This is a genomic window from Streptomyces sp. SLBN-31, from assembly GCF_006715395.1.
Lineage (GTDB): Bacteria > Actinomycetota > Actinomycetes > Streptomycetales > Streptomycetaceae > Streptomyces.
In genome coordinates, this window is the sequence record NZ_VFNC01000002.1 from 2,258,709 (window position 1) to 2,314,497 (window position 55,789).

53 protein-coding genes, 1 tRNA gene and 1 pseudogene (2 of these 55 only partly in view) are annotated in these 55,789 nt (G+C 70.8%); 19 read left to right on the top strand and 36 right to left on the bottom strand.

All coding sequences use genetic code 11. From position 1 onward, the window contains the following. On the top strand, positions 1 to 2,976 hold the 3' portion of the coding sequence (gene fxsT / locus FBY22_RS30385; RefSeq protein ID WP_160159939.1) for an FxSxx-COOH system tetratricopeptide repeat protein. Its footprint begins 342 nt before the window's first position; only the last 2,976 of its 3,318 coding nucleotides appear in the window; the start codon falls outside the window, past its left edge; the stop codon is at positions 2,974 to 2,976. A gap of 122 nt (positions 2,977 to 3,098) precedes the next feature. Beyond that, the gene (locus tag FBY22_RS30390) at positions 3,099 to 4,424 is read left to right on the top strand and encodes a toll/interleukin-1 receptor domain-containing protein (RefSeq protein WP_142151177.1); all 1,326 of its coding nucleotides are present in this window, start codon (positions 3,099 to 3,101) and stop codon (positions 4,422 to 4,424) included. A gap of 85 nt (positions 4,425 to 4,509) precedes the next feature. Here the strand turns inward: FBY22_RS30390 and FBY22_RS30395 are convergent, their stop codons facing one another. The 6 genes from FBY22_RS30395 to FBY22_RS30415 all read right to left on the bottom strand — a co-directional run bounded on the left by FBY22_RS30395 (position 4,510) and on the right by FBY22_RS30415 (position 11,535). After that, entirely contained in the window at positions 4,510 to 5,532 is a 1,023-nt protein-coding gene (locus FBY22_RS30395; protein WP_142151178.1) for a 1-aminocyclopropane-1-carboxylate deaminase, read from the bottom strand. Between the two features lie 23 nt (positions 5,533 to 5,555). Then, positions 5,556 to 6,209 carry a GntR family transcriptional regulator gene (locus FBY22_RS30400; RefSeq protein WP_142151179.1) on the bottom strand — a complete coding sequence of 218 codons (654 nt, stop codon included), beginning with the start codon at positions 6,207 to 6,209 and terminating at the stop codon, positions 5,556 to 5,558. A gap of 133 nt (positions 6,210 to 6,342) precedes the next feature. Further along, a complete protein-coding gene (locus tag FBY22_RS30405; protein WP_142151180.1) occupies positions 6,343 to 7,923 on the bottom strand; it encodes a TROVE domain-containing protein in 1,581 nt (526 codons plus the stop codon). Positions 7,924 to 8,302: 379 nt separating this feature from the next. Further along, positions 8,303 to 8,372, bottom strand: a tRNA-Ile gene (locus FBY22_RS44020). Between the two features lie 59 nt (positions 8,373 to 8,431). After that, positions 8,432 to 9,877 carry an alkaline phosphatase PhoX gene (locus FBY22_RS30410; protein ID WP_142151181.1) on the bottom strand — a complete coding sequence of 482 codons (1,446 nt, stop codon included), beginning with the start codon at positions 9,875 to 9,877 and terminating at the stop codon, positions 8,432 to 8,434. 230 nt (positions 9,878 to 10,107) lie between these two features. Next, the gene (locus FBY22_RS30415; protein ID WP_142151182.1) at positions 10,108 to 11,535 is read right to left on the bottom strand and encodes a hypothetical protein; all 1,428 of its coding nucleotides are present in this window, start codon (positions 11,533 to 11,535) and stop codon (positions 10,108 to 10,110) included. Positions 11,536 to 11,813: 278 nt separating this feature from the next. Between FBY22_RS30415 and FBY22_RS30420 the strand changes: the two genes are divergently transcribed. Continuing rightward, a complete protein-coding gene (locus tag FBY22_RS30420) occupies positions 11,814 to 13,640 on the top strand; it encodes an endonuclease/exonuclease/phosphatase family protein (RefSeq protein WP_142151183.1) in 1,827 nt (608 codons plus the stop codon). 13 nt (positions 13,641 to 13,653) lie between these two features. Here FBY22_RS30420 and FBY22_RS30425 read toward each other — a convergent pair whose 3' ends face one another. Then, a complete protein-coding gene (locus FBY22_RS30425; RefSeq protein WP_142151184.1) occupies positions 13,654 to 14,388 on the bottom strand; it encodes an SRPBCC domain-containing protein in 735 nt (244 codons plus the stop codon). A gap of 13 nt (positions 14,389 to 14,401) precedes the next feature. Next, positions 14,402 to 15,010 carry a helix-turn-helix domain-containing protein gene (locus FBY22_RS30430; RefSeq protein WP_142151185.1) on the bottom strand — a complete coding sequence of 203 codons (609 nt, stop codon included), beginning with the start codon at positions 15,008 to 15,010 and terminating at the stop codon, positions 14,402 to 14,404. 18 nt (positions 15,011 to 15,028) lie between these two features. Between FBY22_RS30430 and FBY22_RS30435 the strand changes: the two are divergent. Then, positions 15,029 to 15,274 (top strand): annotated as a pseudogene (locus tag FBY22_RS30435) (YhjD/YihY/BrkB family envelope integrity protein); the annotation flags it as partial. Positions 15,275 to 15,399: 125 nt separating this feature from the next. Here FBY22_RS30435 and FBY22_RS30440 read toward each other — a convergent pair. From FBY22_RS30440 to FBY22_RS45420, 4 genes are all read right to left on the bottom strand, one after another. Further along, on the bottom strand, positions 15,400 to 15,894 hold the full coding sequence (locus FBY22_RS30440; protein WP_142151186.1) for a DUF3618 domain-containing protein: 495 nt from the start codon (positions 15,892 to 15,894) through the stop codon (positions 15,400 to 15,402). After that, on the bottom strand, positions 15,891 to 16,310 hold the full coding sequence (locus FBY22_RS30445; RefSeq protein WP_142151187.1) for a phage holin family protein: 420 nt from the start codon (positions 16,308 to 16,310) through the stop codon (positions 15,891 to 15,893). Before FBY22_RS30445 ends, FBY22_RS30440 begins: the two co-directional genes overlap by 4 nt. 69 nt (positions 16,311 to 16,379) lie before the next feature. Next, a complete protein-coding gene (locus tag FBY22_RS30450) occupies positions 16,380 to 17,075 on the bottom strand; it encodes a hypothetical protein (protein ID WP_142151188.1) in 696 nt (231 codons plus the stop codon). Further along, on the bottom strand, positions 17,072 to 17,203 hold the full coding sequence (locus tag FBY22_RS45420; RefSeq protein ID WP_260845213.1) for a hypothetical protein: 132 nt from the start codon (positions 17,201 to 17,203) through the stop codon (positions 17,072 to 17,074). Before FBY22_RS45420 ends, FBY22_RS30450 begins: the two co-directional genes overlap by 4 nt. Before the next feature lie 161 nt (positions 17,204 to 17,364). On the opposite strand from FBY22_RS45420, the gene dapA reads away from it, so the two are divergent. Beyond that, positions 17,365 to 18,267: a 4-hydroxy-tetrahydrodipicolinate synthase gene (dapA, locus tag FBY22_RS30455; RefSeq protein ID WP_142151189.1), complete on the top strand. Its 903-nt coding sequence runs from the start codon at positions 17,365 to 17,367 to the stop codon at positions 18,265 to 18,267. Between the two features lie 12 nt (positions 18,268 to 18,279). Here the strand turns inward: dapA and FBY22_RS30460 are convergent, their stop codons facing one another. Next, the gene (locus tag FBY22_RS30460) at positions 18,280 to 19,509 is read right to left on the bottom strand and encodes a WD40 repeat domain-containing protein (protein WP_142151190.1); all 1,230 of its coding nucleotides are present in this window, start codon (positions 19,507 to 19,509) and stop codon (positions 18,280 to 18,282) included. After that, positions 19,506 to 20,063 (bottom strand): SigE family RNA polymerase sigma factor, encoded by a 558-nt coding sequence (locus tag FBY22_RS30465; RefSeq protein WP_142152567.1) that lies wholly within the window; start codon positions 20,061 to 20,063, stop codon positions 19,506 to 19,508. Before FBY22_RS30465 ends, FBY22_RS30460 begins: the two co-directional genes overlap by 4 nt. Positions 20,064 to 20,200: 137 nt before the next feature. Between FBY22_RS30465 and FBY22_RS30470 the strand changes: the two genes are divergently transcribed. Beyond that, positions 20,201 to 20,704: a hypothetical protein gene (locus FBY22_RS30470; protein ID WP_142151191.1), complete on the top strand. Its 504-nt coding sequence runs from the start codon at positions 20,201 to 20,203 to the stop codon at positions 20,702 to 20,704. A 102-nt stretch (positions 20,705 to 20,806) separates the two neighbouring features. Here FBY22_RS30470 and dapD read toward each other — a convergent pair whose 3' ends face one another. Both dapD and FBY22_RS30480 read right to left on the bottom strand, forming a co-directional pair. Then, entirely contained in the window at positions 20,807 to 21,796 is a 990-nt protein-coding gene (dapD, locus tag FBY22_RS30475) for a 2,3,4,5-tetrahydropyridine-2,6-dicarboxylate N-succinyltransferase (RefSeq protein ID WP_142151192.1), read from the bottom strand. Positions 21,797 to 22,102: 306 nt separating this feature from the next. After that, entirely contained in the window at positions 22,103 to 23,335 is a 1,233-nt protein-coding gene (locus FBY22_RS30480) for an MFS transporter (RefSeq protein ID WP_399212565.1), read from the bottom strand. Between the two features lie 120 nt (positions 23,336 to 23,455). Here FBY22_RS30480 and FBY22_RS30485 point away from each other — a divergent pair, with 120 nt between their 5' ends. Further along, entirely contained in the window at positions 23,456 to 24,337 is an 882-nt protein-coding gene (locus FBY22_RS30485) for a winged helix-turn-helix transcriptional regulator (RefSeq protein WP_142151194.1), read from the top strand. A 54-nt stretch (positions 24,338 to 24,391) separates the two neighbouring features. On the opposite strand, the gene FBY22_RS30490 is transcribed toward FBY22_RS30485, so the two are convergent. From FBY22_RS30490 to FBY22_RS30505, 4 genes are all read right to left on the bottom strand, one after another. Beyond that, a complete protein-coding gene (locus FBY22_RS30490; RefSeq protein WP_142151195.1) occupies positions 24,392 to 25,396 on the bottom strand; it encodes a CU044_5270 family protein in 1,005 nt (334 codons plus the stop codon). Positions 25,397 to 25,398: 2 nt separating this feature from the next. Then, on the bottom strand, positions 25,399 to 26,004 hold the full coding sequence (locus FBY22_RS30495; RefSeq protein ID WP_142151196.1) for an RNA polymerase sigma factor: 606 nt from the start codon (positions 26,002 to 26,004) through the stop codon (positions 25,399 to 25,401). A gap of 94 nt (positions 26,005 to 26,098) precedes the next feature. Beyond that, positions 26,099 to 26,635: a TetR/AcrR family transcriptional regulator gene (locus FBY22_RS30500; protein WP_142151197.1), complete on the bottom strand. Its 537-nt coding sequence runs from the start codon at positions 26,633 to 26,635 to the stop codon at positions 26,099 to 26,101. After that, the gene (locus FBY22_RS30505; RefSeq protein WP_142151198.1) at positions 26,635 to 26,955 is read right to left on the bottom strand and encodes a multidrug efflux SMR transporter; all 321 of its coding nucleotides are present in this window, start codon (positions 26,953 to 26,955) and stop codon (positions 26,635 to 26,637) included. The genes FBY22_RS30500 and FBY22_RS30505 overlap by 1 nt, the downstream gene beginning before the upstream one ends. Before the next feature lie 253 nt (positions 26,956 to 27,208). On the opposite strand from FBY22_RS30505, the gene FBY22_RS30510 reads away from it, so the two are divergent. Next, positions 27,209 to 28,039: an AbfB domain-containing protein gene (locus FBY22_RS30510; protein ID WP_142151199.1), complete on the top strand. Its 831-nt coding sequence runs from the start codon at positions 27,209 to 27,211 to the stop codon at positions 28,037 to 28,039. A gap of 78 nt (positions 28,040 to 28,117) precedes the next feature. Here FBY22_RS30510 and FBY22_RS30515 read toward each other — a convergent pair whose 3' ends face one another. From FBY22_RS30515 to FBY22_RS30550, 8 genes are all read right to left on the bottom strand, one after another. Further along, positions 28,118 to 28,450, bottom strand: coding sequence for a metal-sulfur cluster assembly factor (locus FBY22_RS30515; protein WP_058926035.1), 333 nt, complete (start codon positions 28,448 to 28,450; stop codon positions 28,118 to 28,120). Next, positions 28,447 to 28,911: a Fe-S cluster assembly sulfur transfer protein SufU gene (sufU, locus tag FBY22_RS30520; RefSeq protein WP_142151200.1), complete on the bottom strand. Its 465-nt coding sequence runs from the start codon at positions 28,909 to 28,911 to the stop codon at positions 28,447 to 28,449. The genes FBY22_RS30515 and sufU overlap by 4 nt, the downstream gene beginning before the upstream one ends. Positions 28,912 to 28,927: 16 nt before the next feature. Continuing rightward, on the bottom strand, positions 28,928 to 30,184 hold the full coding sequence (locus FBY22_RS30525; protein WP_142151201.1) for a cysteine desulfurase: 1,257 nt from the start codon (positions 30,182 to 30,184) through the stop codon (positions 28,928 to 28,930). After that, the gene (gene sufC, locus FBY22_RS30530) at positions 30,181 to 30,945 is read right to left on the bottom strand and encodes a Fe-S cluster assembly ATPase SufC (RefSeq protein ID WP_142151202.1); all 765 of its coding nucleotides are present in this window, start codon (positions 30,943 to 30,945) and stop codon (positions 30,181 to 30,183) included. Before sufC ends, FBY22_RS30525 begins: the two co-directional genes overlap by 4 nt. 7 nt (positions 30,946 to 30,952) lie before the next feature. Beyond that, positions 30,953 to 31,273, bottom strand: coding sequence for a non-heme iron oxygenase ferredoxin subunit (locus tag FBY22_RS30535; RefSeq protein ID WP_058926031.1), 321 nt, complete (start codon positions 31,271 to 31,273; stop codon positions 30,953 to 30,955). After that, on the bottom strand, positions 31,273 to 32,454 hold the full coding sequence (sufD, locus tag FBY22_RS30540; protein WP_142151203.1) for a Fe-S cluster assembly protein SufD: 1,182 nt from the start codon (positions 32,452 to 32,454) through the stop codon (positions 31,273 to 31,275). Before sufD ends, FBY22_RS30535 begins: the two co-directional genes overlap by 1 nt. A 61-nt stretch (positions 32,455 to 32,515) precedes the next feature. Next, positions 32,516 to 33,940, bottom strand: coding sequence for a Fe-S cluster assembly protein SufB (sufB, locus tag FBY22_RS30545; RefSeq protein ID WP_142151204.1), 1,425 nt, complete (start codon positions 33,938 to 33,940; stop codon positions 32,516 to 32,518). After that, on the bottom strand, positions 33,937 to 34,680 hold the full coding sequence (locus tag FBY22_RS30550; protein WP_142151205.1) for a metalloregulator ArsR/SmtB family transcription factor: 744 nt from the start codon (positions 34,678 to 34,680) through the stop codon (positions 33,937 to 33,939). Before FBY22_RS30550 ends, sufB begins: the two co-directional genes overlap by 4 nt. 159 nt (positions 34,681 to 34,839) lie before the next feature. On the opposite strand from FBY22_RS30550, the gene FBY22_RS30555 reads away from it, so the two are divergent. The 4 genes from FBY22_RS30555 to FBY22_RS30570 are packed head-to-tail and all read left to right on the top strand — an operon-like array spanning position 34,840 to position 38,462. After that, positions 34,840 to 35,691 (top strand): aminoglycoside N(3)-acetyltransferase, encoded by an 852-nt coding sequence (locus FBY22_RS30555; RefSeq protein WP_142151206.1) that lies wholly within the window; start codon positions 34,840 to 34,842, stop codon positions 35,689 to 35,691. A 10-nt stretch (positions 35,692 to 35,701) separates the two neighbouring features. Further along, complete coding sequence (locus FBY22_RS30560) at positions 35,702 to 36,625, top strand: ABC transporter ATP-binding protein (protein WP_142151207.1); 924 nt, start codon at positions 35,702 to 35,704, stop codon at positions 36,623 to 36,625. A gap of 53 nt (positions 36,626 to 36,678) precedes the next feature. Then, positions 36,679 to 37,395, top strand: a complete 717-nt coding sequence (locus FBY22_RS30565) for an ABC transporter permease (protein WP_260845328.1) — start codon at positions 36,679 to 36,681, stop codon at positions 37,393 to 37,395. Positions 37,396 to 37,451: 56 nt separating this feature from the next. After that, positions 37,452 to 38,462 (top strand): heme A synthase, encoded by a 1,011-nt coding sequence (locus FBY22_RS30570; RefSeq protein ID WP_142152568.1) that lies wholly within the window; start codon positions 37,452 to 37,454, stop codon positions 38,460 to 38,462. 10 nt (positions 38,463 to 38,472) lie between these two features. Here FBY22_RS30570 and FBY22_RS30575 read toward each other — a convergent pair whose 3' ends face one another. The 3 genes from FBY22_RS30575 to FBY22_RS30585 form a co-directional block, all read right to left on the bottom strand. Next, positions 38,473 to 39,579, bottom strand: a complete 1,107-nt coding sequence (locus FBY22_RS30575) for an amidohydrolase family protein (RefSeq protein ID WP_142151209.1) — start codon at positions 39,577 to 39,579, stop codon at positions 38,473 to 38,475. A 108-nt stretch (positions 39,580 to 39,687) separates the two neighbouring features. After that, positions 39,688 to 40,020, bottom strand: coding sequence for a hypothetical protein (locus FBY22_RS30580; RefSeq protein WP_174267298.1), 333 nt, complete (start codon positions 40,018 to 40,020; stop codon positions 39,688 to 39,690). Positions 40,021 to 40,112: 92 nt separating this feature from the next. Beyond that, positions 40,113 to 41,066: a heme o synthase gene (locus tag FBY22_RS30585; protein WP_142151211.1), complete on the bottom strand. Its 954-nt coding sequence runs from the start codon at positions 41,064 to 41,066 to the stop codon at positions 40,113 to 40,115. Between the two features lie 356 nt (positions 41,067 to 41,422). Between FBY22_RS30585 and tkt the strand changes: the two genes are divergently transcribed. The 5 genes from tkt to pgl are packed head-to-tail and all read left to right on the top strand — an operon-like array spanning position 41,423 to position 48,102. Beyond that, entirely contained in the window at positions 41,423 to 43,510 is a 2,088-nt protein-coding gene (gene tkt, locus FBY22_RS30595; protein ID WP_142151212.1) for a transketolase, read from the top strand. A gap of 33 nt (positions 43,511 to 43,543) precedes the next feature. Continuing rightward, positions 43,544 to 44,662 carry a transaldolase gene (gene tal / locus FBY22_RS30600; RefSeq protein ID WP_142151213.1) on the top strand — a complete coding sequence of 373 codons (1,119 nt, stop codon included), beginning with the start codon at positions 43,544 to 43,546 and terminating at the stop codon, positions 44,660 to 44,662. Between the two features lie 4 nt (positions 44,663 to 44,666). Beyond that, on the top strand, positions 44,667 to 46,205 hold the full coding sequence (zwf, locus tag FBY22_RS30605; protein ID WP_142151214.1) for a glucose-6-phosphate dehydrogenase: 1,539 nt from the start codon (positions 44,667 to 44,669) through the stop codon (positions 46,203 to 46,205). Beyond that, positions 46,202 to 47,323: a glucose-6-phosphate dehydrogenase assembly protein OpcA gene (opcA, locus tag FBY22_RS30610; RefSeq protein WP_142151215.1), complete on the top strand. Its 1,122-nt coding sequence runs from the start codon at positions 46,202 to 46,204 to the stop codon at positions 47,321 to 47,323. The genes zwf and opcA overlap by 4 nt, the downstream gene beginning before the upstream one ends. Next, positions 47,320 to 48,102 carry a 6-phosphogluconolactonase gene (pgl, locus tag FBY22_RS30615; RefSeq protein ID WP_142151216.1) on the top strand — a complete coding sequence of 261 codons (783 nt, stop codon included), beginning with the start codon at positions 47,320 to 47,322 and terminating at the stop codon, positions 48,100 to 48,102. Before opcA ends, pgl begins: the two co-directional genes overlap by 4 nt. Positions 48,103 to 48,140: 38 nt before the next feature. On the opposite strand, the gene FBY22_RS30620 is transcribed toward pgl, so the two are convergent. From FBY22_RS30620 to FBY22_RS30640, 5 genes are all read right to left on the bottom strand, one after another. Further along, on the bottom strand, positions 48,141 to 48,980 hold the full coding sequence (locus tag FBY22_RS30620) for a carbohydrate ABC transporter permease (protein WP_142151217.1): 840 nt from the start codon (positions 48,978 to 48,980) through the stop codon (positions 48,141 to 48,143). Beyond that, on the bottom strand, positions 48,977 to 50,335 hold the full coding sequence (locus FBY22_RS30625) for an ABC transporter permease subunit (RefSeq protein WP_142151218.1): 1,359 nt from the start codon (positions 50,333 to 50,335) through the stop codon (positions 48,977 to 48,979). The genes FBY22_RS30620 and FBY22_RS30625 overlap by 4 nt, the downstream gene beginning before the upstream one ends. A 6-nt stretch (positions 50,336 to 50,341) precedes the next feature. Further along, positions 50,342 to 51,670 carry an ABC transporter substrate-binding protein gene (locus tag FBY22_RS30630; RefSeq protein ID WP_142151219.1) on the bottom strand — a complete coding sequence of 443 codons (1,329 nt, stop codon included), beginning with the start codon at positions 51,668 to 51,670 and terminating at the stop codon, positions 50,342 to 50,344. A gap of 62 nt (positions 51,671 to 51,732) precedes the next feature. Continuing rightward, positions 51,733 to 53,343: a glycoside hydrolase family 13 protein gene (locus FBY22_RS30635; RefSeq protein ID WP_142151220.1), complete on the bottom strand. Its 1,611-nt coding sequence runs from the start codon at positions 53,341 to 53,343 to the stop codon at positions 51,733 to 51,735. Between the two features lie 135 nt (positions 53,344 to 53,478). Continuing rightward, the gene (locus FBY22_RS30640; protein ID WP_142151221.1) at positions 53,479 to 54,750 is read right to left on the bottom strand and encodes an ABC transporter substrate-binding protein; all 1,272 of its coding nucleotides are present in this window, start codon (positions 54,748 to 54,750) and stop codon (positions 53,479 to 53,481) included. Positions 54,751 to 54,872: 122 nt separating this feature from the next. Here FBY22_RS30640 and FBY22_RS30645 point away from each other — a divergent pair, with 122 nt between their 5' ends. Next, positions 54,873 to 55,388 carry a PadR family transcriptional regulator gene (locus tag FBY22_RS30645; protein ID WP_058926010.1) on the top strand — a complete coding sequence of 172 codons (516 nt, stop codon included), beginning with the start codon at positions 54,873 to 54,875 and terminating at the stop codon, positions 55,386 to 55,388. Next, positions 55,385 to 55,789, top strand: partial view of an ABC transporter ATP-binding protein gene (locus FBY22_RS30650; protein ID WP_142151222.1) — the 5' portion only. Its footprint extends 348 nt past the window's final position; only the first 405 of its 753 coding nucleotides appear in the window; its start codon is at positions 55,385 to 55,387; its stop codon lies off the right edge, out of view. The genes FBY22_RS30645 and FBY22_RS30650 overlap by 4 nt, the downstream gene beginning before the upstream one ends.

Here is a 55,789-nt window from a genome sequence, read left to right on the forward strand (position 1 = left end):
GAGCTGGCCGCGCGTCAGGCCCTGCTGTCCGCTGTCGCCCCCGGGCCTCTGCAGACCCGAGGACGGCTGCGACGCTTCGGTGCGACCAGCCCCCGGTTGCCGGGCAGCCGGCCTCGGCTGTGGCGGGTGCCGGAGCGCGCCGCGCGTTTCGTGGGCCGCGTCGAGTTGCTGAAGGATCTCAGAGCGACGCTCACCGAGAGCTCCCGCGCCGTGCTGGTGGGGGAGCCGGGGGCGGGCAAGACGCAATTGGCCATCGAGTACGCCCAGCGATTCGCGGGCGAGTACGAACTCGTGTGGTGGATCGCGCCGGGCGGGCACGCTGCCGTGATTCAGCTCGCCGACCTCGCGGTACGTCTTGGGGCCGCCGAATCGGACGGGCCGCTCATGCACAAGGTCACGGACTTGATCGCCGAGCTGAGGACCCGCAACCGCTGGTTGCTGATCTTCGACGACGTGCACGAGGAGCCGGACGCCGCCCTCGCGGACCGACTGCTGCGGGACGCCGGCACCGGACAGATCCTGCTCATCTCCTCCGAGCGGCAGTGGGCCGCCTCCTGGCAGCCAATCGAGGTGGGCCCGCTAAGTTCCGAGGAATCCATGGCCCTGCTGCGCGATCTGGCGCCCACGGTGAGCGCGGAGGGCGCTCGCTCCGTGGCCGCCGGGGGCGACATCCCGTTGGCAGTGGGTGTGGTGGCCGGAGTCATCAACAGCGGTGGTTCCGTCGCCGCTTACAGTCGGGCTCTGCCGACGGACGGTCCTGTCGCAAGGCCACGCCACAGTCTCGCGAATACGGTGCGCATCGGCCTCTCCGAACTCTCGGAGCGCAACCCCAGAGCCGTCGCTCTTCTATCCGCGTGCTCTCTTCTCGCACCTGTGCCCTTCCGGCTGCGGGACTGCGTCCGCATCCCAGACTGGACTCCCGAACCCCTCGTCGAACTACTTGAAGACGGCAGGGCACGGACAGCGACCCTTTCCACTATCAACCGGCTCGGTCTCGCCTCGACAGCCGACAGCACAGTACGCGTCCACGCGGCCGTCCAGTCCCTGCTACGTGATCAGTTGACTCCAGCCGAACGCGCGGACGCCGCTCTCGGTGCTCAGGCCCTTCTGGTCTCGGCGCTGCCTTCTTTGCGTACGTCGCCGAAGACGACTGGCTTCCTGCTGCCCCACCTACTCACCATCGCTCCGCAGGATCTGACCCGCGCAGAGGGTCTGGAGGCCGCCTGTGAGGGGGGTGTCCGTCTGCTGGAAAACGGTGATGCCCCGGCCGCTGTGACCAGACTCAGGGAACTGCGCAACGCCGCGACCGCTCTGCTCGGGGCTGACGACCCGAGCACGATGGAGATCACGTCGTATCTGATCGACGGCTTGCGGAGGGCCGGAGAACCAGATGCCGCGCTTCCGCTGGCGCGGATCCGTCTTGCATGGCTGCGGTCCACAGCCAGCGCCGTCAAACCGGTGGCCCTCAACGCCGCGGCACAACTCACCGGGCTGCTCGTCGCATCGGAGAACTGGGACGAAGCCCTCGCGCTGGGCATGGACACCCGAGGTTTGCTGCGGGCGACCCTCGGGCCGGACCACCCCACCCAGCTCGAGTTGGCGTCCACCATGCTTACTGCGTTGCGCGCACTCGGCAGGATCGCGGAGGGACTGAGTCTGGGCGAGGATGTCCTCGCCCGACAGCGACGCACGCTCGGTCCGGACCATGTGGACACGCTCCGCACAGGCGCGCGCCTGATCGCCCTCTTGGTGGATCACGGCGCGCTGGAGCAGGCTTGCGATCTCGGCGAGGAGGTTTTCGAAAGGCTGGGGACGGAACTGGGCCCTGTCTCCCCCGCCAGATTCCGCGCCGCTGTCCTGTGGGCCGTTCCGCTCGTGCGTACGGGCCGCGAGGAAACCGCCCGGGACCTGCTGCGGCAAACCCTCCACCAACAGTGGCGAACGCTCGGCCCGGAACACATCGAGTCACTGCACACCTCAGCGCTTCTGACCGTCCTGGATCTCCGTGAGCGTACGGGCGGCATCCCCGATACGACGGCATTGGCCGCGTACGCCCGGAAAGCCGATGTACCGTCGCAAGTGCGGCGGCGTCTCCTGAAGGACCCGCCAGCACTCGAATTCGTCACCACACACCTCTTCGACGAAGCGCTCCGCGCCGCGGCCGACATCCTCAAGCCGGACCCTCAGGGGAGTTCGTCCCAGCCGTCCGAATCCCGGTCCTCCCGCCGACCAGCCTCCCTGTCGGACCGAGGTGCTGTGCTGATCAGCCACGTCGAAGTGGATCGCATCTGGGCGGACTGGATCGGGTTCGAGTTGGAGCGCATGGGATACGAGGTCCGGACCACCGCCGAAGACACCCGCCTAGGACGGCCGCCTTCCCAGGAGTTCGACCACGTCGTCACCCTGTTGTCCCCCGAATACTTGGCCGTGGTGGCTCCGTCAACCGACGACTCACCCAAGTGGGGCCGTCTGATCAGCGGCTATGGGCTCGACCCGCACCGTGTAATTCCGCTCTTCGTGAAGCCCGTTGACCCCGCCCAACTGCCGCGCTCCTTCACCGACACGGCTACTCCCGCCCTCTACGACCTCGATCCGGATGCGGCCCGCGACGTTCTCCAGGTGGCTCTGGAGGAACCGACCGGCCCGAGCGGCCCTCCGGTGTTCCCAGGAGCTCTGGACGCCGCGGAGAATGACGACGCCCTCCTGACTCACCGCCTCGTCAACGCCCTGAGCCGCTCGGCGGCTTTGCAGAACCGGAACAGCCGCGGTGACCTCTGGGATCTCGTCGGAGTACCGAACCGGGAGTCGGTATCGCCCCGAACGGCGCTGTTCGAACTCGTCCGTACTCTGCGGTCCAGGCCGGACGGACTCACCGATCTCGTGGACGCGCTGACCGTAGTGGAGGGAGACAGTCTTGCAACCACCGAGGTCCGCAACGTCGTAGCCGAGATCAAAAGCGTCCAGGAAGCGCGGTGAGCGCCCCACCACCGGCGGTCCAGCCCCCCGCAGGTCCGCCCGGCCCTCTCCCGCACCGCTTTTTCACCGGCTACTCAGACAGCGAGTCGAACTTCGCTCGAGTCAGACGCTTCCACGAGGACGTGGAGAAGGAGGTCCGGCTGATCCTCGGAGAAGGGGTACCAGGACAGGGTTTTGTGGACTTCCGGGACATCAGGCCAGGTGAACGCTGGGAGGACCGTGTCGTCGAGAACGGCGTCTGCACTGCCCGAGCAATGTTGGCCCTGTACTCACCAAGCTACTTTCAGAGCCACTGGTGTGCCCACGAGTGGACGGTTTTCACCGCCCGCCTCAGCCGGTATCGGCTGAACACCGGCGCCAAGATCCCTTATCTGATCGGTGTCCGTTGGCAGAAACCCAGGCAGCCGTGGCCGGAGGAAGTCACCGCGTACCAGTATGTCCGCCGTGATCCGGGATCGGTCTACGAGCGGCGCGGAATGATCAACCTCGTACCGCGTGAGGAGCAGGATCCCGGCTCGCCGGAGTACCAGGAGATCGTCCAGGAGATCGCCGACGTCATTGCCGACGCCCAGGACAATCCTCTGCCGCCCCTCCAGTTGGAGGAAACAGCCGGGCTGGGATCGGCGTTCGGCCCGGAGTCGTCACTGCCGGTCGATGTCGTCCTGACGTACTCCCCGGAGGACCGCGCCTGGGGCGAGTGGGTGCACGTCCATTTGGCCGAGCGACGTGATGTCGCCGTGCTGCCGCCGGAGTGCCTGAGCCGCGCGCCGACGCAACTGCTCAGGAACTCGCTGGCGCGTGCGCGCCGCGTGGTCATGCTCGTCTCCCGGCACAGCCTCGCCGAACCGGGTCCGAACAAGGAAGTCCTGGAGAAGATCTACGACGATGCCGACCTCGTCGACGATCTGCCCCGTCTTGTCCCACTGCTCGTGGAGGACGTTCCCGAAGAGGTCGTTCCCGAGCTGTTTCCCAAGGACTGCAGGGCCCTGCACGGCATCCCCGACTCGGACGCGGTACGGGAGATCATGCTCGCTGCCGTGGACTCTCCGCTGCCGGCCGCCACGCCCCTCAGACCCGAACCGGGGTTCCCGTCGGACGCGGTGAGCCCGTTCGAGAGAGAACTCGCCGACAAGCTCTCCCTGGCGACGTCGCTGCGCGATGACGACCTGCGGAACGTGTGGTTCCGAGCCACCGGACTAGAGGCATCCCAGCTCCCCAACCCCCGTTTCAAGACACGTACTTGGGTCCTCTCAGTCATCCTGGCCGCCAGGAGCCTGGACAACGGTTATGAACGCCTCGCCGTCGCTCTCGAAGCCCTCGACAACGGCGCCCCCGAAACCCTTGAGGTACGCAAGCTCATCAATACCCGCGTTGCGGAGATCACGTCCGGCTCCCTGCCTTCGACAGCACCGGACACCGCTGTAGCTCCCCCGAGTCATTCCACGTAGCCACTCCACTGGTCAGCGGCAGGCACTGAACGCCCAGAGTGCGAAACGGCCGGGGCGGACTGCATCTGTAGGGGTTCCTCGTCGTCTAGAACAGCGCGCTGTACGCGTTCAGGGCCGGCTGGCCGCCCAGGTGGGCGTAGAGGACCGTGGAGTCGGGGGTGATCTCGGACCGGGACACCAGGTCGATCATGCCTGCCATGGACTTGCCCTCGTAGACGGGGTCGGTGACCATTCCCTCCGTGCGGGCCGCCAGGCGCATCGCCTCCAGGGTGGTGTCGTCGGGGATGCCGTACGTCCCCGCGTGGTACCGCTCGTCGAGCTCCACGTCCACCTCGGTCAACTCTCGCTTGACGCCGATGAGTTGAGCGGTGTTGCGGGCGATCCGGGCGATCTGCTCGCGGGTGGTGGCGGGCTTCGCCGAGGCGTCGATGCCGATCACCCGGCGGGGGCGCTCCCCGGCTTCCTCCAGGGCGGCGAACCCGGCGGCCATGCCCGCCTGGGTCGAGCCGGTCACCGAGCAGACGACGACGGTGTCGAAGAAGACGCCCAGTTCGCGCTCCTGCTCGGCCACTTCGTGGGCCCAGCGGGCGAAGCCGAGGCCGCCGAGGGGATGGTCGGAGGCGCCGGCCGGGATGGCGTACGGCTTCCCACCGGACTCCTCGACCCCCCTGAGCGCCTGCTCCCAGCTCTCCTTGAAGCCGATGCCGAAGCCGGCCCGGACCAGGCGGACGTCGGCCCCGGCGAGGCGGCTGAGGAGGATGTTGCCGACCTTGTCGTAGACGGAGTCGGGCCAGTCCACCCAACTCTCCTGGATCAGCACGCACTTGAGCCCGGCCCGGGCGGCCACGGCGGCCACCTGGCGGGTGTGGTTGGACTGAACACCGCCGATCGACACCAGCGTGTCGCAGCCCTGGGCGAGCGCGTCGGCGACCAGGTACTCCAGCTTGCGGGTCTTGTTGCCGCCGTAGGCGATCCCGGAGTTGCAGTCCTCGCGCTTCGCCCAGAGGGCGGCGCCGCCGAGGTGGGCGGTGAGGCGCTCGAGGGGATGCACCGGGGAGGGGCCGAAGAGGAGGGGGTAGCGGTCGTACGAGGAGAGGGACGGGGACACGTGTCCTCCCGTAGGGGTCGGGATCAGTCGCCTTCGGTCAGGTCGACGAGGTCGGCGAGGCTGCGCCAGATCTCGGCGGTGACGCGCACCGCCGCCTCCGCGTCACCGGACGCGCAGGCCTCGATCAGTTGCTCGTGCAGTCCGGCCGAACGACAGGTGCTCTCGCCGAAGCGGCGGCGTTCGAGGCGGCGGACGAGAGGGGTGTAACGGACGATGGTGGCGGCGGCCGCCCGGTTGCCGGCGACCCGGACCAGGACGTCGTGCAGGGCGTCGTCGGCCGAAAGGGCTCCGTCGACGTCGCCCGCGCCGACGGCCGCGGCGAACCGTTCGTTGGCCGTGCGCATCGCCTGGACGTCGGCGGCGAAGAGACGGGGCACGGCCGTTCGGGTGACCAGCTCGTGCATGGCGCCGACCACGGCGGCCGCGTCCCGGACATCGGCGGCGACCAGCGGGGTGACCCGGGTGTAGCTCTGCGGCTTGCTCTCCAGCAGCCCCTCGTCCACCAGCCGCGAGAACGCCTCCCGCACCGGGGCCCGGGACAGCCCGAGCCGCTCGGCGAGCTCGGCGTCCCGCACGACGGCACCGGGCTCGATCTCCCCGGTCACGATGGCGTCCCGGATGGCCTCGTAGGCACGGTCCCTGAGGAGGGTGCGGCCGACCGGCCGAATGGCTTCCACAACTGAAATGTTAGATGTCAGTCGAGGGCGGGGCAAGGGCGGTCGGGGCAAGGGGCAGGGCGGGGCAAGCGTCAGGCCGGGGCAAAGGTGTGGCCCGCACCCCCCGTAGAAGTGCGGGCCACGATCGGGTGGCTCAGACGGCCCAGGGCCAGTCGGCGTCCCGGGCCGCCTCGAGCAGCGGCACCATACGGAAAGCCGCGTCGCTCAGGCCGCCGAAGGTGTGCCGGTTCGCCTTGCCCGACGAGCCGTGGCCCGCCCGGTACCCGGCCAGGTTCCAGGTGTAGACCGGCACGTTCGCCGGGACCTGCTCGGTCGGGTCGCCGTAGTGGCTGAAGGCGTACTGCTCGTCGGTGACGATCAGCACCCGGTCCTGGCCCCGGTAGTGGGCCCGGACCGCCCCGGTGGTGTCGGTACCGCCCAGGTCGCCGAAACGCTCCAGGATCTTCAGCACCGACTCCCCCTTGCGGAAGGACAGCCGCCGGCTCGTGGTGCCGAACTGGACCAGGTCCGCCTTCTGCGCCCGCAGCGCGAGCGCCGTACCGAAGATCGCCGCCGCGTCCGCCCGGTTGAGCTCCGAACGGTCCGACAGCCGCGCCCACATCGAACCCGAACGGTCGACCAGGACCAGCGTGCGTCCCGGCAGCGCGGGCACGTTGGCCAGCGAGTGACCGAGCGCCCGCTCCAGCGGGTACGCCCAGCGCAGCGACGGCGCGTGCTGGTACGCGGCGAGGTACCGGAACGGGAACTGCCGCGAGCGCGCGACCTCCGCCGGATCGCTGATCTTCGCCGCCACCTGGGCCGCGACCTCGTCGGACACACCGGCCTGGTCGAAGTTGCGCAGGTTGCGCACCAGCGCCATCGAGCCCATGGACGGGATCACAGCCTCCCAGGCCGCCTTGTCCATCGGACCCTGCAGCCAGCCCGCCAGCGCCTCCCACGTGATGCCGGCCGCGGCCAGCCGCTCGGCACCGTCGGGTGCGGTGACGACCGCACGCCGCTCGGCCACCGGCAGCGCCATCAGCTCGCGGTGCGCGGTCAGGAAACGGTCGGACGCGGGCGGCACCGCCGTGTCCGGGTTGTGCCGGCGGTCGAGGGCGTACTGGAACAGCGCGCCCTGCCACGGCTTGTCCGGGTCGGGCGCCGCGTGCACCAGGTTGAGGATGTCGCCGAAGCGGTATCCCTTGGACGCGGTGTCGTACTTCAGCAGCGACTTGCCGCTGTAGAGACGTCGTACGGCGTCAGCGACACCGCGCTTGACGGGCTTGGGCACGCTGCGGCCGTACATCGCCGTCCAGTAGCCGAGCAGCTCGCCGGGCTCGTCGGGACGGCGCAGTACGGAGGCCACGACCTGACGGTTGGACGGGCCGTCGGTGGCGCCCGCGTCCAGGCGCGCCTTCACGTACTCGGCGGCGCCCACGACGGAGGCGGTGCGGAGGTTGCCCTCGCCGCGCAGCCAGCCGAGCAGGCCGGCCGTCCACGCCGGGTCCTCGACGGCGAGCCGGCGGACGAGCCGCGCGAAGCGGTCGTCACGGCCGGCACCGGTCTCGTAGAAGGTCTGCTGCGACACGAAATTCGCGACGGCCAGCAGGAAGAGCTCGGAGCGCGCGTCCCGCTCCCGGCCGCGGCCGCCCTCGTAGGTGCGGAGCACTCGGCCCGTGGAGGTGACGCGCGAAGTGGGCTGCGCCTTCGCGCCCTTGGTGTTGAATCGCGCCATGGTGAATTCCCCCGAATTCTGGTTCCGTTCCGGAGGGAGGCGCGGCAGAAGGAGGGTGCCCGAGGTCAGAAACCGGCGACGGCCTTGTCCTGGCGCGTCTTCCATTTCCGCCACGCCGGCCCTGGGCCGGCGACGGGATTCGAACCCGCACGCTCACCTGGAGCACTAGGTCCCTGAAGTATCCGCTGCCTGCGCACCGGGCACCCACCATGAGCTGCGCCTCCCGAGATCAAGGTCGGCGGCGGCACTGATTCTCTGAGAAAGGGAAGTAGCCGCAGCCTGCGCACCGGGAGGTGCATGAAGTTGTGGTGTCCAGAGAACAAGGTCGGCGGAACCGACGTAGGTGCTCCAACCCCTGAGCTACACCGGCGCGTTGTGCCGGTGGCGGGACTCGAACCCGCGACCGCCCCATTATCAGTGGAAGTAGGTCCTGCCTTCGCACCTGGACGTTCATCACTTTAGGAGGCGGGCCGCGGGGCGAGCGAACGAATTAATTCGGGAAGGGATTTCAGCCGCGCTTCTGGCGCTTCCAGGGCCCCGTGATGGCGAGCATGATGCCCGGGTCCTGGATGTTGGCGAAGAGGGTGGCGCCGTCGGGTGAGAAGGTGACGCCGGTGAACTCGCTGTACTCCGGCTTCTCCTCGGTGCCGATGTTCAGTTCGTTGCGGGCGATGGGGTAGGTGCGGCCGCTGTCGGTGGCGCCGAACAGGTGCTGCAGGCCCTCGCCGTCCTCGGCGATGACGAGGCCGCCGTACGGGGAGACGGTGATGTTGTCGGGGCCGTCGAAGCGGCCTTCCTTCGACGGGTCGGGGTTGACGCCGAGCAGGACCTTGAGGGTGAGGGTGCGGCGCTTGGGGTCGTAGAACCAGACCGCGCCGTCGTGCTGGACGGGGCTCTCGTCACGGGCGTAGGAGGAGACGATGTAGGTGCCGCCGTCGCCCCACCACATACCCTCCAGCTTGCGGGCGCGGGTGACCTGTCCTTCGGTGAACTGCTTGCGGACCGAGGTGGTCCTCGCGTCACGGTCGGGTACGTCCACCCAGTCGACGCCGTAGACGGTGCCGATCTTCGTCGCGCGGGAGAGGTCGTCGACGAACCGGCCGCCGGAGTCGAAGCACTTGAAGGCCTGCAGGACGCCCGCGTCGTCGGCGAGGGTGCGCAGCCTGCCGCGGCCGTGGTGGAAGCCGGCGGGCGGGGTCCAGCGGTAGAGCAGGCCGTTGGGGCCGGAGGCGTCCTCGGTGAGGTAGAGGTGGCCGCGCCGGGGGTCCACGACGACGGCCTCGTGGGCGTAACGGCCCAGCGCCTTGATGGGCTTGGGGTCGCGGTTGGCCCGGCGGTCGGCGGGGTCGACCTCGAAGACGTAGCCGTGGTCCTTGGTCATGCCGTTCTGGCCGGCCTTGTCCTCGGTCTCCTCGCAGGTCAGCCAGGTGCCCCAAGGGGTGTTGCCGCCCGCGCAGTTGGTGGAGGTGCCGGCGATGCCGACCCATTCGGCGACGTGGTCGCGGCGGACCTCGACGACCGTGCAGCCACCGGAGGCGGCGGGGTCGTAGACCAGGCCCTCGGTGAGCGGGACGGGGTACTTCCAGTTCGAGCGCGGGCCCTTGAGTTCGTGGTTGTTGACGAGGAGGGTCGCGCCGCGGGGGCCGTCGAAGGTGGAGGTGCCGTCGTGGTTGGACGGGGTGGACTCTCCCGACTCCAGCTTGGTCCGGCCGCTGTAGGTGATGATCCGGTACTTGAAGCCGGCGGGCAGGGCGAGGATGCCGGCGGGGTCGGAGACGAGCGGCCCGTATCCGACGCCGCCGTGGCCGTGTGGCACCCCCTCCTCGGCGGTCTCGGTGTCGGTGGACGCGAGGGCGTTGGGGGCGGTGGCGAGGGCGCCGACGCTGCCCGCCAGCGCGACACCGGCACCGGTGATCGCGGATTTTCTGGCGAAGTCCCTGCGGGTGAGCGACATGGTGTCTCCTGTGACGGTGGGTGTGCCGTGGAGGGTGGCGGACCTCGGGTCGGCGACACCGTCCCGCCCACGCCTGAACGGCAGTTGAACACCGGGCGACGTCACCGCACGCAGTTCCATGAATCCGTACACGGCGGCCCGCGGGAAGCAAAAGTCCGCATCCGGACAGCCCGCCGCGGGAACCCTCGCAGGGGTCGGGGGTCGGCCCCGGGGTGGGGGGCCGACGCCGCTCAGCCGGCTTGCTGGGAGCGCGCCTTGAACGCCGCCTTCCGCGCTTCCTTCGCCACCCGCTTGTCCGGGTGCAGCCGGCCCATCGCCTCCAGTACGTCCGCGGTGGCCGGGTGGTCCACCCGCCAGGCCGTGGTGAAGAACTCGCCGTGCTGGGCGGCCAGCCCTTGTACCAGTTCGCGCAGTTCCTCGGAGTTGCCCTCGGCTGCCAGTTGGGCGGCGACCGTGTCGATGGTGAGCCAGAAGATCATCGCTTCGGAGGGGGCCGGCACGTCCGGCACGCCCCGCTCGGCCAGCCAGACGCGGGCCAGGCCACCGAGTTCGGCGTCGTCGAGGACCTCCCGGAGCGCGGGCTCGGCCTCGACGCCGACCAGGGACAGCGCCTGCTGGCAGCGCAGCCGCCGCAAGGGGGCGCCGGCGTCGCCGCCACGGGCGGCCGTCAGCAACTCGCGTGCGGCGGCCAGAGGTTCGCGTCGGGCGAGCCACTGCTCGGTCTCGGCCTGCGCGGCTGCCGCGGGGAAGGTCGCCGTGCCGTCCAGCAGTGCGTCGGCTCCCTTGTCGGCGAGGTCGCCCACGGCCGGCGCGGTGAACCCGGCCTCCAGCAGGCGGGCCCGCAGCCCGTACAGCCCGAGCGGGGTGAGCCGCACCATGCCGTAGCGGGAGACGTCCGTGTCGTCGACCGGTGCGGCGGGCTCCTCGTCGGCGTCGGCCATCAGCGCCTCGTCGACGGGCTGGTACTCGACGAGCCCGACCGGCTCCAGCAGCCGGAACTGGTCGTCGAGCCGCATCATCGCGTCGGAGACCTGTTCCAGGACGTCGTTGGTGGGCTCCCCCATGTCGGAGGGCACGATCATCGACGCGGCGAGCGCCGGCAGCGGCACGGGCGAGTCGCCGGGGCCGTCCTCGCTGACGCTGAGCAGGTAGAGGTTGCCGAGGACGCCGTCGAGGAACTCGGCCTCCGCCTCCGGGTCCCACTCCAGTTCGGAGAGGTCGAGTTCGCCGTCGGCGGCCAGGGCCTCCTCCAGGCCCTCGATGTCCGGGACGCTCGCGTCGGCGAGCACCGTCTCCAGTGCGCCCTGCCACACGGCGAGCACGTCGTGCGGGGAGCCGGTGGTGAGCAGTGCCAGCTCCTGCCCGGCCGTGACGGTGCCGGCGTCCTCGTCGGTGATCTCCACCAGCCCGGTGTCCACGGCGGCCCGCCAGGCCTCGCTCGCGTCGGCGGCGGCGTCGTCCCCGCTCAGGCCCAGCACCTCGGCGGCGGCCGGCACCTGCTCGTCGACGAGCTCTCCCCCGGCGTCGACCCGGGTGTCCGGGCCGGCCCAGCGAGCCAGCTTCGCGGCCCGGGACAGCAGGGGCGTGGACAGCGCGTCTCGCGCCAGCTCCGCTTCGGGGTGCAGCCGCACGGGCGGCAGGGGGGAGCTGTCTGACATCGGCTCGGTTCTCCTCGGGCGCCTCGAAGACCGTACGACCACCTGGACGACGTACGACTCAGTGGCTCAGCCTAGACGGATATCCACCTATGCCGCCCGGTTCATCTCCTCGTCGGGGCCCGTACATGGCCGAAACCTTGACAACTGGCCGGAGCAGGCAGGAGATTGACGCGCGTAGAAACTCGGGGGACAACTGTTCACTGTTTTCTACGCGCGTCACCCTCCCCCCACGACCCACCCTCGTCCCGGCACTCACGAACATCCCCGGAGGGATTCCGTTGCCGAGCAAGTCCTCCGCGCGTCTCGCCGCGCTCACCGTCGCCGCCGTGTGCTCCGCGGCGTCCGCCGTCGCCCTGACCTCGCCGGCGCACGCCGACTCCGTGCGCATCCACGACGTCCAGGGCACGACCCGAATATCCCCGTACGCAGGCCAGAAGGTGGCGGACGTGCCCGGCATCGTCACGGGCACGCGAACCTACGGCTCCTCGAAAGGCTTCTGGATCCAGGACGCCACCCCCGACGACGACCCGGCCACCAGCGAGGGCGTCTTCGTCTTCACCAGCTCCACCCCGAAGGTCGCGGTCGGCGACTCGGTGACGGTCTCCGGCACGGTCTCCGAGTACGTCCCGGGCGGCACCTCGTCCGGCAACCAGTCGGTCACCGAGATCACCAAGCCGACGGTCACCACCGTCTCCACCGGCAACGCGGTCCCCGCGCCCACGGTGATCGACGCGAACTCGGTACCGGACGAGTACACCGCCGCCGGGGACGGCGCCGCGAACGGCTCGATCAACGGCCTGCCGCTGCAGCCGTCGACGTACGCCCTGGACTACTACGAGTCCCTCGAGGGCATGAACGTCCAGGTCGCCGACGCCCGCGTGGTCACCGCCACCGACCCGTACAACGAGCTGTGGGTCACGGTGAAGCCGCACGAGAACCGCACCCGCCGCGGCGGCGCGCTGTACGGCTCCTACGACTCCCAGAACACCGGCCGGCTGCAGGTCCAGTCGCTGGGCGCGACCGCCGACTTCCCGGTGGCGAACGTCGACGACACCCTGACCGGCACCACGACCGGCCCGATGGACTACAACCAGTACGGCGGCTACACCCTGGTCGCGAGCCGGCTGGGCACGCTGAAGAGCGGCGGGCTGCAGCGCGAGACCACCCGCAAGCAGTCGCGGGGCGAGCTGGCGGTGGCGACGTACAACGTCGAGAACCTCGACCCGTCCGACACCACGTTCGCCGCGCACGCCGCCGCGATCGTGAACAACCTGCAGTCGCCGGACATCGTGTCCCTGGAGGAGATCCAGGACAACGACGGCGCGACGGACGACGGTGTCGTCGACGCGAGCGCGACCGTGAACAAGCTGATCGACGCGATCGTCGCCGCGGGCGGCCCGAAGTACGACTGGCGCTCGATCGACCCGGTCAACGACCAGGACGGCGGCGAGCCCGGCGGCAACATCCGCCAGGTGTTCCTGTTCAACCCGGAGCGGGTGTCCTTCACGGACCGTGCGGGCGGCGACTCCACGACGGCGGTCGGCGTCACCAAGGTGCACGGCAGGGCCCGGCTCACGGCATCCCCCGGCCGGATCGAGCCGGCGAACGACGCCTGGAAGTCCAGCCGCAAGCCGCTGGCCGGCGAGTTCGTCTTCCACGGCCGCACGGTCTTCGTGATCGCCAACCACCTCAACTCCAAGGGCGGCGACCAGGGTCTGACCTCGCAGTACCAGCCCCCGACGCGCAGCTCGGAGACCCAGCGCCACGCGCAGGCCACGCTGGTCAACGCGTTCGTCAAGAGCATCCTCGACGTCCAGAAGAACGCGGACGTCATCGCGCTCGGAGACATGAACGACTTCGACTTCTCCGGCACCGCGCAGATCCTCGAGGGTGACGGCGAGCTGTGGTCGGCGATCAAGTCGCTGCCGAAGAGCGAGCGTTACACCTACGACTACCAGGGCAACCAGCAGGTCCTGGACCAGATCATGGTCAGCCCGTCGATCCGGCGCGGCTGCGACCTGGACTACGACTCCGTGCACATCAACTCGGAGTTCCACGACCAGATCAGCGACCACGACCCGCAGGTGCTGCGTTTCCGTCCGTGATTCCCCCGCCCGGTCAGGGCTGGTCGAACACGCCGTTCAGCCAGCCCTGCCAGGCGCTCTCGCACTCCTTGATGTCGGTGCCCGGGGTGAAGTCGTGCAGCGAGATGCCGACCGGGTGGCCCCAGTGGTTGCGGCCGAAGACGCGGGTCAGGCCCCGGTCGGTGCGCAGCCCGATGAAGTACGGGTTGCGGAAGTCGACCACGGCGTCGAAGTCGTCCGGACCATGGACCGTCACCCGGGTGCCGGCCGTGACGTCCTCGCCGACACCGAGCGCCCGTCCCACGACGGCCAGGGCGTCGGCGGCCTTCGAGGCCTCGGGCCCGTCGAAGGTGGCGAACGCGGCCGGCCGGGGCGCGAAGTGGACCAGGTACTCGCGCAGGGTGTGCAGATAGAAGTCGGTGTGCTTGGCCGCGCCGTCGTACTGGTTGTCCCAGTCGTCGACGAAGATGCCGCTGTGCACGTACCGCACCCAGGCCCGGCGCCCCTCGTCGCGGGGTTCGACGGTGTAGTCGAGCTGGTTCATCGTCTGCTCGGCGATGCCGTCGACATCCGCGACGCGGTTGGTGTACCGGTGCGGCGGGTCCCAGGCGGTGACCGTGGACCCGAAGGGACCCGTGCCGCCCACCCTGGGCTCCGGCGGGTCCATCGGCCACAGATATCCTCCGGTGCCGGTGGTGATCGCCTCCCACACCTCCTCGGGAGTGGCGTCGACCTCGAACTCCCGGGCGATCTCGAACTCCTTGGACATGGCGGTCTCCTGACTACGGCAGAGCCTGCTGCGGCTCGGTCTGCTTGAGCGTGGGGTGGACGGCGACGACGATCCGGTGGTCACGACCGCCCTCGGCGTCCGGGGCGTCGTACTTGCGGATCAGCGCGGTGACCCCGGTCGTCAACTCCTCGATGAACGCGGCCCGTTCGGCGGCCGAGGCGAAGCGGACCTCGCCGTCCAGGGCGTAGGTGGCCAGCCGTTTGCGGGCCTTGGCGGCGCCGGTGATCAACGATCCGACGTCGCGTACCAGCCGGGCACCGAGGGCGAGCAGCCAGCGGGCGGAGAGCTGGTCGCGGAAGCGGTCCGGGTCCGGCTGTACGGCGGCGAGGGCGATCGGCGAGATGACGTACGACGCCGCGGTCGCCCGCATCAGCCGCTCGGTGACGTTTCCCTTGCGGCGCTCGCCGGCCAGCTCGACCAGGCCGTGCCGCTCCAGAGCCTTGAGGTGGTAGTTCACCTTCTGCCGCGGCAGCCCGACCTGTCCGGCGAGCATGGCCGCCGAGGCGGGCCCGGCGGCCAGCTCGGCGAGCAGCCGGGCCCGTATGGGGTCCAGGGAGACGGCGGCGGCCTCGGGGTCCTCGATCACGGTGACGTCCAGCATGCGTCCACCGTCTCACCGACGTACGGCACCCTGTCCGGGGCCATTGTGTTCCTGGTGTGGCTGTGGCTGTCGAACCTGGCGATCCTGCTGGGGCTGGAGTTCGACGCGGAGCTGTCCCGTGAGCGGGCGGTGATCCACGGGCGGTCGCCGGCCCAGGAGCCGTACGTCGAGCCTCGCGACACCCGGAAGTGGCCGCCGAAGCTGCGGGCGTCGTTGCGGGCCGCGGCACGGACCACCGCCGCCAAGCCACCGGTGCGGCCCTGAGGGTCACTCCCGCCCCTCGGCCGGCAGGGATGCCGCCTGCCGGCAGGGAAGCCGCCTGGAACAGCGGGACGCCGGACGGGTACGGTTCCCGTCCGGCGTCTGCGGCATCCCGCGGCGGCTGCCCGCTACTTCTTGGGGTACCTCCACGACACCACCACGACCGCCAGCACCGCCGCGCCGATGAGCAGCGCCGGCCGCGGGTTGCGCACCGCCGCCTTGACGACGGGCCTGGCCGGCCAGGGCATGCCGTGTTCCGCCCTGTCCTCCAGGGTGTGCCGGGTCCGAGCAGTCCTGTCCTGGGCGGTGTGGCCGGCCTTCAGAGCCCGGTCGTGGGCCTGGTGACCGGCCCTGGTGGCCGTGTCCTGGACCTTGTGGCCCGCCTTCGTGGCCCGTTCCTGCACCGTGTGACCCGCGTGGGCCGCCGTGCTGCGCAGCTGCACGGTCATCGCGCCGGCCTTGTCCCTGAGGTCCGCCGCGCGGGCCCGTGCGCGACCCTTGACGTCCATCTTGCCTGCCAACTCCTCGACCGTGTCGCCGAGTTCACTGCGGGTCTGCTCGATCTGCCGCCGCAGTTCCTCGGCTCCCTCGACGCCCGTCTCCCCGGCCGCCTTGTCCGTCATCGGTGTGCCCTTTCCTTGATCTCCTCGACATCGGCCTTGACGCTGCCGAGGGCCTCCTCCGGCGTGGGAGGCGTGGCCTTGCGCAGCTGGGCGCGGCCCGTCGCGCCGAGGACGGCGGCGATCACGAACAGCACCGCCGTGACGATGAGCGCCGCGGCCCACACGGACAGCACCAGCGAGAGAGCGGCGATCGCCGTCCCGGCCGCGGCGAGCAGGCCGGCGTAGGCGAACGCGCCCGCCGCCCCGAGCAGTCCGCCGCCGCGTCCGGCGCGCCGGCCCTTGGCGGCGAGCTCCTCCTTGGCGAGGGCCACTTCCTGTCGTAGGAGCCGGGAGAGCTGTTCGGTGGCCTGGTTGACGAGTTCGCCCACGGAGCGGTGCTCGTCGCGCACCGGCCCGGGCTGCATGGTCCCGGTCACGGTCGCCTCCTCTCGTGTTCCTGTCGTTCGATACGTTCGGAACACTGCGGGTACCCGTCCCGCCTCCGGCTACCCCTGCCGCCCTCCCCGGCCGCCGGGCTCGCCGAGCCTGGCCAGCTGGGTCTGGAACCAGTCGAGGCGGGCCTGCAACAGGGCCGCCTCCGCGACCAGTTCGGGCACTCCGAGGTGATCGGCGGGCGGACCGGTCCCGGCTGCCCGCGAGGCGCCTTCGGCCCGGGCCACGACGCGCAGGCCCTCCCCCGCCAGCCGGGCGAACGCGGCGAGCGAGACGGACGTACGGGCCCGGACGCAGCCCGCGCAGGAGGGGGCGAGGACGCGCCAGCCGGGGCGGCCCCGGCCCGCGTCGGCCAGGGCCGCGGCGACGGCGCCGCAGGCACAGGGGCCGACCGTGGCGGTGCGCACCCGCTGGCGGGCGTAGCGGAAGCCGCGCTCGAAGCGGATGTAGCGGCCGAGGACCACCACCTCGAGCAGGACGGCGTCCCGGTGCTCGGCCGTGCACAGCAGCGCCTCGGCCGCCGTACGGTCGTGAACGCAGTGGAAGCCGCAGTCGCAGCGGCGGTGCGGTGCGCCGTGCCGCAGGCCGTAGACGCAGGACGCGTCGGCCAGGACCCCGTACGGCAGCGCACCGCCCAGCGACACACCGGTGAACCCGGCCCGGCGCCCGTCGTGGGACAGCACCGGGTGGGCGATCTTGAATCCGGTCGGCGGCTCCGTAGGGCGTTCCTCCGGAAGCCGCAGCCTCATCGGGCCGCCGGGACCTCTTCGGGGGCCTTCAGTTCCTCGGTGATCTCCTCGGACAGTTCGGGCTCTTCCTCATGGATCTGCGGGCGTTCCTCCGCGACTCCGGTCGCCAGTGCCTTGCCGAGCTTCATGACGCCTCCCATGACCAGCGGTCTGTCACCGTTCTGCCATGGTGACGCAAGACGGCCGCGAGGGACATAGGGCCCAAAGCAGAACAGCGTAGGAAGCCTTACCCATATCTCGTAGAAGATTTAAGTGGAGCTTCACTGTCGTTCTGCCGAAGACTGCTGCCATGACGACGACCGCACGCTCCGCACCGCCCTTCGGCCGTGCCCTCTGCGCGATGATCACGCCGTTCGCCGACGGCGGCGGACTCGACCTCGGCGGGGCCCAGCGACTCGCCGACCGTCTGGTCTCCCTCGGCTGCGACGGCCTGGTGCTCTCCGGGACCACGGGAGAGTCGCCGACCACCACGGACGCCGAGAAGGCGGCGCTCGTCGAGGCGGTGCGGGAGGCGGTGGGCGGCCGGGCGTCGATCGTGGCGGGCGTCGGCACCTTCGACACGCGGCACACCGTGGAGCTCGCACTGGCCGCCGAGAAGGCGGGCGCCGACGGCGTGCTGGTGGTCAGCCCGTACTACAGCCTGCCTCCGCAGGACGCGCTGGAGGAGCACTTCCGGACGGTCGCCGACGCCTCGGGGCTGCCGGTCGTCCTCTACGACATCCCGGGCCGCACCGGCACCCGTATCGAGCCGGACACGATGCTCCGGCTCGCCGAGCACCCGCGGATCGTGGCGGTCAAGGACTGCTCCTACGACTTCCTCGCCGCCCAGAAGGTTCTCGCGCGCACGGACCTCGCGTACTACGCGGGCTGTGACGAGCACAACCTCGCGCTGTACGCGGTGGGCGGCGCCGGTTACATCAGCACGGTCGCCAACGTGGTCCCCGACCGGCTCCGCGCGGTCCTGGACGCGTTCGAGGCGGGCGACACCCCCGTGTCCGCCCGCCTCCAGCAACGCGCCACGCCGCTCATCGAGGCGATGATGTCGGCGGGCCTGCCCGGCGCGGTCACCGCCAAGGCCCTGCTGGGCGAACTCGGCCTGCCCGCCGGTCCGGTCCGCGCCCCGCTGCGGCCCGCCGGCCGCGAGGCGGTCGACGGGCTGCTCGCGGCGTACCGGGAGCTGACCGACGGCTGAAGCGGCGGCCGCTCAGCGGCGGGCGAAGACCGGATGCCAGGCCTTGAGGTCGTCGTACATCTGCTTCTGCACGCCGCTCAGCGGTACGACCTTGTCACTGCCGATCGTCACGACCACCAGCCGGGCACGGTACGGCTCGTCCAGGCCGCTCGCCCGCTCCCAGGCGACGAGCCGCCGGTCGTCGGCCCAGGCCAGCAGCTCACCGCCGCGGACCCTGGTGATCTCCTCGCCGCTTCGCGGGTCACGGATCGAGGAGTACGACTTGCCGGGGGCCACCTCCTTGGTGAGGCCGAGGGCGGCGAGCCGGCCGTTCGGGGACAGCCTGGCGGGAACGTCCGAGCGCAGGTACCTCTCGTCCGCCGGGGCCGCGACCTTGGCGCCCCGGTGGTCGTAGAACTGCTGCATGCCGTCCCGGCCGCCGATGACCTGCGCGTACATCAGGTCGCCGGCGCGGCTGAACGCGAAGTCCTGACGGGAGTTGGTGTTGCGGTCGAAGGCGACCGGCGTCCAGGCGCCCTCGCCGGAGGCCACGTCGAGGTCGTAGAAGCCGGACCGGCTGGAGTCACCGAACCCGGCTTCCCAGGCCCATACCTCCTTGTGCCGGCTGTCGCGCACCTTCACCTTGGTGCGCAGATCGGGATTCCCGTCGTACGTCGTGGCCACGAGCCTGCGGCCGTCGTCCGAGAACGCGAGCCCGCCGACGCCGTGCTCGACCTGGATCCACCGCTTCACCCTGCCCGTGGCCAGTTCGAGCAGACCGATCCGCTGGGCCGGCAGGTTCCGCTCCAGCACGGCGGCGGTCCTCAGGCCGGGGGCGACGGCGACGATCGACCACCGGGCGTCCTTCTCGTACGTGCCGGTCCTCGGGTCGAGCAGCCGGTAGGTGCGCTCCTGGACGGCCGTGTGCTCGGTCGTCGGCCGGTTGCGGACCGTGTAGTACGCGGCCAGTACCGCGTTCCCGGCCCCCACCAGCTCGCGCGGCGGCGACTGGTCCGGGTGAGCGGTGATGCCGTCCTTCCGCACGACGTCCGACGGACGCACGTCGCTCTTGCCTGACTCCAGCAGCGGTACCCCGACCGCGACGGCCACCACGGCGGCCGTGGCCGCGGCCATGGAGGCGAGCCTGCGGGCGCGGCGGCGCCGGCGGGTGGCCAGCACCCGGTCGGCGAACCCGCCCCCGGCCGACGGCTGTTCGGCGGCCAGTTCGCGCAGGGAGTCCCGCAGCAGTTCCTCGACGTTCACGGACGCACCTCCACGGGCGAGTAGTCACGGGACGGCGCGTCCGCGGCGTCCGGCCGGCCGAGCGCGCCCAGCTCCGGCGCGAGGGCGCGCAGCCGGGCGAGCGAGCGGTGGGTGGTGGACCGTACGGTGCCCACCGAGCAGCCGAGGATCCGCGCCACGTCGGCCTCCGGCAGGTCCTCGAAGTAGCGCAGCACCAGGACGGTGCGCTGCCGGGCGGTGAGACGGGCGAGCGCGCCGCGCATCAGCAGCCGCAGGTCGGCGTCGGCGGCGCCGTCCCGGCCGGCTCCGGTGTCCGGCGGTTCGGCGACCGTCAGCTCCCGTCTGCGCCACTTCAGCCGCCAGCGGCTGATCTGCTGCCGGTAGAGCACCTGCCGTACGTACGCCTCCGGTTCCTCGATCCGGCGCCACCGCCCCGCCGCCTTGATCAGGGCGTTCTGCAGCAGGTCCTCGGCGGCGTGCCGGTCGCCGCCGCTCAGCAGCACCGCCGTCCTCAGCAGCGCGGACGACCGGTGTTCCACGAACTCCCGGAAGCTGTCCTGCGCCTCGGCATCCATCGTCACCTTCGCCTTCCCCCGGGCGGACCGCTCGTCCGCCCCTGTGCCCCTTGTGACGCGCGCGGCCGCCGGGCGCTATGCCTGCGCCCCGGAAGATTCTCCGCCGGTCGCACCGGGATCTGCCGTAGGTTGTCCGTGTGCGCCGTCCGCTGCTCTTCCTCGACGTCGACGGTCCCCTCAACCCGTGGGCGGCCCAGCCGTACGGGCGTCCCGAGGGCTACACGACGATCGTCGTCGCCCTCCAGCCCGGCCGGGCCCTGCCCGTGTATCTGAACCCCGGGCACGGGGAGGCCCTCCTGACCCTCGACTACGACCTGTGCTGGGCCACCACGTGGATGGACGCGGCCAACCGCTGGATCGCCCCCGTCGTCGGGCTGCCCCCGCTGCCGTACGTCGACTTCGGCGCGGGCCTGTTCGCGCTGCGCCCCGACGGGGTGCACTGGAAGACGGAGGCGATCGTGGCGTACGCCGCGGGGCGTCCGTTCGCCTGGGTGGACGACGAACAGAGCCCGGCGGACGAGGAGTACGTGGGCCGCGCCCACCCGGGCGCCGCGCTGCTGCACCACGTCGACCCGCGCGTCGGCCTGCGCGAGGAGGACTTCACGGCACTGGCGGGGTTCGCGGCGGGGCTGCGGACCTGACGGCGGCCGTCGGCCCCGCTCGCACGAACGCCCTCCCGGGCCGGCCTCGGCCGCGGAAGGGCGTGGTCCACGTGGACGACCGCGGTGCGCGGTCGCCGGTGGTCAGTTGTGGCTGTGCAGGATCTCGTTCAGGCCGCCCCAGACCGCGTTGTTCGGGCGGGCCTCGACCGTGCCGGTGACCGAGTTGCGGCGGAAGAGGATGTTGGAGGCGCCGGAGAGTTCACGCGCCTTGACGATCTGGCCGTCGGGCATGGTGACGCGGGTGCCGGCGGTGATGTACAGCCCCGCCTCGACCACGCACTCGTCGCCGAGCGCGATGCCGACGCCGGCCTCGGCGCCGATGAGGCAGCGCTCGCCGACGGAGATGATGACGTTGCCGCCGCCGGAGAGGGTGCCCATGGTGGAGGCGCCGCCGCCGATGTCGGAGCCGTCGCCGATGACGACGCCCGCGGAGATCCGGCCCTCGACCATGGAGGTGCCGAGGGTGCCGGCGTTGAAGTTGACGAAGCCCTCGTGCATGACGGTGGTGCCCTCGGCGAGGTGCGCGCCGAGGCGGACGCGGTCGGCGTCGGCGATCCGGACGCCCTTGGGGGCCACGTAGTCGGTCATGCGCGGGAACTTGTCGATCGAGGTCACCTGCAGGTGCAGGCCCTCGGCACGGGCGTTGAGCCGTACCTTCTCCACGTCGTCGACGGCGACGGGACCGAGGGAGGTCCAGGCGACGTTGGCGAGGAAGCCGAAGATGCCGTCCAGGCTCTGGCCGTGCGGCCTGACCAGCCGGTGCGACAGCAGGTGGAGGCGCAGGTAGACGTCGTGCGCGTCGATCGGCTTCTCGTCCAGCGAGGAGATGACCGTACGGACCGCAACGACCTCGACGCCACGCCGGGCGTCCGGGCCGATCGCCTTCGCCGCGCCCTCGCCCAGCACTTCCACGGCCTGCTGCGCGGTCAGCCGCTCGGTACCGGACGGGCCGGGCTCGGCGGTCAGCTCGGGCGCGGGGAACCAGGTGTCGAGGACGGTGCCGTCGGCGGCGATCGTGGCGAGCCCGGCGGCCGCGGCGCCGGTCGTACGAGGAGCAGTCGTGTCGGTCATGAGGGCAACCTAACCGCCCGAAGGCCACCCAGGCCAACCAGCACCCCCGACATCTCAGGTGCCGAACGCCGCACCCCGCCGCCGTGACGCCCCACCGCTGCGCCGGGGCGGGCGGCGCGCACACCATCGGTCGGCCGACCGCCCCACCGCTGCGCCGGCGACGCCACACCCGTCCTCACGGCGGTCGGCGCGCGCTGTGCCGGGCCCACCGCACCACCCACTCGGCCTCCGCGCCCTCGCCCTCGCGCGGCCCGGTCCGCGTGGCATCCCGCGGCGCCGACAGCCCACCCCCGCGCCGACCGGTGTTCACGACGTGCTCACCCTCGACGGACCGGCCTTCCGGGGTTGTGGGGGCGTGCCGGGGGGTCGGGCGCGGAAGGCTCGTGGGCCCGCGGCCAGCAGGACCGCGCAGCCTGCCATCGCGCCCAGGCCGGCGCACAGCGGCCACAACACTCCCGGTGCCGCCTCGTACACCGCCCCGCCCAGCGGTGCCGCCAGCACCACCCCGCTGATCGACGCCCCCGCGTACAGCGACTGGAACCGCCCGAGCACATGCTCCGGCGCCTGGTCGGCGACGTACGCCGTGGCGGTGGTCTTGTACAGCGCCTCCCCGAGGGTCAGCGCGGCCATCATCACCACCGCCGTGCCGACGCCCGCGCCGAGCAGCAGTGCCGCGTACCCCGCGGCGACCAGCAGCAGGCCGGTCCCCACGATCCGCAGCGGCGACCTCCGCCGCAGCGTCAGCGCCACCGGCAGCTCCAGGCACAGCAGCAGGCCCCCGTTGACGGCGAGCAGCGCCCCGTACACCCGCGCGTCCATGCCGTGGTCGGCCAGGAAGACGGGGAAGGTGGAGTACTGCTGCCGGTAGACGACGTCGATGACGACGATCGCCGGCAACAGCACCAGCACCGCCGGCCGTGTCCGGAGCGCCGCCCACACCCCGCCCCGCCGTTCTGCGTGGGCGCGCGGCCGGCCGCCCGGCACGGCCGACGGCGGCGGCACCACCCGGGCCGTCCAGAGAGCCAGTCCCAGGCTGCCGAGCCCCTCCGCGAGGTACAGCCAGTCGTAGGAGAACCGGGTCGCGACCAGGGCGCCGAGCAGCGGGCCCAGCGTGAACCCCCCGTTGGACGCGGCCCGCATCACGGCGAACGCCTGCCGCCGCGCCCCCTCCGGCACGACGGCCGCGACCAGCGCGGACGCGGCGGCCCGCTGGACGCCGGACACGTACTGGGCCGTCGGCAGCGCGGCGAACAGCGCGGCCGTGGGCAGCAGTGGCACGGCGGCCAGCAGGAGACCGGAGGCCGCGGCCGCCGCGAGCAGGACCCGGTGATGGCCGAACCGGTCGCCGTACCAGCCGCCGGTGAAGTTGCCCGCGACGAGCCCGGTCCCGGCGATGCCGCTCAGCACTCCCGCCGCGCCCGCGTCCAGTCCGCGCGGCCCGGTCAGGTACAGGAACGTGAAGGCGAAGCTCACGCTCACGACCATGTTCACGAACGTCCCGCAGGCCAGCAGCCAGACCGGCCTCGGCACTTCTCGCAGACCTCGCACCCGTCTCCCCCGTCATCGGCCGACAGCCAAGTGAGTTCCTTTTGGGAACTTACTATGGACGCATGACAGCCTCGGGTCAACGACGACCCGTGCACGAAGGGACGGCACACCATGGCCCGCAGGACGAGCCTTGAGGACGCCACGTGCGCCATCGCCCAGGCCCTGGACGTCGTCGGCGACTGGTGGACGCTGCTGATCGTGCGGGACACGGCCCGCGGAGTGCATCGCTTCGACGCGTTGCAGGCCGAACTCGGCGTGTCCCGCAAGGTGTTGACCGAGCGGCTGCGCCTGCTGGTCGAAGCGGACGTACTGACCCGCGTGCCCTACCAGGAGCACCCGCCGCGCTACGAGTACCGCCTCACCCCGCGCGGACGCGCTCTGCTTCCCGTCCTGGTCGCGCTCCAGGACTGGGGCGACACCTGGGTCCTGGGCGACGGGAGTACCACGGCCACGGCCGCGGAGGCCTCGGCGGAGGCGCGGCGGGTGCACGATCTGGTGGGCACGCGGGTGCCCGAGCTCCGACTCCTGGACGACAGGGGCGAGTTGCGCGACCCGGTCGCCGCCGACAGCCCGTACACCGTGCTGTACTGCTTCCCCGGCGCCTACGCCCGCGCCGACTCCTATCCGCCGGGCTGGACGGACATCCCGGGCACGGCGGGCTGCACCCTGGAGTCGTGCACCTACCGCGACCGGCTGGAGGAGTTCACCGCGGCCGGCGCCGCGGTGCACGGGGTCTCCACCCAACGCCCGGACGAGCAACGGGCGTTCGCCGAGAAGGAGGGTCTGCGCTTCCCGCTCCTCTCGGACGCCGAGTTGTCGCTCGTCGCCGCCCTGCGCCTGCCGACGTTCCGTGCGGCGGGGGCCGGCCGGCTGAAGCGGCTCACGCTGGTCGTGGACCGCGAACGCGTGGTGCGCCAGGTGCTGTATCCGGTGACGGACATCGCGGGCAGCGTCACGACGGCCCTTGCGGCGGTACGCGGGTACGGGACGTGAACGGCTCGGGCGGCCCGCACTCCCCCGTGGTGCGGGCCGCCCGAACCGGGGATGTCAGCTCCGGTCGCCGGCCTTGTCCACCACGGCCGTCGCGACCAGCGAATCACCGCCGAGGATCTGGTCGCCGCTGACCATCCGCATGCCGACGATCCGGTACGTCCGCGGGTCGATGAGCCACTGATCCCGCATGCCCTGACCGCTCCGGAGGCCGGCGGTGCGGCCGTAGTCCAGTGCGACCGCCCGGCGTCCGGCCGCCGTCTGGACCAGATGGCCGGTCAGTTTCCCGCCGGGCAGGGTGGCCAGGGCCCGGTAGAGCGAGGCGAGCCCCTTGGCCGGCATCACCTTGGCATTCAGCAGGACGCTGATCTCCTTGTAGTCCGCCTCGGCCTGCGACCCGCCCTTGGGGTCGGCGATGGCGTTCGTCTCGCGCAGGTACTCCAGAGTCCCCTGGGCGTCGGCGGGCAGGGCGGCCAGCACCCGGTACATCTCCCGCGGCGAGCGGTCGTCGCCCTCCGCGCCGTTCTCCAGGTGCATCGGGATGACGGCGACCTTGCCGGTGTCCTCACCCTTGGCATTCCACTGCGGGGTCGCCGTCGCAGTGCCGTCGTAGCGCAGCCACGACTCCTGTACGGCCCCCAGCATGCCCCTGGCCTTGGCGCGCTTCTCGTCCAGCGGCTCCCGCGCTTGCTTGGTGTAGATCCACTGCTTGGCCTCGGGTACGGCGCCGTCCGACTCCGCCGCGAGCACGTCGGCGGCCCGCTGGAGGAACTCGGCCGCGCTCACCCCCTTCAGCCGCGGGCCGGGCGTGGCCGACGGGGAGGCCGCGGGCTGCACCCGGTGCCCCGTGCCACCGCCCACCAGCAGGGAGACCGTGACGGCGACGGCGGTCACCGCGGCCACCACCCCGACGATCACGAACTCCCGCCGCCGCCACAGTTCCCGGCGCCGCTCCCCCGCCCGCGCCGCCTCGAGCAGTCGCGCGCGCCCCGGCGCGAGCCGCGCCCGGTCGGGCACCGGCGCGTCGGCACGCAGCTCACGCACCTTCGTCAGCTCGTCCATCGTCACGCCACCTCCGCCGTGTCGCTCACGAACGCGGGATCGGCGCCCAGCGCCGTACGGACCTTGCGCCGCGCCCGGTTGAGCCGGGAGCGGACCGTCCCGACCGGGATGCCGAGGGCCTCGGCGACCTCCTGATAGGTGAGTTCGGCCCACGCCACGAGCAGCAGGACGTGCCGGTCGCCTGCCGACAGCGCGGCGAGCGCGCCGGCCAGCGGCCCCTGTGCCGCGATCCGGCTGTCGGTGTCCTCGACCCAGGTGGCGTCCCAGGACTCGGAGACCGGGTCGTGCCCGGTGCGGGCCAGCGCCTTGAGCGCCCGCACCTCGGCGCGGCGCTGCTTGCCGATGAGGTTGCCCGCGATGCCGTACAGCCAGGGGCGGGCGTTGGGGCGCGTCCGGTCGTAGCGGGAGCGGATGCGGAAGGCGATCAGAAAGGTGTCGGCCGTGAGGTCGTCGGCGGCGCCGTCGCCGAGGCGCCGGGCCGCGTACCGGTGGATGTCGGGCGCGTAGCGGTCGTAGAGGCGGGCGAAGAGTTCGGGCTGCTCCAGCGACTGCGCGACGACCTCGGCGTCGTCCTCCGGCCGTGCCGTGGACGGCGGTGGTCCGCTCACGAGGCTCCCCCTGGGTTCGTCGGTGCGTGCGTGTCACCCCCTGTTCCCCGGTGGGCGGTGGAGAGTTCACGGTTTTCCGGAGGAAGCCCGCGGGTCAGGGAATCATCCGCGCCAGCACCTCACGCGCGTACCCCTCGTCGTACGGCGTCCCCGTCAGCAGCACCTGCAGGCAGATGCCGTCCAGGAGGGCGACGAGCGCCCGGGCCGTGACGGGGTCCGTGCGGTGGGCGAGGCGGTCGGCGAGGGCCGTCATCTGCTCGGCGACGACGGGGCGCAGGGCGGGGCGGCGCAGGGCGGCCAGGTAGAGCTCGTACTCCAGCTCGATGCCGGTGGGGTCGCCGGCGAGCCAGTCGCCGAGCAGGCCCGCGAGTTCGGCGGCCAGGTCTCCGCCCGGGTCCGTCAGGCCGCCGCGGGCGGCGACCGCCTTGGTGAAGCCCTCGTCGGCCTGGCGCAGAGCGGCGACCATCAGCTCGTCGAGGGTCTTGAAGTGGTACGTCGTCGAGCCGAGCGGGACGTCGGCCTCGGCGGCGACCGTGCGATGGGTCAGCCCGGCGAGACCCTTGGCGCCGACCACCCGGATCGCGGCGTCGATGATCCGCTGGCGCCGGTCGGGGTCGTAGCGGCGGGGCATCAGTGCGCGCCCCCCAGGTTGAGGACCACCACTCCGACGATGATCAGGGCGATCCCGGCCGCCTTGGTCATCGTCATCCCCTCACCGAAGAAGAGCAGGCCGATGGTGGCGATGGCGGCGGTGCCGATGCCCGACCAGATGGCGTAGGCGGTGCCGACGGAGAGGGTCTTCAGGGTCTGCGCGAGCAGGACGAAGGAGACGACGTATCCGACGACGGTCACCAGCGACGGCACCAGCCGGCTGAAGCCCTCGCTGAACTTCATGGCGGTCGTGGCGCCGACCTCGGCGGCGATGGCGACGCCGAGCAAGAGGTATCCCATGTGTACGAGCGTACACAGGGGGAGTCGAGGCGGGAAGGGAAAGGGACCGAGGAGGGGGTGTGAAGTCCCGTGCGCGACGGGTGGCGCTTCATCATCCCGTAAGCGAGTTTTTGCAAGGACGTTGGATATTCGCGGAAATCGCTTGCCGAAACATCTCCCCCAACTCGCCCCGGCTCCACTAGTGTTTCACCGCTCAATCACCCCACCCTCACACCCCCGGCCGCCGCCATGGGCGCCGCTGGAGGAACAGCGCATGCCAGAAATTACGCCCGAGCCCTCTCGCGAACCCTGGGAGAACGGCTGGGCACCCGACACGTCCCGCGCACCGGGCACCCGAAGACTGTGGCTGGCCGGCGGACTCGCCATGGCCACCGTCATCACCTGCGTGATGGCCGTGGCCGTGATGGACACGGGCGCCGACCGTGACTCCAAGGCGTCGCAGGATCCGTCGTCCGCCGAGACCGTGCCCGGTCTGATCTCCTTCGCCTCGCCCTCCGTCAAGAACGCGACGGCACCCCCGGGCGGCAAGAGCGGTATGTCGTCGACGCGTCCCAGCACCTCCGCCGAGCCCCAGGAGGACGGCTCGCCGTCCGCGGCGCGGAGCGCGAAACCCTCCAAGTCCTCCGGCTCGCATGCGGGTTCACCGTCCAAGCCGAAACCGTCGGCCACCTGGCGGTCCGTCGAATCGGTCAACTACCCCGACCGCTACTGGCACGTGAGCGGCGGCTACGTGAAGCTCGACCCCCTCGGCGGCTCCGAGTCCCGCCAGGACTCCACGTTCAAGGTGGTCAAGGGCCTGGCCGACGGCTCCTGTTACTCGTTCGCCACGCAGGACGGCACCTATCTGCGCCACCGCAACTTCCTGCTGCGCGACGAGCCGGACGACGGCTCGGCCCTCTTCCGGCAGGACGCGACCTTCTGCCCTCGCGCCTCCGCCTACTCGGGCGCGGTCATGCTGGAGTCGGTGAACTACCCGGGCCGCTTCCTGCGCCACCAGGACTTCCAGCTGAAGCTCGACCCGTTCCAGAACAGCTCGCTCTACCTGGCGGATTCCGCGTTCCGGCTGGTGGGCGGGGTGGCCTGACACCACGGAACGGCGGCACCACAGCACGAAGCGGCGGCACCCGCGAGGGGTGCCGCCGCTTTTTGTCCTGAGGAAGTCTCAGACGTTGAACCCGAGCGCCCGCAACTGCTCACGCCCGTCGTCCGTGATCTTGTCCGGGCCCCACGGCGGCATCCAGACCCAGTTGATGCGCAGTTCGTTGACGAGGCCGTCCGTCGCGGACTTGGCCTGGTCCTCGATGACGTCCGTCAGCGGACAGGCCGCGGACGTCAGGGTCATGTCGATCGTCGCGATGTTCGCGTCGTCGATGTGAATGCCGTAGATCAGGCCGAGGTTGACGACGTCGATGCCCAGCTCGGGGTCGACGACGTCGTACAGCGCCTCGCGGATCTCCTCCTCCGAGGCCGGCTTCATCTCAACGGTCTCGCTCATGCCGTCTTCCTTTCGGCGTCGGCGCCCAGCGCCTGGGCCGTCGCGTCCTTCCACGCCATCCAGCTGAGGAGGGCGCACTTGACCCGGGCCGGGTACTTGGAGACGCCGGCGAACGCGACCGCGTCCTCCAGCACCTCCTCCATCGCGTCGTCCGGCTCGATCCGGCCCTTGGACTGCATCAGCTCCAGGAAGGTCTCCTGGATCTTCTGCGCGTCCGACAGGTCCTTGCCGACCAGCAGTTCGTTCAGCACCGAGGCCGAGGCCTGGCTGATCGAGCAGCCCTGGCCCTCGTAACTGACGTCCTCGATCCGCTTGCCGTCGTACTTCACGCGGAGGGTGATCTCGTCGCCGCACGTCGGGTTCACGTGGTGCACCTCGGCGTCGCCGTCCCGGAGACCACGCCCGTGCGGGTGCTTGTAGTGGTCCAGGATGACTTCCTGGTACATCGAGTCCAGCTTCATGCGATCGCTCGTCCCATCAGCCGAAGAAGTTCCGTACGTGCTCCAGCCCCTCGACCAGTGCGTCGATCTCGGCCGGCGTGGAGTACAGATAGAACGACGCTCGCGTGGTCGCGGGAATTCCGTACCGGAGGCAGACGGGGCGGGCGCAGTGGTGGCCCACGCGGACCGCGATGCCCTGCTCGTCCAGTACCTGGCCCACGTCGTGCGGGTGGATGTCGCCGAGCGTGAAGGAGATCGCCGCGCCCCGGTCCTCGGCCGTCGTCGGGCCGATGATCCTGAGGTCCGGGACCTCCGACAGCCGCTTGACGGCGTACTCGGTCAGCGCGTGCTCATGGGCGAGGATCTTGTCCATGCCGATCGCGTCGAGGTAGTCGATCGCCGCGCCCAGGCCCACGGCCTGCGCGATCGGCGGGGTGCCCGCCTCGAACTTGTGCGGCGCGGGAGCGTAGGTCGAGGAGTGCATCGACACCGTCTCGATCATCTCGCCGCCGCCGAGGAACGGAGGCAGGTCCTCCAGCAGCTCCTGACGGCCCCAGAGCACGCCGATGCCGGTCGGGCCGCACATCTTGTGGCCGGTGAAGGCCACGAAGTCGGCCTGCAGGGCCTGCACGTCAACCGGCATGTGCGGGGCGGCCTGCGAGGCGTCGATGCAGACGAGGGCACCGACCTCCTGCGCGCGCCGGATGATCGTCTCGACCGGGTTGACCGTGCCCAGGATGTTCGACACCAGCACGAAGGAGACGATCTTCGTCTTCTCGGTGATGACCTCGTCGATGTTGGACAGGTCGAGACGGCCGTCGTCGGTCAGGCCGAACCACTTCAGCTTCGCGCCCGTGCGCTGCGCGAGCAGCTGCCACGGCACGATGTTGGAGTGGTGCTCCATCTCCGTGATGACGATCTCGGTCTCGTGGTCCACCCGGTAGGGCTCGTCGGCCCAGCCCAGCATGTTGGCCACGAGGTTGAGCGACTCGGAGGCGTTCTTGGTGAAGATCACCTCGTCGCGGCTCGGCGCGTTGATGAACGCCGCGACCTTGTCGCGCGCGCCCTCGTACAGCGCCGTGGCCTCCTCGGCGAGCACATGCACACCCCGGTGGACGTTGGCGTTGTAGCGCTCGTAGTACTCGGCGAGGGCGTCCAGCACCTGGCGCGGCTTCTGCGAGGTCGCCGCGTTGTCCAGGTACACGAGCTTCTGCCCGTCGTGGACCTGGCGGTCCAGGATGGGGAAGTCCTTGCGGATCGCCTCGGTGTCGAGGAGGCCCGGCAGCTGTGTCACGCGGATACGCCACCCTTCGTGTATGCCTCGTAGCCCTCGTTTTCCAGCTTGTCGGCGAGCTCGGCGCCGCCGGACTCGACGATGCGGCCGCCGGAGAAGACGTGGACGAAGTCGGGCTTGATGTAGCGCAGGATGCGCGTGTAGTGCGTGATCAGCAGGGTGCCGACCTCGCCGGACTCGCGGACGCGGTTGACGCCCTCGGAGACGACACGCAGCGCGTCGACGTCCAGGCCGGAATCCGTCTCGTCGAGGATCGCGATCTTCGGCTTGAGCAGTTCGAGCTGAAGGATCTCGTGGCGCTTCTTCTCACCGCCGGAGAAGCCCTCGTTGACGTTGCGCTCGGCGAAGGAGGAGTCCATGTGCAGGCGCTCCATGGCCTCCTTGACCTCCTTCACCCAGGTGCGCAGCTTGGGGGCCTCGCCGCGGATCGCGGTGGCGGAGGTGCGCAGGAAGTTGGAGACCGAGACGCCGGGGACCTCGACCGGGTACTGCATCGCCAGGAACAGGCCGGCACGGGCGCGCTCGTCGACGGACATCTCCAGGACGTCCTCGCCGTCGAGGGTGACGGTGCCGCCGGTGATCGTGTACTTCGGGTGGCCCGCGAGGGAGTAGGCGAGGGTCGACTTGCCGGAGCCGTTGGGGCCCATGATGGCGTGCGTCTCGCCCTGCTTCACGGTCAGGTCGACACCCTTGAGGATCTCCTTCGTGGCGTTGTCGGCCTCGACGGTGACGCGCAGGTCTCGGATTTCAAGCGTTGCCATGGGTGCCTCAGGACTCCTGGTTGAGGGAGACGAGAACGTCGTCCCCTTCGATCTTTACGGGGTATACGGGGACGGGGCGCGTCGCGGGGAGGCCGGACGGCTTGCCGGTGCGCAGGTCGAAGCTGGAGCCGTGCAGCCAGCACTCGATCTGGCAGTCCTCCACCTCGCCCTCGGAGAGGGAGACGTTCGCGTGCGAGCAGATGTCGTGGATCGCGAACACCTCGCCCTCGGTCTTGACGACCGAGACCGGCGTGCCGTCGAGTTCCACCCGCTTCGGGGTGTCCTCCTCCAGCTCGCTCAGCCCGCAGGCGCGTACGAACGCTGACATCAGACCGACGCCTCCAGCTCCTCGTCGATCTTCTCCAGCAGGCGCGCCTCGATGTCGTCGACGCCGATCTGCTGGACCAGCTCGGCGAAGAAGCCGCGGACCACCAGGCGACGGGCCTCGTCGGCGGGGATGCCGCGGGCCATCAGGTAGAAGAGCTGCTCGTCGTCGAAGCGGCCGGTGGCGGAGGCGTGGCCGGCGCCGATGATCTCGCCGGTCTCGATCTCGAGGTTCGGCACCGAGTCGACGCGGGCGCCGTCGGTCAGCACGAGGTTGCGGTTCATCTCGTAGGTGTCCGTGCCCTCGGCCTTGGCCTCGATGAGCACGTCGCCGATCCACACCGCGTGGGCGCTGTCGCCCTGGAGCGCGCCCTTGTAGACGACGTTGGACTTGCAGTGCGGGGCGTTGTGGTCGACCAGGAGGCGGTGCTCCTGGTGCTGGCCGGCGTCCGTGAAGTACAGCCCGAGCAGCTCGGCCTCGCCGCCGGGACCGGCGTAGGAGACGCGCGGGTGCAGGCGTACGAGGTCGCCGCCGAAGGTCACCACGACCGACTTGAAGCTCGCGTCCCGCCCGACGAGGGCGTTGTGCTGGGCCACGTGCACGGCCTTGTCGTCCCAGTCCTGGACGGAGACGACGGTGAGCTTGGCGCCGTCGCCCAGGATGTAGTCGACGTTGGCGGCGAGCACGGCGTCACCGGTGTGGTCGATGACGACGACGGCCTCGGCGAAGGCGCCCAGTTCGATCACCTGGTGGCCGAAGCGGGTTCCGCCCTCGCCGTGCACGGCGATCCGGATGGGCTCGGTGAGGACCGTCTCCTTGGGGACGGTGACCACGCCGGCCTTCTCGAACGCCGAGAACGCCTGGGCGGCGATGCGGTCCACGGGGGTGCCGGCCCTGCCGATCCGGGGGTCGCCGCGGTCGACGGTCTCGACGGTGACGCCCTCGGGGGCGTCCACCGCGACCTTGACCCCGTCGCCGCCGGCGACGGCGGTGCCGTCGTGCAGCCCGCGCAGGCGCTCCAGCGGGGTGAACCGCCACTCCTCCTCGCGGCCGTGCGGGACGGGGAAGTCCGCCACGTCGAAGGAGGGGGGCGCGCTCATGCGCGTGGCGACGGTCGACTCGGCGGCCACCGCGATCTGGCCGGCGGTCGTGCTGCCCACCGGGATGTTCTGAGCCTCAGCCATGGCTGTCGGTCTGCTCTCTTCCTACGTCAGAATTGCTGGCTGCTTAACCGGGGGGCCGGTCCTAACCGACCGCGCCCTCCATCTGCAGCTCGATCAGCCGGTTGAGCTCGAGGGCGTACTCCATGGGCAGCTCCTTCGCGATGGGCTCGACGAAGCCGCGCACGATCATCGCCATCGCCTCGAACTCGCTGAGGCCGCGGCTCATCAGGTAGAAGAGCTGGTCGTCGGAGACCTTGGAGACGGTGGCCTCGTGCCCCATGGACACGTCGTCCTCGCGGACGTCCACGTAGGGGTACGTGTCGGAGCGGGAGATGGTGTCGACGAGCAGCGCGTCGCACAGCACGTTCGACTTGGAGCCGTGGGCGCCCTCGCCGATCTCGACCAGACCGCGGTAGGAGGTACGGCCGCCGCCGCGCGCCACCGACTTGGAGACGATGTTGGAGGAGGTGTTCGGCGCCATGTGGACCATCTTGGAGCCGGCGTCCTGGTGCTGGCCCTCGCCCGCGAAGGCGATGGACAGGGTCTCGCCCTTGGCGTGCTCGCCCATCAGGTAGACGGCCGGGTACTTCATCGTCACCTTGGAGCCGATGTTGCCGTCGATCCACTCCATGGTGGCGCCCTCGTAGGCGACGGCGCGCTTGGTGACCAGGTTGTAGACGTTGTTCGACCAGTTCTGGATGGTCGTGTAGCGGCAGCGGGCGTTCTTCTTGACGATGATCTCGACGACCGCGGAGTGCAGCGAGTCCGACTTGTAGATCGGCGCGGTGCAGCCCTCGACGTAGTGCACGTAGGCACCCTCGTCGACGATGATCAGGGTCCGCTCGAACTGGCCCATGTTCTCCGTGTTGATACGGAAGTAGGCCTGGAGCGGGATCTCCACCTGGACGCCCGGCGGCACGTAGATGAAGGAGCCGCCCGACCACACCGCGGTGTTCAGCGACGCGAACTTGTTGTCGCCGACCGGGATGACCGTGCCGAAGTACTCCTTGAAGAGCTCCGGGTGCTCCTTCAGGGCGGTGTCGGTGTCCAGGAAGATGACGCCCTGCTCCTCCAGGTCCTCGCGGATCTGGTGGTAGACGACCTCGGACTCGTACTGGGCCGCGACACCGGCGATGAGGCGCTGCTTCTCCGCCTCGGGGATGCCGAGCTTGTCGTACGTGTTCTTGATGTCCTCGGGCAGGTCCTCCCAGGACTCCGCCTGCTTCTCCGTGGAGCGCACGAAGTACTTGATGTTGTCGAAGTCGATGCCCGACAGGTCCGAGCCCCAGTTCGGCATGGGCTTCTTGTCGAACAGGCGCAGGCCCTTGAGACGGAGCTTGGTCATCCACTCCGGCTCGTTCTTCTTGGCGGAGATGTCCCGGACGACTTCCTCGCTGAGACCGCGCTTCGCCGAGGCACCGGCTTCGTCGGAGTCCGCCCAGCCGTATTCGTACTTGCCCAGGCCCTCAAGCTCAGGGTGGGCAGTCTCCTCGATGGGGAGAGTCATGCGGGGTTCCTCCCGGCCGTGCTTGCAGATGCGTTGTGAGTGATCTCGGAAATCTTTGGGATGAACGTCGTGCAGACGCCGTCGCCGTGCGCGATGGTCGCCAGTCGCTGGACGTGGGTACCCAGCAGCTGGGAGAAGATCTCGGTCTCCGCCTCGCAGAGCTGGGGGAACTTTTCCGCGACATGGGCGACGGGGCAGTGGTGCTGGCACAGCTGCTCGCCGACCGGTGCGCTGCGCGCCGTAGCAGCGTACCCGTCCGCGCTCAGGGCCTTGGCCAGCGCTTCCGTGCGCTCTTCGGGGGCGGCGGCCTCGATCGCCCTGCGGTAGGCGTCGGCCTGCTCGGCGATCCTCGCGCGCGCGAAGGCGACGACCGCCTCGTCCCCGCCGAACCGCTCCTGGATGAAGCGCAGGGCGTCCGCGGCGAGCTTGTCGTACGACTGGTCGAAGGCGTCGCGGCCGCAGTCGGTGAGCGCGAACACCTTCGCGGGGCGGCCACGCGTACGCGTGCCGTACACCCGCTGCTCCCGCGCCTCGACGACGTCGTCGGCGACCAGCGCGTCCAGATGCCGTCGTACGGCGGCCGGGGTCAGGCCCAGCCGGCCGGCCAGCTCGGTGACGGTCGACGGCCCGTGGTCCAGGATGGACCGCGCGACCCGGTTGCGGGTGGACCGCTCCCCGGTCGCGAGCTCCTCGTGGGGGGTCCCCGTGGGGGTCTCCCGAGCCTCGCCGACGTTTTTCACAACGCCATTGTTGCGTAATTCCTCTGGACCGGGCAAGCGGCGTCCGGAGGACCGGACGGTGCCCTGCGTCACTTAGGTTCACCTAACTGACCTGCGCGAACGATCTTTGATCGATCAAACAGGTGGCACAGGGCAGACCCGTGGGTAAGACTCCCCACCATGGCAACACCCCCTCCGACCGGCCCACTCGTCACGCGGGACACACTGGCCGCAGAGCTGCGCGGGCTCCGCGTCCACAGCGGAGAGACCCTCCTGGTGCACTCCTCCCTCAGCAGTCTCGGCTGGGTCTGCGGCGGTGCCGTCGCGGTGGTCCAGGCCCTGCTGGAGGCGGTCGGCCCGGACGGCACGATCGTCGTTCCCACCCAGACCGGCGACATCTCCGACCCGGCGCTGTGGAACAGCCCGCCGGTGCCCGAGGAGTGGTGGGCGCGGATCCGGGCCTCGATGCCCGCGTACGACCCGCTGGTCACCCCCACGCGCGGGGTCGGCGTCGTCCCGGAGACCGTGCGCACCTGGCCGGGCGCCCTGCGCAGCGCGCACCCCCAGACGTCCTTCGCCGCGGTCGGCCCGGCCGCGGCGCGGATCGTCGACGGACACGCGACGGACTGCCGGCTGGGCGAGCACAGCCCGCTGGCCAGGCTGGAGGAGATGGGCGCCCGGGTGCTGCTCCTGGGCGCCGGCTACGGGTCGTGCACCAGCTTCCACCTGGCCGAGTACCGCATCCCCTCCCCGCTGGTCGGCGTGGGCCGTCCCGTGCCGGGCGGCGGCTGGGAGACGGTGATCGAGGTGTCGATCACCTCGGCCCGCTTCGACGAGCTGGGCCACGACTTCGAGCGGGACCGTCCCGTCGTACGGGGAAAGGCGGGCGCGGCCGACGTGCGGCTGTTCCCCGTGGCGGACGCGGTGGCCTACGCCGAGCGGTGGCTGCCGCTGCACCGCTCACGCGAGGAGGAGATGGCAACGGGTGCGGATCCGGCACCCGCCCGTCGGAGCCGGGCGCCGCGTACCTAGACTCGGGCCCATGCGAAGTGAGCCCGTGGTCCAGGTTCAGGCCCTGGTGAAGCGGTACGGCACGAAAACCGCCGTGGACGGCCTCGACCTGGTGGCCGAGGCGGGCGTGACCGCCGTACTCGGTCCGAACGGCGCGGGCAAGACGACGACCGTCGAGACCTGCGAGGGGTACCGCAGACCGGACTCTGGCGCGGTGCGCGTCCTCGGCCTCGACCCGGTGCGCCAGGCCCGTGACCTGCACCCCCGCATCGGCGTGATGCTCCAGTCCGGAGGCGTGTACTCCGGCGCGCGGGCCGACGAGATGCTCCGGCACGTGGCGAAGCTGCACGCGAACCCGCTGGACGTGGACGCCCTCATCGAGCGCCTCGGCCTCGGCTCCTGCGGCCGTACGACGTACCGCCGCCTCTCCGGCGGCCAGCAGCAGCGTCTGGCGCTGGCCATGGCCGTGGTCGGCCGCCCCGAGCTGGTCTTCCTGGACGAGCCGACCGCCGGCCTCGACCCGCAGGCCCGCCACGCCACCTGGGACCTGGTCCGTGACCTGCGCGCGGACGGCGTCTCGGTGATCCTCACCACGCACTACATGGAGGAGGCCGAGCAGCTCGCCGACGACGTCGCGATCATCGACGCGGGCCGGGTCATCGCACACGGCTCCCCGGAGGAGCTGTGCCGGGGCGGGGCCGAGAACACCCTGCGCTTCGTCGGCCGCCCCGGCCTGGACGTGGGGTCGCTGCTCAAGGCGCTCCCGGCCGACTGCTCGGCCGCCGAGCTGACGCCGGGCTCGTACCGGGTCGTCGGCAAGGTCGACCCGCAGCTGCTGGCGACGGTGGCGTCCTGGTGCGCGCAGCACGGCGTGATGCCGGACAGGATCTCGGTGGAACGGCACACCCTCGAAGACGTTTTTCTGGAGCTGACGGGCAAGGAGCTGCGCTCGTGACGACGGTCACCGGTACCTACGCGCCGAAGCCGGGCGCGGCCCCTCTGCCCCGCATGATCGCGGCCCAGACGGCGCTGGAGACGAAGATGCTGCTGCGCAACGGCGAGCAGCTGCTCCTGACGGTCGTGATCCCGACCCTGCTGCTGGTCCTGTTCAGCTCGGTGGACATCGTGGACACCGGCAAGGGCGATGCGGTGGACTTCCTCGCCCCCGGCATCCTCGCGCTCGCGGTCATGTCCACGGCCTTCACCGGCCAGGCCATCGCCACGGGCTTCGAACGCCGCTACGGCGTCCTCAAGCGCCTCGCCTCCTCCCCGCTGCCCCGCTGGGGCCTGATGACGGCGAAGACGGCGTCCGTGCTGGTCACGGAGGTCCTACAGGTGATCCTGCTGACGGTGATCGCCTTTGCCCTGGGCTGGTCCCCGCAGGGGAACCCGCTCGCCGCCGTCCTCCTGATCGTCCTTGGCACGGCGGCCTTCTCGGGCCTGGGCCTGCTCATGGCGGGCACCCTGAAGGCCGAGGCGACCCTGGCCGCCGCCAACCTGGTCTTCCTGCTGCTGCTCGTGGGCGGCGGGGTGATCGTGCCGCTCGACAAGTTCCCGCAGGCAGCGCAGGACGTCCTGGGCCTGTTGCCGATCTCGGCCCTGTCGGACGGCCTGCGGGACGTGCTGCAGCACGGCGCCGGCATGCCGTGGGGCGACCTGGGGATCCTGGCCGCGTGGGCGGTCGTGGGGCTGGCCGCGGCGGGGAAGTTCTTCCGCTGGGAGTAGCAGGGAAGTGAGCGGTCATGGACCCTCGTGAAAGCGTGCACAAGCGGCGGCCTACGATGGTGCCCGTGCCATACGTGACCCGCGCCGACGCCCTCGCGGCCGTGCGCAACCCGCTCGCCCTCATCGCCGCACGCTGGACCCCGACACCCCGGACGGTTCGGCGGGCGGCCCTTTCCGCGCTCGTGATGTCGGTGGTCATCGTGGTCACCGGCGGCGCGGTACGCCTCACCGGTTCCGGGCTCGGCTGCCCGACCTGGCCGAAGTGCACCGCCGACTCGCTCACCACGACCAGTGCGATGGGCTTCCACGGCGTGATCGAGTTCGGCAACCGCATGCTGACCTACGTGCTCTGCGCGGCCGTCGGCTGGGCGATCGTCGCCGCGCGCTCGGAGAAGCCGTACCGGCGCAGTCTGACCCGGCTGGGCTGGGCGCAGTTCTGGATCGTGATGGGCAACGCGATCCTGGGCGGCATCGTGGTGCTGGTCGGCCTCAACCCGTACACGGTCGCGGCGCACTTCCTGCTCTCGTCCGCGCTGATCGCCGTGGCCACCGTCATGTGGCAGCGCACCCGCGAGGGTGACGGGGCGCCCCGGCCGCTGGTCGGCAGGCCCGTGCAGCAGATGGTGTGGTTCCTGGTGCTGGCCGCCACGCTGCTCATCGCGGTCGGCACGGTGGTCACCGGCGCGGGCCCGCACGCCGGTGACTCCCGCGAGGTCGAGCGGATGCCGCTGGACTGGGAGACGGTCAGCAAGCTGCACGCCGTACTGGCCTGGATCGTGGTCACGCTGACGTTCGCCCTGTGGTTCGTCCTCAAGGCGGTCGACGCTCCCCCGGCCCCCCTCGCCCGCACCCGCGAGCTCTTCGTGATCCTGCTCGCCCAGGGCGTCATCGGTTACGTCCAGTACTTCACCAAGCTCCCCGAGGCCCTGGTGGGCCTGCACATGCTCGGCTCGTGCCTGGTGTGGATCGGTGTCCTGCGGGTGCTGCTGGCGCTGCGCGAACGGCCGGAGGTGGTGGCCGACCTGCCGGGGCCGTCGGCCGAGATGACGATCGGCACGCGCGCGTAGGCCGTACGGCTCACTCCAGCCCGTACACCCGCCGGGCGTTGCCCGCCGCCACCAGCCCCGCCACCCGCTGGGCGTCCGCCGGCGACCACGCCCCCTCGGCCACCCAGCGGCCCAGCACCCGTCCGAGCGCCTCCCGGAAGAGGCGGGCGCCCACCACGTGGAGCTCGGGCAGCCCGTGCGCCCCGCTGGAGAAGAGGATCTTGCCGAAGGGGGCCAGTTCCAGGATCTCGGCGAGCACGGTCGCGGCACGGGCGCCGGTACGCACCAGGGCGGCACCCGAGTCGGCGTAGACGTGCGGGAAGGCGCCTGCGAGGTGGGCGGCGTGCCGGTGGTACGGGTAGCCGTGCAGCAGGACCAGGTCCGTGCCGAGACCGGCCGTGGCGCGGACGAAGTCGGTGAGCAGCACGGGGTCGGTGCGGTCGATGCGCTGACCCGGTTCGCCGAGCCCCGCGTGCAGCTGGAGCGGCAGGCCGGAGCCGACCGCGACCCACAGCAGGTGCCGCAGCAGGACGGGGTCGGTCAGCCGGCCCCCGACCCGCCGGCCGGACAGCCAGCGGCCCGCCGCGCCCCGCACCTCCCCGGGCCCCGGCGGCTCGGGCGCCAGGGCAAGGCCGTGGCGGGTGCCGGCGACCGAGGTGAAGGCGACGGCGCCAGCGGCGGCGCCGTGCACCGACTCGGCGAGGTTGGCGAGGAAGGACTCGACGGTGCCGGAGGTGTCGGCGACCTGCTCGGCCAGTAATTCCAGGCGGACGATCTCACGGGCCTCGGCCGCGCTCGCGGAGGCCAGTTCGTCCGGCCCGGTCAGATCGCCGGGCAAACCCGTGTCGACGAGGTACGTCGTGATCCCGCTCCCGCGCAGCAGTCTGCGGCCCGCCTCCAGGACGCCGAGTTCACGACGGCGGGCGAGGTAACGGGCGGGATGACAGTGCGGTTCCATGCCCAGCAGGGGCGGGCACCAGCGCCGTACGGCGAAACCCGTCTGGGTGTCGAAGAGCGTGGTGCCCGGGGCGGGCGGACCCTCGGTGCGGGCCAGCTGGGCCTCGAAGGTGCCGAGGCCCAGCTCGGTTCTCAGTACGCCGTGGCAGTACTGGTCCACGAGGGACGGCGTTTCGATCATCCGGGCTCTCCGTCTATTACTGGACCGTTGCTCCTTAACAGGTCCTAACGGGTGAACCGGTCATGAGGTGTTGGTGTGACACACCCCGTGCGAAATCGCCGGAAGCGGTCAGCTGTTCGCCGGACCGCCGAGCTGGATGCCCGCCATCCGCGACCACTCGTACCGCCCGGTGCGCACCTTCGCCGCGAATTCGCCGTCGAAGTCCTCGTGGACCGTGATCCCGGCCTTCTGGACGGCCTTCTCGGCGAGTTCGTACGAGGGCGCCACGAGGTCGCCCCAGCCGCCGTCCTCGCCGACGAGGACGATGCGCGCGCCGCGCTCGCCGATGTGGGCCACCTGCCCCTCGGCTCCGCCGTGCGCCTTGGAGAAGGCGCTGATCCGCTTGGCGAGCCTCGCCACCTTGCGCTCGGCCTTCGCGTCAACCTGCTGCGTGTCTGCCATGGCCAGGATGCTACCGACGGGTAGATCAAACGGCGACGGGCGGGGTGCGTGGCTTTGACCACGCACCCCGCCCGTCGGGCGGTACCGGGGTGTCAGCGCAGGAAGGGGTCCACCGCGATCGCCACGAACAGCAGCGACACATAGGTGATGGACCAGTGGAACAGGCGCATCTCCTTCAGCTTCGCGCCGGTCGTCTCCGCCTTCGCGCGGGTCTGCAGCGCGTGCGCCTCCCACAGCCACCAGCCGCCCGCCGCCAGGGCGACCAGGGTGTAGAACCAGCCCGTGTAACCGAGGGGGGTGAGCAGCAGGGAGACGGCCACCATCACCCAGCTGTAGATCACGATCTGCCGGGCGACGACCTTGTTGGAGGCGATGACCGGCAGCATCGGCACGCCCACGCGCGCGTAGTCGTCCTTCACCTTCATCGACAGCGGCCAGTAGTGCGGCGGCGTCCAGAAGAAGATCACCAGGAACAGGATGACCGGGGCCCAGGAGAGGGAGTCGGTGACGGCCGACCAGCCGATCAGCACGGGCATGCAGCCCGCGATGCCGCCCCACACGATGTTCTGCGAGGTACGGCGCTTGAGGATCATCGTGTAGACGACGACGTAGAAGAGGAGCGCGCCGAGGGAGAGCCAGGCCGACAGCCAGTTGACTGTGAGGCCGAACAGGAGCGTGGAGACCACCGCCAGGGTGACACCGAAGGCCAGGCACTCGCGCGGGCTCACCATGCCGGTGACCAGCGGTCGCTGCGAGGTGCGGTCCATCAGCGCGTCGATGTCGCGGTCGATGTACATGTTCAGCGCGTTGGCGCCGCCCGCCGACAGGTAGCCGCCCACGCAGGTGAGCAGCACCAGCGTCAGGTCCGGTACACCCCGCTGGGCGAGGAACATCACCGGAACGGTGGTGATGAGCAGGAGCTCGATGATCCGCGGCTTGGTCAGCGCCACGAACGCCTTGACACGGGCCCCGAACGGCCGGTGACGCGGGCTCTCGCTCGCACCGATTACCCCCGCTGGACGGGATTCGACGGCCGTCACGCACACCCCTACAGAGACATCCCAGCGAGCCTCGCCCGTGTGAAGTACGGGTAAAGGCTCGCGCGTACCACGCCACTGTAGACGTTGCCCATACCCCGGCCTTCGCGGGGGTGGGGTCGTGTTGGCGAGGGCCCACAGAAGGTCGTACGCAAGCTCGATTGAGCAGTCGGATGAGCGGCTGCGTATTCAGTTGCCGAATGGGCTCCAGCCCAGTCGGGAGGCGGAGGCCGCGCAGTCCCGGCAGTCTGGAATGACTCGAAAAAATGCACGTTCTTACAGGGGTAGGCTCGACAACGGCCGGTGGGCGTCCAGTGCGCCGGCATTCGACATGCGTGACATGTGGAGAGGAGCCCTGACTCAGGGTGAGCACCAAGCCGACCACCACAGACCTCGAGTGGACCGAGTTGGACCAGCGGGCCGTGGACACCGCCCGCGTCCTGGCCGCCGACGCCGTACAGAAGGTCGGCAACGGCCATCCGGGTACGGCCATGAGCCTGGCGCCCGCCGCCTACACCCTCTTCCAGAAGGTGATGCGGCATGACCCGGCCGACCCGGACTGGGTTGCCCGCGACCGCTTCGTGCTGTCCGCCGGCCATTCGTCCCTGACCCTCTACACGCAGCTCTACCTGGCCGGCTTCGGCCTGGAGCTGGACGACCTGAAGGCCTTCCGTACCTGGGGCTCGAAGACCCCCGGCCACCCGGAGTACGGCCACACCAAGGGCGTCGAGACGACGACCGGCCCGCTCGGCCAGGGTGTCGCCAACGCCGTGGGCATGGCGATGGCCGCGCGCTACGAGCGCGGTCTGTTCGACCCGGAGGCCCCGCAGGGCGAGTCCCCGTTCGACCACTTCGTCTACTGCATCGCCGGTGACGGCTGCCTTCAGGAGGGCATCTCCGCCGAGGCGTCCTCGATGGCCGGCCACCAGAGGCTCGGCAACCTGATCCTGCTGTGGGACGACAACCACATCTCGATCGAGGGCGACACCGAGACGGCCGTCTCCGAGGACACCGTCAAGCGCTACGAGGCGTACGGCTGGCACGTGCAGCGGATCGCCCCGAAGCCGGACGGCGACCTGGACCCGCACGCCATCTACAACGCGATCGAGGCCGCCAAGCAGGTGACGGACCGGCCGTCCTTCATCGCGATGCGCTCGATCATCGCCTGGCCCGCCCCGAACGCCCAGAACACCGAGGCCGCCCACGGCTCCGCGCTCGGCGACGACGAGGTGGCCGCCACCAAGCGCGTGCTGGGCTTCGACCCGGAGAAGACCTTCGAGGTCTCCGACGACGTCATCAAGCACACCCGGCAGGCGCTGGAGCGGGGCCGCGAGGCGAAGGCCGAGTGGGAGAAGTCGTTCCAGCTGTGGCGCGAGAACAACGCCGAGCGGGCCGCCGACTTCGACCGCGTCAGCAAGGGCGAGCTGCCGGCCGGCTGGGAGGACAAGGTCCCGGTCTTCGAGCCCGGCAAGGGCGTCGCCACGCGCGCCGCGTCCGGCAAGGTGCTGCAGGCGCTCGGCGCGGTGATCCCGGAGCTGTGGGGCGGCTCGGCCGACCTGGCCGGCTCCAACAACACGACCATCGACAAGACGTCGTCGTTCCTGCCGGCGGACAACCCGCTGCCGGAGGCCAGCCCCTACGGCCGCACCCTGCACTTCGGCATCCGCGAGCACTCCATGGCCGCGGAGATGAACGGCATCACCCTGCACGGCAACACCCGTGTCTACGGCGGCACCTTCCTGGTGTTCTCCGACTACATGCGCAACGCCGTACGCCTGTCCGCGCTGATGCACCTGCCGGTGACGTACGTGTGGACGCACGACTCCATCGGCCTCGGCGAGGACGGCCCGACCCACCAGCCGGTCGAGCACCTCGCGTCGCTGCGCGCCATCCCCGGCCTCAACGTCGTGCGTCCGGCCGACGCCAACGAGACCGCGATCGCCTGGCGCGAGATCCTCAAGCGCTGGACCAAGGAGTACGGCAAGGGCGCCCCGCACGGGCTGGCTCTCACGCGTCAGGGCGTGCCGACGTACGAGCCCAACGACGACGCCGCCAAGGGCGGTTACGTCCTGTTCGAGGCGGAGGGCGGCGAGGCCCAGGTCGTTCTGATCGCCACCGGCTCCGAGGTGCACGTCGCCGTCGAGGCGCGCGAGGCGCTCCAGGCCGACGGGGTGCCGACGCGGGTCGTGTCCATGCCGTCCGTGGAGTGGTTCGAGGAGCAGGACCAGGGGTACCGGGACAGCGTTCTGCCGCCGCACGTGAAGGCGCGGGTCGCGGTCGAGGCCGGTATCGGTCTGACCTGGCACAAGTACGTGGGGGACGCCGGCCGCATCGTTTCCCTGGAGCACTTCGGTGCCTCCGCCGACGGCAAGGTGCTCTTCCAGGAGTACGGCTTCACCGCCGAGAACGTGGCCGCCCAGGCCCGGGAATCCCTCGCCGCCGCCCAGCGCTGACGCCCGTATACGACACGTAGGAGATGTAATTCCATGACAGACGCACTCAAGCGCCTCTCCGAAGAAGGCGTCGCGATCTGGCTGGACGACCTGTCGCGCAAGCGGATCACGTCCGGCAACCTCGCCGAACTGATCGACCAGCAGCACGTCGTGGGCGTCACCACCAACCCGACGATCTTCCAGAAGGCGATCTCCGAGGGCGACGGCTACGACCAGCAGCTGTCCGACCTCGCCGCCCGCAAGGTCACCGTCGAAGAGGCCATCCGCATGATCACGACGGCGGACGTCCGCGACGCCGCCGACATCCTGCGCCCGGTCTTCGACGCCACCGACGGCCAGGACGGCCGCGTGTCGATCGAGGTCGACCCGCGTCTCGCCCACAACACCAAGGCGACCGTGGCCGAGGCCAAGCAGCTTGCCTGGCTGGTGGACCGGCCGAACACGCTCATCAAGATCCCGGCCACCGAGGCGGGCCTCCCGGCGATCACCGAGACCATCGGCCTCGGCATCAGTGTCAACGTCACGCTGATCTTCTCCCTGGAGCGCTACCGCAAGGTCATGGACGCCTACCTCTCCGGCCTGGAGAAGGCCAAGGAGCGCGGCCTGGACCTGTCGAAGATCCACTCCGTGGCGTCCTTCTTCGTCTCCCGCGTGGACACCGAGATCGACAAGCGGCTCGACGAGCTGGGCACCGACGAGGCCAAGGCGGTACGCGGCAAGGCCGCCGTCGCCAACGCGCGGCTGGCGTACCAGGCCTATGAGGAGGTCTTCTCCTCCGACCGCTGGCAGGCGCTGGAGAGGGCGGGCGCCCGCAAGCAGCGCCCGCTGTGGGCCTCCACCGGCGTGAAGGACAAGGCCTACAAGCCGACCCTGTACGTCGACGACCTGGTGGCGCCGAACACGGTGAACACCATGCCGGAGGCCACCCTGCACGCCACCGAGGAGAGCGGCTCCATCACCGGCAACACGGTCGCCGGGACGTACGAGCAGGCCCGCGCCGACATCGACGCCGTCGAGAAGCTCGGGATCTCCTACGACGAGGTCGTGCAGGTGCTGGAGGACGAGGGCGTCGAGAAGTTCGAGGCGTCCTGGAACGACCTGCTGAAGTCGACCGAGGCGGAGCTGGAGCGCCTCGCCCCCGCGGAGGGCTGAGACCTTGGCTCCACTTTCCGGTTCCGGAGCGAACCCGCTTCGTGACCCCGCGGACCGACGGCTCCCGCGTATCGCGGGGCCGTCGGGCCTGGTCATCTTCGGCGTCACCGGCGACCTGTCGCGCAAGAAGCTGATGCCCGCCGTGTACGACCTCGCCAACCGGGGTCTGCTGCCGCCGGGCTTCTCGCTGGTGGGCTTCGCCCGCCGCGAGTGGGAGAACGAGGACTTCGCCGCCGAGGTCCACGACGCAGTCAAGGCCCACGCCCGCACGCCGTTCCGCGAGGAGGTCTGGCAGCAGCTCATCCAGGGGATGCGCTTCGTCCAGGGCACCTTCGACGACGACGACGCGTTCGAGCGGCTGCGCTCCACCATCGAGGAGCTGGACAAGGCACAGGGCACGGGCGGCAACTTCGCCTTCTACCTGTCGGTGCCGCCGCGCTCCTTCCCGGTGGTCATCCAGCAGCTGAAGAAGCACGGCCTGGCGGACCAGACCGGCGGCTCCTGGCGGCGTGCGGTCATCGAGAAGCCCTTCGGCCACGACCTGAAGTCGGCCGAGGAGCTCAACAAGGTCGTGCACGAGGTCTTCGCCCCGGACCAGGTCTTCCGCATCGACCACTACCTGGGCAAGGAGACCGTCCAGAACATCCTGGCGCTGCGCTTCGCCAACACGATGTTCGAGCCGATCTGGAACCGGTCCTTCGTGGACCATGTGCAGATCACGATGGCCGAGGACATCGGCATCGGCGGCCGCGCCGGCTACTACGACGGCATCGGCGCCGCCCGTGACGTCATCCAGAACCACCTGCTCCAGTTGATGGCCCTCACGGCCATGGAGGAGCCGGCCTCCTTCGACGCGGACGCGCTGGCCGCGGAGAAGACCAAGGTGCTCGGGGCCGTGCGGCTGCCGAAGGACCTGGGCCGGGACACCGTGCGCGGGCAGTACGCGGCGGGCTGGCAGGGCGGTGAGAAGGCCGTCGGTTACCTCCAGGAGGAGGGCATCGACGCCAACTCCAAGACCGACACCTACGCCGCCATCAAGCTGGGCATCGACAACCGCCGCTGGGCGGGCGTCCCCTTCTACCTGCGCACCGGCAAGCGCCTCGGCCGTCGCGTCACCGAGATCGCGGTCGTCTTCCAGCGGGCGCCGCACTCCCCCTTCGACCACACGGCGACGGAGGAGCTCGGCAAGAACGCGATCGTCATCCGCGTCCAGCCCGACGAGGGCGTGACGGTCCGCTTCGGCTCGAAGGTGCCGGGCACCTCCATGGAGATCCGGGACGTGTCGATGGACTTCGCCTACGGCGAGTCCTTCACCGAGTCCTCCCCGGAGGCGTACGAACGGCTGATCCTGGACGTGCTGCTGGGCGACTCGAACCTCTTCCCGCGCACCGAGGAGGTCGAGCTGTCCTGGAAGATCCTCGACCCGATCGAGCAGTACTGGGACAAGAACGGCAAGCCCGCGCAGTACGCGTCCGGCACCTGGGGTCCCGTCGAGGCGGACGAAATGCTCGAGCGAGACGGACGGAGCTGGCGCCGGCCATGAAGATAGACCTCACGGACACCACGGCCAGCAAGATCAACAAGGCGCTGGTGCAGGGGCGGCGGGCCATCGGCACGCCCGCCGTCGGCATGGTGCTGACGCTGGTCATCGTGACGGACGAGGAGAACGCGTACGACGCGCTGAAGGCCGCGAACGACGCCTCGCGCGAGCACCCCTCGCGCACGCTCGTGGTCATCAAGCGCGTCTCTCGCACCCCCCGCGACCGCACGTCGTCCCGGCTGGACGCCGAGGTACGGGTGGGCGCGGACGCGGGCACCGGCGAGACGGTCGTGCTGCGGATGTACGGCGAGACGGCCGAGCACGCGCAGTCCGTCGTCCTGCCGCTGCTGCTGCCGGACGCGCCCGTCGTCGTGTGGTGGCCGGTGAACGCGCCGCTCGACCCGGCCAGCGACCCGCTGGGCGCGCTCGGCCAGCGCCGGGTGACGGACACCTACGCCGCCGAGCAGCCGGTGCGGGAACTGACGGCCCGCGCCGACACCTACACGCCCGGCGACACCGACCTGTCCTGGACCCGCATCACGCCGTGGCGCTCGATGCTGGCCGCCGCTCTCGACCAGGTCACCTGTGAGGTGGAGGCCGTCGAGGTGGAGGGCGAGGAGTTCAACCCGAGCTGCGAGCTGCTGGCGATGTGGCTGGCGGACCGGCTGGACGTGCCCGTGAAGCGGTCGCTGTCCGGCGGGCCCGGTCTGACGGCGGTGCGTATGCACACGAACAGCGGACCGATCGTCCTGGACCGCGCGGACGGTTCGCTCGCCACCCTCTCCATCCAGGGCCAGCCGGACCGCGCGGTGGCGCTGAAGCGGCGGGAGACGGCCGAACTGATCGCCGAGGAGCTGCGGCGGCTCGACCCGGACGACACCTACGCGTCGGCACTGCGGTTCGGGGTGGAGCGGCTGAACGCGCCGGCGTCGGGGGCTCCCTTTCCGGAAGCGGCTGCCAAAGGAGAGCCGGCCACCGACGTCCCCGGAGGGGCCGAGTCCGGCACCGGAGAACCCCTCGCCGTCGAAACGCCTGTCGAGGACGCTGCGAAAGCTTCCGCACAGGAAGCGGCGGCGGCGGAGCCGGTGAAGCAGGAGTCGAAGAAGGCGGCGGCGAAGTGAGCACCCCGCAGCTGGTCGTGCACCACGACAAGGACCTGATGGCGCAGGCCGCCGCGGCCCGGCTGATCACGAAGATCGTGGACGCGCAGTCCTCCCGCGGCTCCGCGTCGGTGGTCCTCACGGGCGGCCGCAACGGCAACGGCCTGCTGGCCGCCCTCGCCGCCGCGCCGGCCCGGGACGCGATCGACTGGGGCCGGCTGGACCTGTGGTGGGGAGACGAGCGCTTCCTGCCCGAGGGCGACCCGGACCGCAATGTCACGCAGGCCCGTGAGGCTCTGCTGGACGCGGTCCCGCTGGACCCGAAGCGCGTGCACGCCATGCCCGCCTCCGACGGTCCGTTCGGTTCCGACGTCGACGCGGCGGCGGCCGCCTACGCGGAGGAACTGGCCCGTGCGGCGGGCCCGGAGAACCATGGCGCCGTACCCACCTTCGACGTGCTGATGCTGGGCGTCGGCCCGGACACGCACGTGGCGTCCCTGTTCCCGGAGCTGCCGGCCGTCCGCGAGACGGACCGCACGGTGGTGGGCGTCCACGGCTCCCCCAAGCCGCCGCCGACCCGGGTGACGCTGACGCTGCCCGCGATCCGGGCGGCCCGCGAGGTGTGGCTGCTGGCGGCCGGCGAGGACAAGGCGGAGGCGGCGGCGATCGCCCTGTCCGGCGCGGGCGAGATCCAGGCCCCGGCGGCGGGCGCACGCGGCAGGCAGCGCACCCTGTGGCTGCTGGACGCGGCGGCCGCCTCACAACTGCCGAGGTCGCTGTACCCACCGGCGTCGCCGTGAGCGCGCGGTGGGGGCTGCCGACGGGAGCCCCCACCGCCTCACTTCACGGATCCGGCCATCACGCCCTGCACGAAGTGCCGCTGGAAGGCGAAGAACACCACCAGCGGCACCACCAGGGACACGAACGCGCCCGGCGCCAGGACGTCGATGTTGCTGCCGAACTGCCGTATCTGGGACTGGAGTTCCACCGTCAACGGCTGTGACGAGGGGTCCGCGAACAGCAGGGCGACCAGCATGTCGTTCCACACCCACAGGAACTGGAAGATGGCCAGGGACGCGATCGCGGGGCGGCCGACCGGGAGGACCAGCCGGGTGAAGATGCGCCACTCGCTCCCGCCGTCCATCCGGGCCGCCTCCAGCATCTCCTTCGGCATCTCGGCGAAGTAGTTCCGCAGCAGGAACACCGCGAACGGCAGCCCGTACGCCACGTGGAAGAGCACCACGCCGGGGATCGTGCCGAACAGGCCCAGCTCCCCGAAGAGTTTGGCGACCGGCAGCAGGCCGATCTGCACCGGCACCACCAACAGGGCGACCACGACCAGGAAGACGGCCTCGCGCCCGGGGAAGTCCAGCCAGGCGAAGGCGTATCCGGCGAGCGCCGCGAGGACCACGACCAGGACGGTCGCCGGCACCGAGATCAGCACGGTGTTCCAGAACGCCTGCGTGATGCCCGCGTTCTTCAGCAGCGCCGAGTAGTTGTCGAAGGACAGCTGGCCCGGCCTGGTGAACGCCGTCCACCAGCCGCTGCTCGCCGAGTCCTCGGACGAGCGCAGCGAGGACATGAACAGTCCCGCGAGCGGTGTCAGCCACACCAGGCCGATCAGGACGAGGAAGGCCTGAACCAGACCGCTGGAAAGGGCGCGCCGCACAGCGTTCATCGCTGACTCCTTCGGAAGCGACGGACGTTGAAGACCATGGCGGGGACGACCAGGAGGAGGAGCAGGACGCCGAGCGCGCTGCCCAGGCCCTGGTTGTTGCCGCCGCCGAAGGACACCAGCCACATCTGCGTGGCGAGCACGGTCGCGTCCTCCGCGACGTCGCCGGGCGCGATGATGTAGACGAGGTCGAAGACCTTCATCACGTTGATCAGCAGCGTCACGAAGACCACGGTGAGGACGGGGGCGAGGAGCGGGACGGTGATGCGGCGGAAGATCTGCCACTCGTTGGCCCCGTCCATCCGCGCCGCCTCCAGCGCGTCCCGGGGAAGGGTGGCGAGCCCCGCCCCGATCAGTACCATCGCGAATCCCGTCCAGATCCACACGTACGCCCCGATGATCGCCGGCGTCACGAGCGCCGGTCCGAGCCAGGAGACGCCCTGGTACGGCTGCGCGAAGTTCGAGGCCGGCAACTTCACCGTGTACGCACCCGACTTGAGGCCGGTGAAGCGGAAGGAGCCGTCCGCCGCCGTCGTCGTACCGGCGACCGTCCTGCCGTCCCGCACAGCCTCGACCTTCATCTCGGGCAGCCCGCTCTCCCGCCGGTCGACCGTCCCCGGTCTGCCTCCTCCGCCGGGCGTGAAGTCCAGGTAGACGACGCCGCGCAGTTCACCGGCGGCCGCCGTGCGCTGGGCGGCCGGGTAGGCGGGACGGGCGCCGCCGGGCAGGTCCTTGGGGGCGACGCCGACCAGGCCGAGGGTGACCGAGTCGCCGGGCCTCGCGGTCGCGTTCGTGCGGTACGAGCCGTCCCTGCCCGCGGTCAGGCCCTGGTCCGGGCGGGCCCGTGCGGTCGGGTAGTGGGACGTGCCCGCGAAGGTGTCGTGCACGCCGACCACGGCGGCGTTCAGGACGCCCCTGTTCGGGTCCTGGTCGTAGGCGAGGCGGAAGATGATGCCGGCGGCCAGGAAGGAGACCGCCATCGGCATGAACAGCAGCAGCTTGAAGGCCGTGGCCCAGCGCACCTTCTCCACCAGCACGGCGAGGATCAGGCCGAGGCCGGTCAGCAGCGCCGGGGCGACCACGACCCAGATGGCCGTGTTGCGGACGGCCTTGAGGGTGGCCGGGTCGCGGAACATCTCGGTGTAGTTGTCGCCGCCCACGAAGCGGGTGCCGGAGGCGTCGAAGAAGCTGCGGCCGACCGAGAACAGCACGGGGTAGACGACCAGCGCGCCGAGCAGGAGCAGCGCCGGGAAGACGAAGAGCAGGGCGACGATCCGGGCCCGCCGCCGGGAGCGCCGGGCGCGCTCGACCAGGCCGGTGGCGGGTGGGCTCGTCTCTTTCACCAGGGTCGCGGTCATCGCGCGTCAGCCCTGGTACGCCTTGGCCGCCGCGGACTCCAGGCGGGCCGCGGTCCCCTTCGGGTCGGACGGGTCGCGCAGGAAGTCCTGCAGCAGCTTCCACTCGCCCGCGCCCTTGGTGCCGCCGAAGGCCGCCGGCGCCTGGTCGGACATGTCGAAGCGGACCGAGTCCCCGGCCTCGACGAGGGACTTGGCGGTGGCGCGGGTGACGTCGTCGCCGTAGGAGGAGAGGTCGAGCTTCTCGTTGGGGGACAGGAAGCCGCCGGCCTTCGCCCACACGGCGGCGGCCTCCGGGGTGGCCAGGTACTCCAGGAGCTTCATGCCGGCCTTGGCGTTCTTGCCGTCCTTCAGGACGACGGCCGCGTCACCGCCGCTGACGACGGGCGCCTTGCCGCCGTCGACCGCGGGGAAGGGGAAGAAGTTCGCGTCCGTGCCGATGGTCCTGCCGAACTGGTCGTGCGCGACCCCGGCGACGAAGTCGCCCTCGTAGACCATGCCGGCGTCGGGCTTGGGGCCGAACACCTTCGCCACCGAGCCGGGGAAGTCGGTGTTGAGGGCCTCCTTCTGGCCGCCAGCCACCAGCCGCTTGTCCTTGAACAGCTTGCCGAGCGTGTCCAGTGCCTTGACGACGCTGGTGTCGGTCCACTTCAGCTTGTGGGCGGCCAGGGCGTCGTACTTCTCGGGTCCGGCCTGGGAGAGGTAGATGTTCTCGAACCAGTCGGTGAGGGTCCAGCCGTCCTGGCCGGCCACCGAGAACGCGGCGAGCCCGGAGTCGGAGACGGTGCGGCCGGCCTTCAGCATCTCGTCGTACGTCTTCGGCGGCTTGACGCCGGCCTGGTTCAGGGCGTCGGGGCTGTACCAGACGGTCGACTTGTGGGCGGCCTTGAAGTAGAGGCCGTAGAGGCGGCCGTCGACGCTGCCGTACTTCTTCCAGACGGGGGCGTAGCCGGCGTCCACCGTCTTCTCGGTGGTGGCCGACAGCGGGGTGAGCCAGCCCTTCTTGGCGAACTGCTGCAACACGCCGACCTGCGGGACCATCACCACGTCGGGCGCGTTGCCGCCCTCGATCTTGCTGCCGACGACGGTGGAGACGTTGTCGCCGGTGGAGATGAACTGGGTCTTGGCCCCGGTCTTCGCGCTGAACGCGTCGAGGACCTTCTGGAAGTTCTTCTGCTCGCTGCCGGTCCACACTCCGGCCACGGTGACCGTCTGGCCGCCGAGGGCCTTGTCGCCGCCGCCCGCGGAGACCGGGCCGCCGCCTCCGCAGGCGGTCGCGCCCAGGGCCAGGGCGAGGGCGGTGCAGCCGGTGAGCAGGGTGGTACGTCGTCGCATCATCGTTGATGTCCCTTCAGGGGTGGGTAACTGACGAGTGGTCAGGTAAGGGGGGCCGTGCCCGGTCAGAGGTCGGCGAGCCACCAGGCGGCCGTGGAGCCGGGCAGTACCCCGGCCGGGCACGGGCCGCTGGACAGCAGCGGGGTGCCGGAGACCGGTGCGGGCGTGGGCGCCGTACCGAAGTTGACGGCGCAGACCAGGCCGTCGCCGCGCTCGAAGGCGAGGACGCCGGGCGGGGTGTCCAGCCAGCGCAGCGTGCCCTCGCCCAACTGGGGCAGGGACGCCCGCAGTTGCAGGCCGTCGCGGTACAGGTGCCAGAAGGAGCGGGTGTCGGCGAGGGCGCGGTCGGTGGCGTACTCGGCGAAGTAGGAGGGCTGCGGCAGCCACGGGCGGGCGCTCTCGGCGCCGGAGGTGAAGCCGAAGGGCGAGGCCTGCCCGGACCACGGCAGCGGCACGCGGCAGCCGTCGCGGATGCGGGCCCGGCTGCCCGTGCGCCGGAAGATCGGGTCGGTGAGCACGTCGTCGGGCAGGTCGACGACCTCGGGCAGACCCAGCTCCTCGCCCTGGTAGATGTACGCGGCTCCGGGCAGCGCCAGCATCAGCAGCGCGGCGGCGCGGGCACGGGCGGCGCCGAGGCCGCTGCCCTCGGTGGCGGGTTCGCCGTAACGGGTTACGGTGCGGACCTGGTCGTGGTTGTTGAGGACCCAGGTGACCGTGGAGCCGGTACCGGCGATGTCCTGCATGGCCTCGGAGATGACCTTGCGGAAGGCGCCCGGGTCCCAGGGGGCGCTGAGCAGGTCGAAGAAGAAGGCCTGGTGGAGCTCGTCCGGCCGGACGTACAGCGCGTGCTCGCGTGCCGTCGGCACCGACACCTCGCCGACCAGCAGCCGCTCGCGGCCGTCCCGCCCGGTGTACTCCTCGCACACCGACCGCCAGTGCCGCCACACCTCGTGCACCTCGGGCTGGTTCCAGGCCAGCGGGTTGACCGAGTCGCGGGTGCGGGCGTCGGCCTCGGGGTCGTCGGAGTCGGGCAGCTCGGGGTGCTTGAACAGGCCCGCGGCCACGTCGATGCGAAAGCCGTCGACGCCCCGGTCGAGCCAGAACCGCAGCACCCGGTCGAACTCGGCGCCGACCTCGGGGTTGCGCCAGTTCCAGTCGGGCTGCTCGGAGGCGAACATGTGCAGGTACCACTGGCCGTCGCCGACCCGGGTCCAGGCCGGGCCGCCGAACATGGAGTGCCAGTTGTTGGGCGGCTCGGCGCCCTCGGGCCCGCGGCCGTCGGCGAAGTGGAAGCGGGCGCGGGCCGCGCTGCCGGGCTCGGCCGCCAGCGCCTGGCGGAACCACGGGTGCTCGCTGGAGCAGTGGTTGGGGACGATGTCGAGCAGCACCTTGATGCCGAGCCGCCGGGCGTCCGCCATCAGCAGGTCGAACTCGGCGAGGTCGCCGAAGAGCGGGTCGACATCGCAGTAGTCGGCCACGTCGTAGCCGTGGTCGTGCTGCGGGGACGGGTAGAAGGGGCTCAGCCAGATCCCGTCGACGCCCAGCTTCTTCAGGTACGGCAGCCCCGCCCTGACTCCGGCGAGATCGCCGACGCCGTCGCCGGTGCTGTCCAGGAAGCTGCGGACGTACACCTGATAGATCACCGCGTCACGCCACCAGCGGTACTTACTCAACATGTATGCATGTTATGTAGGCGCTTCGCGCGGGTGTCAACGATGAGAACGGAAGCTACCGCCGAGTTGGCCTGTGAAATACGGATCAACTAGGACAGGATGAAGAGAGATGAGATGTGCGCGTTACCTAACAGGTAGCTATCGACCCGGGATCGCTGCCAGTTCTCGCGCCAGACGGCGCACCGCCGCGGCAGGGGTCTGGTGGCCCGTCAGGGCGTCCTGCACGACGGCCTGCACCACCAGGCTGACCTGGTCGTAGCGCGGGCTCTTGGGGCGTGGCATGGCGGACAGCACGCTCTTGCGCAGGGTGGGGAGGTAGGGGAAGCGCCGGATCAGCTCGGGATCCTCGTACAGCGCGGCGCGTACGGGCGGCAGCGCGCCGCGGGTGAGGACCTGGCGCTGCACGGGCTCGCTCGTGAGATAGGCGATCAGGCGCGCGGCCGAGTCGGGGTGCCGGGCGTGGGTGTTGACGGCCAGGTTGGAGCCGCCGAGGACGCTCGTGCCGGGGCCGTCCGGGCCGGGCAGCGGCACGGCGCCGATCTTCCCGGCGACCGGGGAGCCCTTGGCCGAGGCGAGGACGTAGGCGTAGGGCCAGTTGCGCAGGAAGAGCAGCCTGCCGCTCTTGAAGGCCTGCTTGGACTCCTCCTCCTTGTACGTCAGCGCGGCCTTCGGGATCCAGCCCTCGCGGACCCCGCGCGCGAGGAAACCGATCCCCTCCCTGGCCGCCGCGGAGTCCACGGTGACCCGCGCCCCCTCGTCGCCGAGGATCGTGCCGTGCGCCGAGTAGACGGCCTCGGCCGCGTTGACGGTGAGGCCCTCGTACGGCAGGAACTGGCCCGCGTAGCCGTCGAGCCCGTACTTGGGCGCGATGGTCTTCGCGTCGTGCTCCAGTTCGGCCCAGGTGCGCGGGGGCGGGACGCCCTCCTTGGCGAGGATGTCCTTGCGGTACAGGAGCAGGCCGGCGTTGGTGACGTAGGGGACGGCGTACAGGCGGCCGTCGTAGGTCGCCGTGCTCTTGACGGGCCTGAGGAAGGAGTCGAGCGGGAAGCGGTCGCGGGGCAGCGGACGGATCCAGCCCGCGGCCGCGAACTCCGAGGTCCAGTTGACGTCGATGTTGAGGACGTCGAACCGGCTGCGGTCGCCGCCGCGCAGGTCGGTGACCATCTGCGCGTGGGTCTCGTCGGCGGAGTCCGGGAGTTCCACGAGCCTGACCCGCTCGCCGGGGTGGGTGCGGTTCCAGCCCTGGAGGAGGGGGCGGAGATAGCCGGTCAGGTCGCCCGCGGTGGCCAGGGTCAGCGGCCCGCGACCGTCGGCCGGACCCGCGTCGTCCCGGGCGCCCGCGGCGACGTAACCGGCCATGACCACGACCAGAACGAGGAGGCCCCTACCCGCGGCACGCATCCACCGCATAGGTTCCTCCTTGCACACCCGGCGCCGGGCGTCTTCGCCCGGAGTCAGAGGCCATGTATACCTGTTAGGTATGGGCGATACTAGGGCCTGGAGCACATTGACCCGACAGGAGGACTGCACACGTGCGCCTGCCCCTCCTGGCTCTCCTGGCGCGCGGTCCGGCCCACGGCTACGAACTCAAGCAGCACCTTGAGCAGACGCTGGGCTCCGCGTACCCTCAGCCGAACGTCGGCCAGATCTACGTAACCCTCGGCCGCCTCGAGAAGCAAGGCCTGATCGAGGGCGAGGACGTCGAGCAGTCGAGCCGACCCAACAAAAAGGTCTACCACCTCACTGAAGCCGGGCGGCAGGCGCTGCGCGTCTGGTTCGAGGATCCCGAGGACGAGCCGCGGGTGCGGGACGAGTTCTTCATGAAGCTGGCACTCGCTCCGCAGACCGGTCTCGCCGACCGGATCGCGCTGATCAACAAACAGCGGCGCCAGTATCTGAACACCATGCGGCAGCTGTCGAAGCTGGCGGCCGCGGAAGACCGGGACAACCGCGTCGCCCATCTGCTGATCGAGGGCGCGATGCTGCACCTGCAGGCCGACCTCGACTGGCTGGAGCGGTGCCAGGAAGAGCTGGAGGAGCTGGAGTGAACGACGGTCCCGCTCCCGTGCTGCGCGCCGAGAGCCTGGTCAAGACGCATTACGGCGAGGGCGCCCCGGCGCACGCGGTGCGCGGGGTCGACCTGTGTGTACGCCCCGGCGAGTTCGTGGCCGTCACCGGCCCGTCCGGAGCCGGCAAGTCGACACTGCTGCATCTGCTGGGCGGTCTGCAACGACCCGACGGCGGCCGTATCTGGCTGGACGGCGAATGCGCGGACGCCTGGAGCGAGGCGCGCTGGGCGGTGGAGCGCCGCAAGCGGATCGGGATCGTCTTCCAGTTCTTCAACCTGGTCTCGAACCTGTCCGTCGCCGACAACGTGGAGCTGCCCGCACTGCTCGCCGGGGTGTCGCCGAAGCGGGCCCGGGCCGAGCGGGAGGAGCTGCTGGCCGAG

Excerpts from the sequence above, each read along its gene's own strand:
- FBY22_RS30405 (WP_142151180.1), bottom strand. The coding sequence starts at position 7,923 with ATGGCGCGATTCAACACCAAGGGCGCGAAGGCGCAGCCCACTTCGCGC.
- FBY22_RS30410 (WP_142151181.1), bottom strand. The coding sequence starts at position 9,877 with ATGTCGCTCACCCGCAGGGACTTCGCCAGAAAATCCGCGATCACCGGT.
- FBY22_RS30415 (WP_142151182.1), bottom strand. The coding sequence starts at position 11,535 with ATGTCAGACAGCTCCCCCCTGCCGCCCGTGCGGCTGCACCCCGAAGCG.
- FBY22_RS30425 (WP_142151184.1), bottom strand. The coding sequence starts at position 14,388 with ATGTCCAAGGAGTTCGAGATCGCCCGGGAGTTCGAGGTCGACGCCACT.
- FBY22_RS30430 (WP_142151185.1), bottom strand. The coding sequence starts at position 15,010 with ATGCTGGACGTCACCGTGATCGAGGACCCCGAGGCCGCCGCCGTCTCC.
- FBY22_RS30440 (WP_142151186.1), bottom strand. The coding sequence starts at position 15,894 with ATGACGGACAAGGCGGCCGGGGAGACGGGCGTCGAGGGAGCCGAGGAA.
- FBY22_RS30450 (WP_142151188.1), bottom strand. The coding sequence starts at position 17,075 with ATGAGGCTGCGGCTTCCGGAGGAACGCCCTACGGAGCCGCCGACCGGA.
- FBY22_RS45420 (WP_260845213.1), bottom strand. The coding sequence starts at position 17,203 with ATGAAGCTCGGCAAGGCACTGGCGACCGGAGTCGCGGAGGAACGCCCG.
- dapA (WP_142151189.1), top strand. The coding sequence starts at position 17,365 with ATGACGACGACCGCACGCTCCGCACCGCCCTTCGGCCGTGCCCTCTGC.
- FBY22_RS30465 (WP_142152567.1), bottom strand. The coding sequence starts at position 20,063 with ATGGATGCCGAGGCGCAGGACAGCTTCCGGGAGTTCGTGGAACACCGG.
- dapD (WP_142151192.1), bottom strand. The coding sequence starts at position 21,796 with ATGACCGACACGACTGCTCCTCGTACGACCGGCGCCGCGGCCGCCGGG.
- FBY22_RS30485 (WP_142151194.1), top strand. The coding sequence starts at position 23,456 with ATGGCCCGCAGGACGAGCCTTGAGGACGCCACGTGCGCCATCGCCCAG.
- FBY22_RS30490 (WP_142151195.1), bottom strand. The coding sequence starts at position 25,396 with ATGGACGAGCTGACGAAGGTGCGTGAGCTGCGTGCCGACGCGCCGGTG.
- FBY22_RS30500 (WP_142151197.1), bottom strand. The coding sequence starts at position 26,635 with ATGCCCCGCCGCTACGACCCCGACCGGCGCCAGCGGATCATCGACGCC.
- FBY22_RS30505 (WP_142151198.1), bottom strand. The coding sequence starts at position 26,955 with ATGGGATACCTCTTGCTCGGCGTCGCCATCGCCGCCGAGGTCGGCGCC.
- FBY22_RS30510 (WP_142151199.1), top strand. The coding sequence starts at position 27,209 with ATGCCAGAAATTACGCCCGAGCCCTCTCGCGAACCCTGGGAGAACGGC.
- FBY22_RS30515 (WP_058926035.1), bottom strand. The coding sequence starts at position 28,450 with ATGAGCGAGACCGTTGAGATGAAGCCGGCCTCGGAGGAGGAGATCCGC.
- sufU (WP_142151200.1), bottom strand. The coding sequence starts at position 28,911 with ATGAAGCTGGACTCGATGTACCAGGAAGTCATCCTGGACCACTACAAG.
- sufC (WP_142151202.1), bottom strand. The coding sequence starts at position 30,945 with ATGGCAACGCTTGAAATCCGAGACCTGCGCGTCACCGTCGAGGCCGAC.
- FBY22_RS30535 (WP_058926031.1), bottom strand. The coding sequence starts at position 31,273 with ATGTCAGCGTTCGTACGCGCCTGCGGGCTGAGCGAGCTGGAGGAGGAC.
- sufD (WP_142151203.1), bottom strand. The coding sequence starts at position 32,454 with ATGGCTGAGGCTCAGAACATCCCGGTGGGCAGCACGACCGCCGGCCAG.
- sufB (WP_142151204.1), bottom strand. The coding sequence starts at position 33,940 with ATGACTCTCCCCATCGAGGAGACTGCCCACCCTGAGCTTGAGGGCCTG.
- FBY22_RS30555 (WP_142151206.1), top strand. The coding sequence starts at position 34,840 with ATGGCAACACCCCCTCCGACCGGCCCACTCGTCACGCGGGACACACTG.
- FBY22_RS30560 (WP_142151207.1), top strand. The coding sequence starts at position 35,702 with ATGCGAAGTGAGCCCGTGGTCCAGGTTCAGGCCCTGGTGAAGCGGTAC.
- FBY22_RS30565 (WP_260845328.1), top strand. The coding sequence starts at position 36,679 with ATGATCGCGGCCCAGACGGCGCTGGAGACGAAGATGCTGCTGCGCAAC.
- FBY22_RS30570 (WP_142152568.1), top strand. The coding sequence starts at position 37,452 with ATGGTGCCCGTGCCATACGTGACCCGCGCCGACGCCCTCGCGGCCGTG.
- FBY22_RS30575 (WP_142151209.1), bottom strand. The coding sequence starts at position 39,579 with ATGATCGAAACGCCGTCCCTCGTGGACCAGTACTGCCACGGCGTACTG.
- FBY22_RS30580 (WP_174267298.1), bottom strand. The coding sequence starts at position 40,020 with ATGGCAGACACGCAGCAGGTTGACGCGAAGGCCGAGCGCAAGGTGGCG.
- tal (WP_142151213.1), top strand. The coding sequence starts at position 43,544 with ATGACAGACGCACTCAAGCGCCTCTCCGAAGAAGGCGTCGCGATCTGG.
- opcA (WP_142151215.1), top strand. The coding sequence starts at position 46,202 with ATGAAGATAGACCTCACGGACACCACGGCCAGCAAGATCAACAAGGCG.
- FBY22_RS30620 (WP_142151217.1), bottom strand. The coding sequence starts at position 48,980 with ATGAACGCTGTGCGGCGCGCCCTTTCCAGCGGTCTGGTTCAGGCCTTC.
- FBY22_RS30625 (WP_142151218.1), bottom strand. The coding sequence starts at position 50,335 with ATGACCGCGACCCTGGTGAAAGAGACGAGCCCACCCGCCACCGGCCTG.
- FBY22_RS30630 (WP_142151219.1), bottom strand. The coding sequence starts at position 51,670 with ATGATGCGACGACGTACCACCCTGCTCACCGGCTGCACCGCCCTCGCC.
- FBY22_RS30635 (WP_142151220.1), bottom strand. The coding sequence starts at position 53,343 with ATGTTGAGTAAGTACCGCTGGTGGCGTGACGCGGTGATCTATCAGGTG.
- FBY22_RS30640 (WP_142151221.1), bottom strand. The coding sequence starts at position 54,750 with ATGCGGTGGATGCGTGCCGCGGGTAGGGGCCTCCTCGTTCTGGTCGTG.